Here is a 57,671-nt window from a genome sequence, read left to right as displayed (position 1 = left end):
ACTGTTACTTTAACCATTAAAACAACTTCAAAAATATTTTCTTTTATTTTTTTAGTAGTAGTATTTAAATTTAATTTAATGGTAGGAATCCAATTAACATGAAAAATATTTGGTGTATTCGGAGCTTCAAAGGAAACATCTTTTATATAAATACGTTGGATTTCAAAAGATTCTTGTTTTTTTTTTTCTTCTAACATAACGGATCCAAAAAAAAATAATAAAAAGATATAAGTTGATATTGTTTATAAAATTAATTTATAAAGAAGATATTTTAATAAAAAGATCATTTTATACTTTTTAAAATCATTTATCGTTAACAATAAGTGGAAGATTGTCTGTCTTCCAATAATATAGACCATTTTTTAAAATATAAACACGATTAAATCCATATTCAAAAAACTTTTTAATACATGCATTAACTTTATATGTGTCACTTAATACAAGAATAATAGGAAACATTTTATATATTTCTATCTCTTTAATTTTTCCTAAAAAAATATTTTTTAACGGAACATTAATAGAATTAAGAATATGACCCTCTTTGAATGATTCTAAAGAACGAGTATCAACAACAATAGCTTTATCTTGATTAATTAATTTAATTGCTTGAAAATTATTAATCATTTTAGATTTCGACAAAAGAGTTCTAGTTATAAAAAAAACGGCTGCAATAAAACAAAAAATCCATATACTAATTAGTAAAATGTGTTTACTCAAGAAAAATATTACATCCTGCATATATCCACTCTCCTATACTTGATAAGGTTATTAACTCAGCATTTAAATAATTTTTAAATGCTAGTTAACAAGTATCCTACTTTAAAAAATATTCAATCTTTTTTTTGCTTTTATAATTTCTTCATATACTTGAGATGGTGCAACACCACCTTTAGACATTCTTTTTTCAAGACAGGATTCTAAAGTAATATTTTTATATATATCATTTTTTATGAGATTACTATACATTTGAAAAACAGATAGTTTCAGTTCGTTTAAAGATTTTTTCTCGCTAATAGCTCTAAGAACTAATTGACCCGATATATTATGTGCTTCACGAAAAGCAATTCCTTTTTTTACCAAATAATCCGCGATTTCTGTTGCATTAGAATATCCTTCTTCTGCAGCTTTACGACATGATTCATTTTTTATTTGCATGTTCTTCAATACTAAAATAGCCATACATAAACAATCATTCCATGTTTTTATTGAATCAAATAAACCTTCTTTATCTTCTTGCATATCTTTATTATAAGATAAAGGAAGGGATTTTAATATAACTAAAATAGAAATCAATGAACCATGAACACGACCACATTTGGCTCGAATAAGTTCTAGTGCATCTGGATTTTTTTTCTGAGGCATTAATGATGAACCCGATGTAATTGTATCAGATAATTCAATAAAATCAGCTTCACCAGAATTAAAAAAAATTATATCTTCAGAAAAACGTGATAGATGCATCATACTAATTGATGCAGAGGACAATAATTCAACGACATAATCTCGATCAGAAACAGTATCAAGCGCATTGTTAGTTGCAGAGTCAAATCCCATAGATAAAGCTAATTCTTCACGATTGATTTTCCATGCGGTTCCAGAAAGAGCAGCAGAACCTAGAGGACTAACGTTTAATCGTTTCAGGACGTCTTTTAAACGACTGAAATCTCGTCTGAACATTTCAACATAAGCTAAACACCAATAGGAAAAAGTAATCGGTTGAGCTCGTTGTAGATGAGTATATCCTGGCATGATGATATTATGATTAGACTCAGCACTTAAAATAAATGTTTTTTGCAGTTCAATAATATTTTCTAATAAAAGATGAATTTTCTTTCTACACCATAATTTTAAATCAGTAGTAATTTGATCATTTCTACTCCGACCAGTATGTAATTTTTTACCTAATATACCAATTTTTTGAATAAGCTTTTCTTCTATCCAGCTATGAATATCTTCGCACTTGCTTTTAAGGATTTTTTGATTATTCTCTTTAATTTCTTTAAGTAGTTCAAAAAGTGCAGACTCTATTGTAATCTGTTCTTTTTCAGTAATAATCTTGCTTTTCATTAAAATTTTAGACCAAGCAACTGAAGAAATTACATCTTCTTCTGCTAAAATATAATCAAAAGATAAAGATCTATTAAATTCTTTAAATAATTTATTAGATTCATTAATGAATCGTCCACCCCAAAGTCCCATATATTATCTCTATAAAAAACTGAAAAAATTAAATGTAAAATTCTGTAAATATATTTGTGACTTTTTTAAAACTACTTCAACATATTTTGTGCTCGTATCTTTGAAGAAAGAGAAAAAAGACGAATAAAACCATCTGCATCAGATTGCTTATACACTTTATCCTCACCAAAAGTGGCATATTCTTCAGAATATAAGGAATTAGGAGATTTTTTCTGAACAGCTGTGACAGAGCCTTTATATAATTTTAATATTACTTCTCCAGTTATTTCCAAAGACAATGAATCAGCAGCGGCTTGTAAAGATTTACGTATTGGAGAAAACCAACGTCCGTCATAAACAATAGATGACATTTCTAAACCTATTTTTTCCCTCCATCGAAAACTTTCACGATCTAAAACTAACTGTTCGATGGCTTTTATAGCTGTCATAATAATAGTACCTCCAGGTGTTTCATAACATCCCCTAGATTTCATTCCAATTAATCTATTTTCAATAATATCAATTCTACCAATTCCATGTTTAGCACCTAAACTATTTAATTCTTCTACACATTTTAACGGATTTAATTTTTGATTGTTAACGGATACTACGCAGCCTTCTTTTAATTGCAATGAAACATATTCCGGTTTTTCTGGAGCATCCTCAGGATTAACCGTCCAGCTCCAACAATCTTCATTAGATTGATTCCAAGGATTTTCTAGCAAACCTCCTTCAGTTGAAATATGCCAGGAATTTTCATCTTTACTATATATTTTTTCTAATGTTGCTGTTGTAGAGATGTTTTTTTTATCTAAATATTTTAATAATGATTCTCGTGAATTAAGATTCCATTCCCGCCACGGTGCAATTACATTTAAATTCGGAGCTAAAGCGGCATAAGCCATTTCAAAACGTACTTGGTCATTTCCTTTCCCAGTAGCACCATGACATAGTGAATTTGCTCCAATATTCAATGCGAGTTCTACTTGTTTCTTTGCAATAATAGGTCTGGCCATTGCTGTTCCTAACAAATAACTGCCTTCATATAAAGCTCCAGTTTTTAGTACAGGATAGACATAATTTTCTATAAATTCTTCTTTTAAATCAAAAACATGACAACTAGATGCGCCAGATTCTAAAGATTTTTTTTCAATTCCATTTAAATCTTTTTTTGATTGTCCTATGTCTGCTACAAAAGCAACAACTTCAAAATTATAATTTTCTTTAAGCCATGGAATAATTGCAGAAGTATCTAAACCGCCAGAATAAGCTAAAACAACTTTATTATTTTTTTTTCTTATCATTTTTTAAACCTACTATATTTATAGTAATATCATACATAAACTCGAGTGCCAATATTCACACCATTAAATAATAATTTTAATTTTTCTGTATTTTGCCAACTTGCTATATCTACAGGACGACGTAAAACTCGAGCAGCTTCTAAAGCAGCACGTACTTTAACAATCATACCATTAGTAATAATTCCTTGCATAATCAATTTTTCAGCTTGAATGCTATCAATTTCTGTGATTCTTTGTCCCTTGCCGTCTAATATCGAACTTATATCAGATAATAAAATTAAATTAGCTTGTAAAGTGGTTGCTAAAGCTGTTGCTGCTAAATCAGCATTTACATTCATTAATAAACCATCTTTAGTAATTCCTATAGAACTAATAATTGGAATAGTACCTTCTTTAAAGAGTTTTTTTAAAAATAATGGTGATCCCGGTATCGCTTTACCTACATGACCTAAATTTTCATCTAATCTTTCTACATCAACACTTCCTCCATCTGCTAAACATAATCCAATAGCATTAATATTATATTTTAATGCCCACGCAAGTAAAGTTTTGTTAGCAGTTCCAGCTAAAGCTCCTGTAATAATATTGATATGTTCAGACGGAGTAATACGTAAGCCATTTTTCTTTTTAACTGGTAAAGACAGTTTATTCATTAAATTGTCAATTAAACGACCTCCCCCATGAATCACTGACACATGACGCTTATAAAATTTCTGATAATCAACTAAAGCTTCAAATAAACGCTTCATAGCATCGTCACTTTCTAAAAGTACTCCGCCTAATTTAATAACTAAAGGATTCATTATCAACGCCTGATTATTAATTAAATAATTGATTCCGTTTCAGAAAAACCAAAACGAACATTAAAACATTGTACTGCTTGAGCAGCAGCACCCTTTAACAAATTATCTTCTGCTGCCACAATTACTATATAGTCGTCCTTAATTACAAATCCAATATCACAAAATGGTTGTTTTTCAACTGATTTAATACTAGGTAAATATTTTTTATATATACGAATTAACGGTTTATTTTTATAGAATTTATTGAAAATATTGTGTATATCAATTGATTTAACATTAGGTTTTAATTTGCATGTAATAGTTGCAATTATACCTCGAGAAAAAGGGCCTAAATGTGGGATAAAAATTACTGGAACACCTAATTTTTCTATAATTTCAGGCGTATGACGATGAGTGAAAATATTATATGGTTGTAAACTTACTTCGCAAAAACTATTATTTAAAGAAGCTTTTCTACCGGCACCACTAACACCACTAATAGCGTTAATAATTGGTATATTTTTATCGCAAAGAACATTTTCTTTTATAAGAGGTTTGAGCGCTAATTGAATGCAAGTTGCATAACACCCAGGTAATGCAATCAGATTTGCTTTTTTAATTTTTTCTTGTTCCCATTCTGCTAATCCATAAACTGAATTTTTTAAAAGTTCTTCATATTCATGAACAAAGCCATAATAATCCAAATACACTTTTTTATTGTTCATTCTGTAAGAAGCAGACAAATCAAAAACAATACAATTAGACGATAAAAAAAAAGGAACAAGAGAATGACTAACACGATGATCTGTAGCTAAAAAAACAGCATCAATATTTTTTTTAATTAAAGTACAATTACGTATTGTATCAAATCTGAGATCCACAATATTTTTAAATTGTTGATGAACATCCGAAAACAATTTATCTATATTTAAACTATTTTTTGATACAAATATTTTTTTTATATTAGCAAACCTATGACGGTGCATATAGTTAACCAATTCTGCGCCAGCATATCCACTAGCACCAACAATTACTACATTTAACATAAAATTAATAAACCTTAAAAAAATTACTCTTTTATAGATAAAATAATGTATTAAATTTTATAAAAAATATATTTTATATTATTAAAATATTGATCAATTATCTATTTATGAATAAAATATTTTACATTACAATAATAATATAAATTTTTAAAATTCTAGTATGATAAGAAAAATACCTTCTTTTATTGAAGTTTATAAGTCACTAATTCAAATTCCTACAATTAGCAGTAATAACAAACTACTTGATCAAAGTAATAAAAATTTCATTGATCTACTGTCTAACTACTTTTCTGATTTAAATTTTTCAGTAAAAAATTATCAAATTCCACATACTGATAAGTATAACATGTTAGCTTGTGTTGGTTCAGGAAATGGCGGTCTTTTATTGTCTGGACATTCAGATACGGTAGATTTTGATGAAAAAAAATGGACAAAAGATCCTTTCAAATTAACTGAAACTAACAATAAATTTTATGGATTAGGAGCCGTAGATATGAAAGGGTTTTTTGCTCTTATATTAGAAGTAATATCTTCTATAAATATAAAAAAAATAAATAAACCAATTTATATTCTTGCTACTGCTAACGAAGAAACAGATATGTCTGGAGCTAGAAATTTTATACAATCGACTATTATTAAACCAGATTGCATAATAATTGGAGAACCAACATCTTTAAAGCTAATCAATGCACATAAAGGTCACATGTCTTATTCAATTAAAGTCATTGGAGATACGGGACACTCTAGTAATCCTGATCATGGTGTGAATAGTATTGAAATTATGCATGATGTTATTCGTTCTTTATTGATTTTGAAAAAGTATTTTAAAGAAGAATACCAGCATCCAAACTTTTCTATTCCATATCCAACCATGAATTTATCTTCTATACACGGAGGTAGTGCAATTAATCGAATTTGTCCTTTATGTATATTAAATTTTGAAATAAGACCCATACCTGGACTCACTTTAACACAAATTGAAATTGTAATTAAAGAAAAATTAGAAACAATCATGAAAAAATGGTCTCATCGTATCTTTATTAAAAAACTTTTTTCTTCTGTTCCTGCTTATGAATGTCCGCATAATAGCGGAACTATTAAAATAGTCGAAAAATTATGTCAACTCAATAGTGCAGCAGTAAATTACTGTACAGAAGCACCTTTTCTTCAAAGAATTGCACCTACTTTAATATTAGGACCAGGTTCTATTGAACAAGCACATCAGCCAGATGAATATTTAGAACATTATTTTATTCAACCCACAAAAAACATTATTACTAAATTAATAAATAAATTTTGTTATTAAATTAAAGATTTTTATAGACCTAAGATATGACAAATAGAATAAGTAATATCAGACTGATTTAAAGTGTAAAAATGAAAATTTTTTACTCCTTCACAAGATAATTTTTTTACCATATCTATAGCTATACTAGAACCAATTATTTTCTGTGTGAATATATCATCATCTAAACCATTAAACATATCAAGCATCCATTTTGGAATTTTAACATTAGTCATACTTGAAAAACGTTTTAATTTCTGAAAATTACATACCGGTAAAATACCTGGTATAATATCAATATTTATTTTATTTTTAATACAATTATCTCGAAAACGCAAATAACTTTCAATATTAAAAAAGAACTGAGTAATTGCTCTGCTCGCACCTGCATCAACTTTTTTCTTTAAATTCAGTATATCTGATTTAACGTTTTTTGATTCAGGATGTAATTCAGGATAAGCGGCTACGGAAATGTCAAAGTCAGCTATTTTTTTTAATAAAAGAACTAAATCTACTGCATACATAGTATGCCTATAATCTTTTTCTAATGTATCTCCTCTAAGTGCTACAATACTTTTAATTCCGCTATTCCAATAATTGTATGCTATTTCTTTTAATTTATGAGGTGTGGAATCAATACAAGTTAAATGAGCCGCTGTAATAATACCTGTTTTTTTATATATCTTCTGTACAGTATCATATGTTTTTTCACGTTCACCAGTATTTGCGCCATAAGTTACAGAAAAAAATTTTGGTTTTAATAAGGAAAGACGGTTAACTGTAGACCATAAATTTTCTTCTAAAAAAGAATTTTTCGGCGGAAAAAATTCAAAAGAACACTGTATATTATTGCGAATGTTTTCTAATTTTTGATTCATTATATCTTGATGATACTGAGAATAATTTTTCATTATAAAATTCCATTAAAATGAATTTATCTAAAATTTTTCAAAAAAATCACTATATACTAATGAATATGTATTGATTATTATAAAAAAACTAATAAAATTATTAATCGATTTTCTATGCATAAAAAAAAATATTTTTCTAGTCAATCACTAAAAGATTTAAACACATTTGCAATAGATGTAACAGCAAAAAAAATAATTTTTGTAAAAACGATTCAATCACTAATTGATATATCTAAAATTTGCCAATTATCTAATATTCCTTATATAATTTTAGGAGAGGGAAGTAATGTATTATTTTTGGAAAATTATGTAGGAGTCGTAATTATTAATCGTATTAAAGGAATAAAAATAGTAGAAAAAAAAAATTTTTGGTTATTGCATGTTTTTTCAGGAGAAAAATGGCATAATTTAGTAAAATTAACATTGAATTTAGGTATTTTAGGATTAGAAAATTTAGCATTAATTCCGGGTTGTATAGGATCCGCAGCTATTCAAAACATTGGCGCATACGGATTAGAATTTAAAGATGTATGTCAATACGTTGATATATTGTCTTTAAAAGACAATACAATTAAAAGAATTTATAAAAATTCTTGTAAATTTTCCTATCGTAATAGTATTTTTAAAGATCAATACAAAAATGAACATGCTGTTATTAGAGTCGGGATAAAGCTGTCAAAGAAATGGCGTCCAATTCTTTTTTCTTCATTAGAAAATTATATTACACCAATAAATATAACTGCATACAAGATTTTCAATATAATATGTAAAATACGTAAAAAAAAATTACCTGATCCAAAAAAAATCGGCAATGCAGGCAGTTTTTTTAAAAACCCCCTAATTAAAAAGAAAAAAGCACAAAAACTAATAAATTTATATAAAGTACCAAATTATCCACAAAAAAACGGTTTAGTGAAAATTTCTGCTGCTTGGTTAATTGAAAATTATAAATTTAAACATCTTCAAATTGGCGATGCAGCTATTCATAAAAAACAAAAACTTATATTAATTAATAAAAAAAATGCCACTGCTCAAGAAATTATAAAATTAGCTAAAATAATACACAAATGTATTTTAAAAAAATTTAATATATTATTAGAACCAGAAGTAGATCTTATCGGAGCATCCGGAAAAATAAAAGCATCGAAAATTTTTAAATTAAACAGTAAGTTGAAAGTTATATAAATACAGATCAAAAAAATATAATACTTTCTATTAATATTATTTTTAAATAAAAAAACTTGCATACAAATGAAAAATTATATAATATAATTCATTTAAAATTGTTATTTTAAAAAATAACTAAAATATTATAAAAAATAGCCGGCTTAGCTCAGCAGGCAGAGCAACTGACTTGTAATCAGTAGGTCACCAGTTCAATTCCGGTAGCCGGCATAAAATTATTTTTAAGGTGGGGTTCCCGAGCGGCCAAAGGGAGCAGACTGTAAATCTGCCGTCATAGACTTCGAAGGTTCGAATCCTTCTCCCACCACCAACTATAAAAACTATAAAAATATGCGGACATCGTATAATGGCTATTACCTCAGCCTTCCAAGCTGATGACGCGGGTTCAATTCCCGCTGTCCGCTAAAAAAATGAAAACTGCTGATATGGCTCAGTAGGTAGAGCACACCCTTGGTAAGGGTGAGGTCCCCAGTTCAATCCTGGGTATCAGCATAATAACTAAAATTTATTTAATATCATCTAAAATAATTTAATTTTTTAAATAAATATTTTTCAAATCATTTATCATAACTCTCACCTAATACTTTTTATTTTAAAATATTCTATATATTAAAACTTCTACACTTACTTCATAAAAAAATTAATCTATTTTAAAAAAAAATAGTTTATTTTAATAGTTTATAATTTTCACAATAACGAAAATTTTTTTCATTTGAAAATATAATTTTTAAAAATAAAAAAAAGAATGAAATTTTTTATGTATTAACATATTTTTTCTATATTATTTTATAATTTTAGGAGAAATTATGAATAAACATCACTACAATCGAAATAAGCATAAAATTCCAGAAAAAGTAAAATGGATATCTATATCTATATTTTTTATTCTATCTTTTTTTATTAATATGTGTTTTTACGAGACACAATTATTTATACGTATATTTATTATATCCTGTTTAATGCTCTGTGCAATAGGTACTATGATATACACGAAAAAGGGAAAAGATATATTATTATATATAGTAATGTCCAAAAAAGAGATGCAAAAAATAATATGGCCTAAATATAAAGAAACTTTATATACTACATTCATTGTGATTTCTGTAACAATCTTTATATCCTTTATTTTATGGAGTATAGATAGTGTAATCTTTCGTTTAATAGCATTTATTATTAGTTTAAGGTTCTAACAATGCATGAGAGTCAAAAAAAGAGATGGTATGTATTACAAGCTTTTTCTGGATTCGAAAGTCGTGTAGCACAATCAATACGGGAACATGTGAAATTAAATCAAATGGAAGATTTATTCGGAGAAGTAATGGTCCCTTCTCAAGAGGTTGTTGAAATACGAGGTGGACAACGCAGAAAAAGCGAATATAAATTTTTTCCTGGATATGTTTTGATACAAATGAAAATGACAGATTCAACCTGGCATTTAATTAGAAATGTCCCAAAAGTTTTAGGTTTTATTGGGGGGAAATCAGATAAACCTTCACCGATTAGTGACAAAGAAGTAGAAATTATCATTAATAGACTACGTAAAATTGGTAATAAACCAAGACCAAAAACCTTATTCGAACCAGGAGAAATGATCCGCGTCAATGATGGTCCTTTTGCTGATTTTAATGGTGTTGTAGAAGAAGTTGATTATGAAAAAAGTAGACTGAAAGTTTCTGTTTCTATTTTTGGAAGATCTACTCCGGTCGAACTAGATTTTAGACAAGTTGAAAAAAATTAACATATCTTGTAAATTTTAATAAAAATTTTATATAAAATGAGAAAATAATGGCAAAAAAAATACAATCATATATCAAGCTACAAGTTTCAGCTGGTGCAGCTAATCCTAGTCCACCAATTGGTCCAGCTTTAGGCCAAAAAGGTGTGAATATCATGGAGTTTTGTAAACTATTTAATAAAAAAACAGAAAATATAGAAAAAGGACTTCCCATACCAGTAATAATTACAGTTTATTCTGATCGTTCATTTACATTTATTACAAAAACTCCTCCTGCTTCTGTATTATTAAAAAAACTATCTGGAATTAAAAAAGGTTCTAGTAAAAATAAATCAGAAAAAATAGGAAAAATAAATCGCTCACAAATCAAAGAGATAGCAATTATTAAAAATAATGACATGACTGGTTCTAATATTGAAAACATGATGCGATCTATAGAAGGTACTGCTAAATCTATGGGTCTAATTATTGAGGGATAATAATGAATAAAAAAACTAAACGTATGAAAAAAATAAAAGAACATATTAATTTTGCAAAATTACACCATATTGACGAGACAATAGACTTATTAAAAAAATCATCGACAGTAAAATTTAATGAAAGCATTGATATAGCAATTAATTTAGGTATAAATTCTAAAAAATCCGATCAGAATATTCGAAGCTCAACAGTATTACCAAATGGTATCGGCCGTTCTATTCGAGTAGCCGTATTTACACAAGGTGATAATATTGCAATAGCTAAAGATGCAGGTGCAGAATTAATAGGGATGGAGGATTTATCGGAAAAAATTAAAAAAGAAGGTGTTGATTTTGATGTTGTTATTGCGACCCCTGATGCAATGAAAATAGTAACACAACTAGGACAAATACTAGGTCCTCGCAACTTAATGCCTAATACTAAATTAGGAACAATAACAACAAATATTGCTGAAGCCATTAAAAATGCAAAAACAGGACAAGTACGTTATCGAAATGATAAAAACGGGATTATTCATGCTACAATTGGTCGAATTAATTTTCATAAAAATGAGATAAAAGAAAATTTAAATGTGTTTTTAGAATCTATTAAAAAAGCAAAACCGCCGCAATCCAAAGGGATATATATAAAAAAAATAGTTTTATCAACAACTATGGGTGTAGGATTAATGGTTGATCAGTCTACTTTATCGCTGTAAGAAAATGATTTCCACTTTACGCTATAAGAAAAATTATTTATAATAATAACCTTTTTTTAACTAGTATTCAAAGTTTTTTTAATTAAAAATATTTAAAAACAATCTAATTTTAGTACTGAAAATTTATTATTCAATGTTTTTACTATAGTCATAGAATAAAATTCTATCAAAGTATATTTTGAAAAAACGAATTATCATGCTTACTGTCTTTCTTTAAAATTAATTCAAATTATTTTTCTCTAGATCAATAAGGAAAATCTGATAAATGGCATTAAGTATTCATGACAAGAAAATAATTGTTTCAAAAATTAATAAAATATCTAACACAGCATTATCAGCTGTTACTGCAGATTTACAGGGTGTGTGTGTAAATAAAATAAACGAGTTAAGAAAATCTGGACGTGAAGTAGGAGTGAAAATGAGCATTGTTCAAAACACTCTGTTGTCTTTAGCAATTAAAAATACTGTTTTTGAGTGTTTAAAAAAAAAATTAAAAGGCTCTACCTTTATCGCTTATTCTATGATACATCCAGGTAGTGGTGCTAGATTATTTAAAGAATTTTCAAAAAAAAACACACAATTTAAAATTACAGGAGCAGCTTTTGAAGGAAAATTACTCTCTATTTTAGAAATTAATCAACTTGCAGATATGCCTACTTATAAAGAAGCAATAATCAAACTTCTGTTAACATGGAAGATGTTGATTGCCGGAAAACTAATTTATACATTATCTGCTATAAAACAGAAAAAAGAAACCTCTTAAAGGTTATTATTTTTGATGTATTAATAACATCTAAAATAATTCTAATGGTTATTAGGAATTATTGTTATGTCTATTACTAAAGAACAAATCTTAGAAGCTATATCAGAAATGTCTGTTATGAATGTTGTAGATCTTATTACAGCAATGGAAGAGAAATTTGGTGTCTCTGCTAGCATGTCTATTAATAGCAACAACCATAATGAAAAAGATTTACGCGAAGAAAAAACAGAATTTGATATTTTTTTAAAAGTTATTGGGCCAAATAAAGTGTCAGTAATTAAAACTGTACGTAGTGCAACCGGTCTAGGACTAAAAGAAGCCAAAGATTTAGTAGAATCTGCCCCAACAGTTTTAAAAGAAAATATCAGCAAAGAAGACGCAGAATCACTTAAAAAAACATTGGAAGATGTTGGTGCCGAAATCGAAATTAAATAAAAATATTAAATTTTATAATTTAATTAATTTTCAAATACGGCTGGTGATGTTGCTTCACCAGCCCTGTTGATCAAAATAAAATTCAAATCATTTTTTAAAAAACATTTAAAAAAAATACAAAATGTAATTAAAATTCTTACGGAAATATTAAAACTGTCTCCCCTTCAGACAAAAAGATAAATTAATTTTCAACTTATCTGTCAACGAGCTTAGGAACCCCATGGTTTACTCTTATACCGAAAAAAAACGTATTCGTAAAGATTTTGGCAAACGTCCTAAAGTGTTAGATATACCATATCTTCTTTCGATTCAATTAAATTCTTTTAAAAAATTTATTCAACCAGATTTATCAGGTCAACACGGATTAGAAGCAGCATTTCGTTCTGTATTTCCTATTCGCGGTTATAATGGAAACTCTGAATTACAATATGTTAGTTACCGTTTAGGAGAAACAATATTTGATGTTAAAGAATGTCAAATAAGAGGTGCTACTTATTCGGCGGCACTGAGAGTAAAATTACGCCTTGTTATCTACGAACGTGACATATTAGAAGCTACTGTTAAAGACATTAAAGAACAAGAAGTATATATGGGTGAAATTCCATTAATGACTAACAATGGAACATTTATAATAAATGGAACAGAAAGAGTAGTTGTTTCTCAGTTACACCGTAGTCCTGGAGTCTTTTTTGATAGTGATAAAGGTAAAACACACTCCTCAGGAAAAGTTCTATATAATGCCCGGATTATTCCTTATCGCGGTTCTTGGTTAGATTTTGAATTTGATCCAAAAGATAATTTATTTGTTAGAATTGATAGACGTAGAAAGCTACCAGTAAGCATTATTTTGCGGGCTCTTAATTATAATACAGAAGAAATATTAAACATATTTTTTGAGAAAAATATTTTTAAAATAGAAAATAACAAAATTGTATTAGAATTAGTTCCCGAAAGACTCCGAGGTGAAACTGCATCATTTAATATTAAAAAAAATGGAATAATATATGTAGAAAAAGGTCGTCGTATTACTGCTAAACATATTCAAGAATTAAAAAATAATAAAATAAAATCTATCACAGTTCCTGTTGAATATATTCTTGGAAGAATTGTATCTAAAAATTATGTAGATAAAAAAACAGGCGAAACAATTATTTCTTCTAATACAGAATTATCTTTAGAGATATTAGAAAAATTAAAAAAATTAGGTTTCTACTCTATTGAAACATTGTTTACTAATGATTTAGATCATGGTCCATATATATCAGAAACGTTACGAATAGATTCATCTAATGATCGTATGAGTGCTTTAATAGAAATTTATCGAGTTATGAGGCCAGGAGAACCACCTACTAAAGAGGCAACAGAAAATTTATTCGAAAATTTATTTTTTTCTGAAGACAGATACGATCTTTCTACTGTAGGTAGAATGAAATTTAACAGATCCCTTTTACGTGAAGAAACTAAAGGTTCAAGTACGTTAAATAAAGAAGACATCATTGATGTTATAAAAAAAATTATCGATATCCGAAATGGAAAAGGAGAAGTAGATGATATTGATCATCTAGGAAATCGACGTGTTAGATCAGTAGGTGAAATGGCGGAAAACCAATTTAGAATCGGTTTAGTAAGAGTGGAAAGAGCAGTTAAAGAAAGATTGTCTATCGGCGATTTAGATGCGCTTATGCCACAAGATATGATTAATGCTAAACCAATATCAGCTGCGGTTAAAGAATTTTTTGGTTCTAGTCAATTATCACAATTTATGGATCAAAATAATCCTTTATCAGAAATTACGCATAAAAGAAGAATTTCAGCATTAGGTTTAGGTGGTTTAACCAGAGAAAGAGCAGGTTTTGAAGTTCGAGATGTACATCCAACACATTATGGACGAGTATGTCCTATCGAAACACCAGAAGGTCCGAATATTGGATTAATTAATTCTTTATCTGTGTACGCTCAAACAAATTCTCATGGATTTTTAGAAACACCTTATCGAAAAGTTTGTAACGGTTTAGTTAGTGAGGAAATTCATTATCTATCAGCTATAGAAGAAGGCAATTATATTATTGCACAAGCTAATACTAATATCGATAAAACTGGTTTTTTTACTGACGATTTAGTAACTTGCCGACATAAAGGCGAATCTAGTTTATTCAACCGTAATCAAGTAAATTATATGGATGTATCTACTCAACAAATTGTATCTGTTGGAGCGTCTTTAATTCCTTTTCCTGAACATGATGATGCTAATAGAGCACTGATGGGTGCTAATATGCAACGTCAAGCAGTACCTACCCTTAAAACAGATAAACCTTTGATAGGGACCGGAATGGAACGAGCAGTAGCAGTAGATTCTGGTGTTACAGCAGTAGCTAAAAGAAGTGGTGTTGTTCAATATGTAGATGCTTCACGTATAGTAATAAAAGTAGATGAAAAAGAAATGTATTCAAGAGAAGCTGGAATAGATATTTATAATCTTACTAAATATACTCGATCTAATCAAAATACTTGTATTAATCAACAGCCCTGCGTTAATTTAGGCGAAAAAATTAAAAAAGGTGATGTTCTAGCAGACGGTCCATCTACAGATTTAGGAGAACTTGCATTAGGACAAAATATGCGTGTAGCATTTATGCCATGGAATGGATACAATTTTGAAGATTCAATATTAGTCTCAGAAAGGGTTGTTCAAGAAGATCGCTTCACCACAATTCATATTCAGGAGTTATCTTGTATATCAAGAGATACTAAATTAGGAGCAGAAGAAATTAGTTCAGATATACCAAATGTAGGAGAAGCTGCATTATCTAAATTAGACGAATCAGGAATTGTTTATATTGGAGCAGAAGTAACTGGCGGCGACATACTAGTTGGCAAAGTAACTCCAAAAGGGGAAACACAATTAACTCCAGAAGAAAAATTATTACGTGCTATTTTTGGTGAAAAAGCATCAGATGTAAAAGATTCTTCATTACGAGTACCGAATGGAGTATCAGGTACCGTGATAGATGTACAAATATTTACAAGAGATGGTGTAAAAAAAGATAAAAGAGCTTTAGAAATTGAAGACATGCAACTGAAGAAAATCAAACAAGATCTTACTGAAGAATTCAAAATATTTGAATCTAGTTTATTTACTCATATTAAAAAAACTTTTATATCGCTTGATATTGAAACAAAACAGCTTGATACACTACCTTTTGAAAAATGGTTTTCTGTAGACATTAAACAAAAAGACAAAAAAAAAGAAATAGAAAAACTTGCTAAACAACATCATGAATTAAAAGAAGAATTTAATAAAAAAATAGAAATAAAACGTCAAAAAATTACACAAGGCGATGATCTTGCTCCTGGTGTTTTAAAAATAGTTAAAGTGTATTTAGCAGTTAAACGTCAGATTCAACCTGGCGATAAAATGGCAGGAAGACATGGAAATAAAGGAGTAATTTCTAAAATTAATCCTGTTGAAGATATGCCTTATGACGAAAATGGTATACCAGTTGATATTGTTTTAAATCCATTAGGTGTACCCTCTCGTATGAATATCGGTCAGATACTAGAAACACATTTAGGTATGGCGGCAAAAGGTATTGGTGATAAAATCAATCATATGCTTAAAACACAAGAAAAAATATCTAATTTACGAAAATTTATACAAAAAGCTTTTGACTTAGGAGATAACCTGAGACAAAAAGTAAATTTAGATACATTTTCCAATGAAGAAATATTACGTTTAGCAAAGAATTTAAAAAATGGCATCCCTATTTCTACACCGGTATTTGATGGTGCACAAGAAAATGAAATAAAACAAATGTTGAAATTTGCAGGTTTACCTACTTCAGGTCAAATTATACTTTTTGATGGAAGAACAGGCGAAAAATTTGAAAGACCTGTTACTGTTGGTTATATGTATATGTTAAAATTAAATCACTTAGTAGACGATAAAATGCATGCTCGTTCTACTGGATCTTATAGTTTAGTGACTCAACAACCATTAGGTGGAAAAGCTCAGTTTGGTGGACAGCGTTTCGGTGAAATGGAAGTTTGGGCATTAGAGGCGTACGGAGCGTCTTATACGTTACAAGAAATGTTAACCGTGAAATCTGATGACGTTAATGGAAGAACTAAAATGTATAAAAATATTGTAGATGGAAATCATCAAATGGAACCTGGAATGCCAGAATCTTTTAATGTACTTTTAAAAGAAATTCGGTCATTAGGGATTAATATTGAACTAGAAAGCGAATAACAAAATTAGCAATATTATAAAAATATTTATGTATTATTTATTTACCTTAAAAGTTTTACTCCAACGAGAGCTAACGTGTGAAAGATTTACTAAAATTTCTAAAATCCCAAACTAAAAATGAAGATTTTGATGCTATTAAAATCTCGTTAGCTTCACCTGATATGATCAGATCATGGTCATTTGGGGAAGTCAAAAAACCTGAAACTATTAATTATCGTACATTTAAACCTGAACGAGATGGATTATTTTGTGCTCGCATTTTTGGTCCAGTAAAAGATTACGAATGTTTGTGTGGTAAATATAAAAGATTAAAACATAGAGGAGTAATTTGTGAAAAATGTGGTGTTGAAGTAACACAAAGCAAAGTTAGACGTGAACGAATGGGTCATATAGAACTTTCTTCACCTACAGCTCATATTTGGTTCTTAAAATCTTTGCCATCAAGAATAGGTTTATTATTAGATATGCCTTTAAGAGATATTGAAAGAGTACTATATTTTGAATCTTATGTTGTCATAGAAACAGGCATGACTAATCTTGAAAAACGTCAAATTTTAACCGAAGAACAATATCTAGATTCATTGGAAGAATTTGGAGATGAATTTCATGCTACAATGGGAGCGGAAGCGATTCAATTTTTATTGAAAGATATTAATTTAGTACAAGAATGTAATGTATTGAGAATAGAACTAAATGAAACAAATTCTGAAACAAAAAGAAAAAAATTAACAAAAAGAATTAAACTATTAGAATCTTTTATTCAATCGCATAATAAACCTGAATGGATGATTCTTAACGTATTACCAGTATTACCACCTGATCTAAGACCATTAGTACCATTAGATGGAGGTAGATTTGCAACATCAGATTTAAATGATTTGTATCGTCGAGTGATCAATAGAAATAATCGTCTTAAACGTTTATTAGATTTAGCAGCTCCAGATATAATTGTACGCAATGAAAAAAGAATGTTACAAGAAGCAGTAGATGCTTTATTAGATAATGGTCGAAGAGGTAGAGCAATTACAGGATCAAACAAAAGACCTCTTAAATCATTAGCTGATATGATTAAAGGAAAACAGGGAAGATTTCGACAAAATCTTCTTGGGAAACGTGTAGATTATTCTGGTCGTTCAGTAATTACTGTAGGTCCTTATCTTCATTTGCATCAATGTGGTCTACCTAAAAAAATGGCATTAGAACTTTTTAAACCGTTCATATATGGCAAATTAGAAGTGCGTGGTTTAGCCACTACTATTAAAGCAGCAAAAAAAATGGTGGAAAGAGAAGAAGCAATAGTGTGGGATATTTTAGACGAAGTAATCCGCGAACACCCAGTTCTTTTAAATCGTGCACCTACTTTACATCGATTAGGTATTCAAGCATTTGAGCCAGTCCTTATAGAAGGAAAAGCTATTCAACTTCATCCATTAGTATGTGCAGCTTACAATGCTGATTTTGATGGAGACCAAATGGCTGTCCATGTCCCATTAACTCTAGAATCACAGTTAGAAGCTAGAGCTTTAATGATGTCAACTAATAACATTTTATCACCTGCAAATGGTGAACCAATTATTGTACCTTCTCAAGATGTTGTTTTAGGGTTGTATTATATGACTCGCGAAAAAATCAATGGAAAAGGTGAAGGTATGTTATTAAATGGTTCTAATGAAGCAGAAAAAGTATACCGTTTAGGTATTGCTGAACTACATTCACTAGTAAAAGTTCGAATAATAGAATATAAAAAAAATGAAGATAAAAGTTTTACTGCAATAAAAAAAATAATTCCTACTACTATAGGTCGAGCAATTTTGTGGATGATTATCCCAAAAGGACTACCTTTTAGTATTGTTAATCAAACTTTAGGTAAAAAAGATATTTCTAAAATGCTTAATACTTGTTATCGTATTTTAGGACTGAAATCTACTGTTTTTTTTGCTGATCAAATTATGTACACCGGATTCGCTTATGCAGCAAGATCTGGAGCTTCGGTAGGTATTGATGATATGGTAATACCAGAAAAAAAGGCAAATATCATCAATGAGGCTGAAATTGAAGTTGCTGAAATACAAGAACAATTCCAATCTGGATTAGTGACTGCGGGTGAAAGATATAATAAAGTTATTGATATTTGGGCGGCAGCTAATGAACGAGTAGCAAAAGCGATGATGCAAAACTTATCTACAGAATCTGTTATCAACAAAAAAGGTTACAAACAAAAGCAAATATCTTTTAATAGTATATTTATGATGGCTGATTCAGGGGCACGTGGTTCTGCCGCACAAATTCGTCAATTAGCTGGTATGAGAGGATTGATGGCCAAACCTGATGGTTCTATTATTGAAACACCAATTACAGCTAATTTTAGAGAAGGTTTGAATGTATTACAATATTTTATTTCTACACATGGAGCTCGTAAAGGATTAGCTGATACAGCACTAAAAACTGCAAACTCTGGATACTTAACACGTCGTTTAGTAGATGTAGCTCAAGATTTAGTTGTAACACAAGATGATTGTCGAACACATGAAGGAATTTTAATGACTCCATTAATTGAAGGAGGAGATGTAAAAGAACCACTACGTGAACGTGTTTTAGGTCGTGTTACTGCAGAAAATATTATTATTCCAAATACTAAAAATATATTAATCAAAAGAAATACACTTCTAAATGAAAAATGGTGTGATCTTTTAGAGCATAATTCTATAGATAATGTCAAAGTACGATCAGTAGTAAATTGTGATACTGATTTTGGTGTATGCGCTTACTGCTATGGTCGAGATTTAGCACGAGGTAATTTAGTCAATAAAGGAGAAGCAATTGGGGTAATTGCTGCACAATCTATAGGAGAGCCAGGCACACAGCTAACTATGAGAACCTTCCATATTGGTGGTGCAGCATCCAGAGCTGCAGCAGAATCTAGTATTCAAGTAAAAAATCAAGGTATTATAAATCTTAATAATGCAAAATTTGTAATTAATTCTGCTGGTAAAACAGTAATTACTTCAAGAAATGTAGAACTAAATATTATCGATAATTTTGGAAGAACAAAAGAAAGCTATAAAGTTCCTTATGGAGCTATTATGGCTAAAGGGGACGGTGAAAAAGTACATTCAGGGGAAACTGTTGCAAAATGGGATCCACATACCATGCCAGTTATTACTGAAGTTAATGGGTTAGTACGTTTTGTAGATATGATTGATGGTCAAAGTATTACAAGACAAGCAGATGAACTAACAGGTTTGTCTTCTATAGTAATATTAGATACAGCAGAAAGAATGTCTAGTGGTAAAGATTTAAGACCAGCATTAAAAATTATCGATTGTAATGGAAATGATGTTCTTATTTCAGGAACAGATATGCCGGCTCAATATTTCTTACCTGGAAAAGCAATCGTTCAACTTGATGACGGAGTACAAATCAGTTCAGGCGATACATTAGCGAGAGTCCCACAAGAATCTGGAGGTACTAAAGACATAACAGGTGGATTACCAAGAGTAGCAGATTTATTTGAAGCTAGACGCCCAAAAGAATTAGCAATTTTAGCGGAAATTAGTGGCATTATATCTTTTGGAAAAGAAACTAAAGGTAAAAGAAGATTAGTAATTACACCAGTAGATGGTAGTGATTCTTATGAAGAAATGATTCCAAAATGGAGACAATTAAATGTATTTGAAGGAGAACGAGTAGATCGAGGAGATGTCATATCTGATGGGCCGGAATCACCACATGATATCTTAAGATTAAGAGGTGTTCAAGCTGTAACTAGATATATAGTGAATGAAGTACAAGAAGTATATCGTTTACAAGGTGTAAAAATTAACGACAAACATATTGAAGTAATTATACGACAAATGCTTCGAAAAGCTACTGTAGTTAAATCAAGAGATTCAGATTTTCTGGAAGGTGAACAAGTTGAATTTTCTCATATAAAAATATCAAATCGCATGTTAGATAAAAAAAAGAAAATGCCAGCTACTTTTTCAAGAGATTTATTAGGAATTACTAAAGCATCACTTGCGACAGAATCTTTTATATCTGCAGCTTCTTTCCAAGAAACAACAAGAGTATTAACAGAATCTGCAGTTGCAGGAAAAAGAGATGAATTAAGAGGATTAAAAGAAAATGTAATTGTTGGACGTTTAATTCCTGCAGGAACAGGATATGCATATCACAAAGAACGTTTGAATCGTCGTCAAAAAAAACATAACAATCCAACAGTTAGCAGTTCTCAAATTAGTGCTGAAGAAGCTTCTGCTAGTCTTTCAGAATTATTAAATTCTGCTCTTATAGAAAAATAAATCATCTTAATATTTTGTATATATAAATTATGGCTGCTCTTAAAAGCAGCCACAGTAAAAACATGATAATTTTATATTATAATATAAATATATAACACTATTTTATAAAATAAAATAATAATTATTTAAAAAAATACTATTTAAAAACAGTGATTATATTTTTTAAAATTCGTACTATTTTAAAAAAATTCATTGTATTTCGAAGGTTTAATAAAGGAGTGAATTTAAAATGATATATTTGAAATATATATAATAAATAATTTATTTTAAAAATAAAAAATCTTATATATATTTTATATAAAAACGCTTCAAATTCATAAAACATATCAGATAATTTTAATAAAAATATATCACTATTTAATTTGAATAAAATTGAAATCATGTAGAAATCAATACTGTTATTTTTTAAAAAAAATAACAATTTATTAAAAATAAAACTGCGATTTTCATACCGTATTTTTTTGATGATTTTTAGATATATTATATATTTAAATTTTATTCAATTGTAAATTTGAAATCTGATTCTTTTTTTATATTATTTTTTCAAAAATAACATGTTTAATTAATATAGAATTTATAATATGAAAAAATATATTTTTTCTTTTTATATCAAATAAGTATAAAAAAATTTATCATCAAAAAATATAATTTTCAAAATAAATTTTTTCAATTTATATTTACAAAATATCTAAATAAATTATTAATTTTTACATATAAATAAAAAAGGGATAATAATGAATAAAACTCAATTAATTAATGTCATTTCTAAAAAATCTAATTTATCTAAAATACAAGCAAAATTGACTTTAGAAACAACATTATCAACTATCATTGATTCTTTGAAAAAAGGTGAATCTGTACAAATAGTTGGTTTTGGTACTTTCAAAGTTAATTTAAGATCGTCCCGTACAGGACGAAATCCTCAAACAGGAAAAGAAATACAGATACCTGCTACAAAAGTTCCTAGTTTTACATCTGGTAAAACATTAAAAAATGCAATCAAACAATTATAACTTATGAAGTATTTAAAGAAGGGGCGTAGTGCCCCTTACTAAATTAGTATTATATATTTAAAATAGTCTAAATATAAAAAATATCTTTATATTATATAACAAAATATTTTAATTTTTTTTTAAAAATAAGAAAATATATTATGCCATCAAATAATCTTATAAAAAATGCGTTAATTAGCGTTTCAGACAAAAAAAATATTGTAGAAGTAGCAGAAAAATTAATAATTAATAAAATTAATTTATTTTCAACAGGAGGAACGGCTCAAATTTTAAAAAAAAACAATATACCTGTTACAGAAATATCAGATTATACAAAATTTCCTGAAATCATGGATGGACGAGTAAAAACATTACATCCAAAAATTATGGGTGGTATTTTAGGACAAAAACAAAAAGATCAGGAGATTATGAAATTATATAATATTTGTCCAATTGATATAGTTATCGTAAACTTTTATCCATTTGAAAAAATCAAAAACATAAAAAAAAATGATATAGATAATGTTGTCAATAATATTGATATAGGCGGACCGACACTCGTACGTGCTTCTGCAAAAAATTATAAGAACGTTATAGTTATAGTAGATCTTGATGATTTTCAATCTACTATTGATTCTATTAACAATAACACAATGAATATGGAAAAAAGATTTAATTTAGCATCTAAAGCATTTGAATATACATCATACTATGAACAAATTATTTCTCAGTATTTCATTGAACAAAATAGCTTGTATAAAAAAACTAATAATAGTTTATTCCCGAATGAAATAAATTTTTCTTTTATTAAAAAACAAGATTTAAGATATGGAGAAAACTATCATCAAAAATCGTCTTTTTATATAGAAAAAAACATGTGTGATTCCGGAACAATTAGTACAGCATGTCAAATTCAAGGAAAAACTTTATCATATAATAATATATCAGATTCTGATATAGCATTAGAGTGTGTAAAACAATTCACTAAACCAGCATGTGTTATTGTAAAACATGGAAATCCTTGTAGCGTTGCCGTTAGTCATAATATTTTAGAATCATATTTATCTGCATACAATTCTGATCCTATTTCAGCATTTGGAGGTATAATTTCTTTTAACTGTAAATTAGATGAAAAAACAGCACAAACAATTATTAATCAACAATTTGTTGAAGTTATTATTATTCCCGAAATCAGTAAAAAAGCAGTTAAAATATTACAAAAAAAACAAAATATAAGAGTACTAGTTACTGGAAAATTACAAAATAATACAGTTGGATTGGATTTAAAAAAGATCACTAATGGTCTACTTGTACAAGAATACGATTCTCATAATATAGATTATAACTCATGGAGTTTTGTTACAAAACGTAGTCCAACAAAAAAAGAACTCAAAGACTCTATCTTTTGTTGGCAAGTTGCTAAATTTGTAAAATCAAATGCAATTGTATATGGTTCTGATGAAATTACTATCGGAATTGGTGCGGGTCAAATGAGCAGGATTTATTCAACTAAATTAGCTAATATAAAAGTTAAAGATCAGGGTAAAAATATTATTGGTGCCACTATGGCTTCTGATGCTTTTTTTCCTTTTAGAGATGGTATCGATGAAGCTGCTTCTGTCGGTATTAGCTCTATAATTCAACCGGGAGGTTCTATACGAGATGAAGAAATCATTCGAGCTGCAGATGAACATAATATAACGATGATTTTTACTAAAAAAAGGCATTTTAAACATTAGTCTTTGACTATTGAAATATATAAAAATTTATAAGTATTAAATCATCATTTTAGATTTTTTAAAATATTCTAAAAGATGATTTAATATTAAATTATATTATAATCATTAAAAAAGAAATCAATTTAATCACATTCACTATCTTTCATTTTTTCTCTAAGTATTTTCGTTGCTTCAACCATATTTTTTAAAGATAATATTGTTTCGTTCCAATTTCTCGTTTTTAAACCGCAATCTGGATTAACCCATATACGTTTTAATGGAATATATTTCATTGCTTTATTTAAAAGAGAAATTATAGATTGTACGCTTGGTATATTAGAAGAATGAATATCGTATGCTCCTGGACCTACTTCATTAGGATATTTAAATTTTTTAAATGATTCTAATAATTCCATATCTGAACGAGCTGCTTCAATTGTAATCACATCAGCATCTAATAATGCAATAGAATCCATGATATCATTAAATTCACAATAGCACATATGTGTATGAATTTGTGTAGTATTTTTAACACCTGAAGCACTTAAACGAAATACATCAACCGCCCAAGATAAATATTCATGCCAAGAACTTTTTCGTAGAGGCAACCCTTCTCGTAATGCTGGCTCATCAATTTGGATTATTTCTATTTTTTCTTTTTCTAAATCTAGAACTTCATCATATAATGCTAAAGCAATTTGTGTTGCAATTTTTTTTAATGAAACGTCTTCTCTAGGAAAAGACCAAAGTAAAATTGTAACCGGTCCTGTTAACATCCCTTTAACTGGTTTTTTAGTTAAAGATTGAGCATATTTAGACCATTCTATAGTCATGGGTTTAGGACGACTAATATCTCCAATAATAATAGGAGGTTTTACACAACGTGAACCATAACTCTGTACCCATCCATTATCTGTAAATGCAAATCCATCTAAATGTTCACCAAAATATTCTACCATATCATTTCTTTCAGCTTCACCATGTACTAAAACATCAATATCTAATTCTTCTTGTATTTTTATAACTTTTTTAATATTTTTTTTAATGATTTTTGTGTATTCTTCTTCAGTCACTAACCCTAATTTAAAATCTCTTCGTAATTTTCTTATACTGATAGTTTGAGGAAAAGATCCAATAGTAGTTGTTGGTAAAATAGGAAAATTAAACTTTTTATTTTGTTCTATAGAGCGAGTTTTATAGGGACTTAAACGTTGATGTTTATCAATTAAAACATTTGATAAGCGATTTTCTACTTCGATTTTATTTACTCTTTTAGAAACACTGCGCTCATAAATAGGTAAACTCCATTCTTTAATAGAATCAATGTCATTATCATTTAAAGCACTTGATAATAATCTTAATTCTTCACATTTTTGTACAGCAAAAGAAAACCATCTTTTTACTTCTTTATCCAAGTGTTTTTCTGCTACTAAATCAATCGGTGTATGTAATAAAGAACAAGATGAACCGATTAATATTTTTCTATGATGATTTGAAATCGATTTGATAGATTTAAACCATTTTAAAAGATCGGAACGCCAAATGTTTCGACCATTAATAACACCTAAAGACAGCATCCATTCTGATGGTATTTTAGAACTAAAATTTTTTAAATTATATTTTCCATGCACTAGATCGATATGAATACCTTGAACAGGTAAATCACGAATAAATTCTATATTATGCTCAATACTGTCAAAATATGTTGTAAGCAATAATTTTGTTATACCGGATAATTCTTTATAAGCATAATGATAAGCGTCTTTCCATTTTTTTGGTAATTCTAAAACCAAAACAGGTTCATCAATTTGAACAAAATCAATACTACGGTTAGATAATTCTTTTAAAACATGCTTATATATTAGAATTATATCTTTTAAAATATCAAGACGATCAAAATATTCTCCTTTTACTTTTCCCAACCAAAGATATGTAATCGGTCCTAAAAGTATAGGTTTAACCTTGTGCCCTAATAATAAAGCTTCATCTACTTCATCTAAAATTTGTTTCCAAGAGTACTTTAAAACTTTGTTTTTATAAAACTCAGGTACAATATAATGATAGTTAGTATTAAACCATTTAGTCATTTCTGAAGCTGAAATATCCGGAGGACAACCTCGAGCAATACGGAATAGACAATCTAAATCAATAGAGTCAACTGTATTATTATGTCTTTCTGGGATATTTCCTAACATCATACTCGTGGTTAATACATGATCATACCAAGCAAAATCTCCAACTGGAATATAATCAATTCCAGATTCTTTCTGTTTTTGCCAATTTTTTTTCCTTAATTCAGAACCAACTAATAATAAATCTTTAATCATCAGTTCCCCGGACCAATATTGTTCTTGAGCTTTTTTTAATTCTCGGTTTAATCCTATTCTTGGAAATCCTAAAGTATGATTTAAAATTGTCATTTTAAATGTCCTATTTTTTTAAATTATATTTTTGATCATGAAAATAATTTATAAATACTTACATAAAATACATATTTGTAATTCTTACAATTAAAGAAAATGAGCAAGCATTAATAGTTAGTTCTCGATATGAAGGAATGTTATAATTGGAATAAAATATCTATAAATATAATAAGCCTTAAAAAAATAACAGTGTATTGAAAACAGATGCTATTTAATTATATCAAATACAATCAGTAATATCATATCAATTTAACTAATTAGAAAAAACAGGATTTAAATTATTTCTCAGAAAAAGTAATTCCATAATTTTTACAATACAAGGTAAAATGTTATTTCAACTATCTAAAATATATTAAATAATATATAGACTTTCATTATATATAATCATTTAATTATTCATTAAATATACAGATATATTCAATAGTTTAAATTACTATTATAAATCTTCAAAAATCCTTTTAAAATAAAAATATATTTTTATTTGGGTATCATGTTTAATCTTCGAAGGTTTCTAAGACAAGAAAAAATTGATATTAAACTAATTTCTGAAGTATGCACTCTCAAATAATTGATTATATATACTAGTTTTTAATTTTGAAGTACGCTTAGTTGTATTTTTTAACTACTCTTTTTTTTAAAAAACAACACTCGATCAACGGACCTGATATATGCAATATTGACAAAATCTATTTTTTGATAAAACAGACTAGATATATTAAATTATCTTTTTCTAAGATATAATCTTACATCTATGTTTAAAATCATATATAATACATTTTTTCTTTTAAATACAAACAAGTCTCAGAAAAAATTAGAATTGTACATGACCTTTTTTGAATATTAAATAATTAAAAAAATCAAGGTTTATAATCGAAAGAAAAACTAATAAGAAAAAGGACATAGCAATAATTATATAGCCATCTACAGAAATCAAAAAAAACTTCTTGTATAAGAAATTTTTATAACTTTATAACATCTCTTTATTATTTTCTATAAAAATTTTATTCAAGCATCTTGCTACACCATCATTATCATTGCTTTCAATGATTTCAAGATGCGGCAGTGCTATTTTTAAATGTGGATCAGAATTTTTCATAATATATGCTTTACCCGCAACTTTTAACATATCCTGATCATTCATTCCATCGCCAAAAGCAATACAATTTTTCAAAGACACTCCTAGTAAATTAGCTATTAATTTTAATCCATAACCTTTTAAGTGGTCCCTGATACAATTTCAAGACAACCTGGAATTGAAAAATTAACATGAACTTTATTACCATAAAAATTAATAATTTTTCTTTTGAGAATATGTAATTTTTGAAAATTTCTACTTGTAAAAAAAATTTTACTGATATTTTTAAAATTTAAATCATCTGGATAAAAATATTTATATTGCAATGATGAAAGTAGAGAACAAAAATTATTTTCTACTTTATTATTATTTATATACCATTGATCATTTTGATATACCTGAGTAATAATTTCTTTGTCTGAATATTTTATTCTACATAGTTTTGATGCAATATTTTCATCTAAATTATCACTAAATATTAGATTATTATCTAAATTGTAAATTTTAGAACCATTAGAAGAAATTATAAAAATATTTATTTTTAAACTATCCTTAATCTTCATAATATCTATATAATGACGACCTGAAGCAAAGACAAAATAAAATTTTTTTTGTATTAATATCTGTATAATCTCTTTAGTATATTTTGTTATTTTATTTTCTGAAGTAAGCAAAGTGCCATCTAAATCCACTGCAATAATTCGATACATAAAAAACCTTAAAAACATAATATATTTTATTACGAATACTATATTATATATCTTAATTTGCATGTAAAAAGTATTTATTAAAAATTTTATATTCTCGAATCAACAAATTACGATATAAAAAAAATAATGTACAATCAATTAAAACTATTCAGTAAAAAATATATAAAAAAAGGGTTTTTATGTTAACACAAGAAATCATTATCGTAATACTTGCAGCTGGTAAAGGAACTAGAATGAAATCTAATCATCCTAAAGTACTACATTTTTTAGGAGGAAAAACAATTTTAGAACATGTAATAGAAACTGCTCAATCTATAAAACCTAAAAAAATTATATTGGTTTACAGTGATCAAAAAAAACCTGTACTATCTAATATTTATAACATCCCAATTCAATGGATAATACAAAAAAAACCACAAGGAACAGGTCATGCTATACTGCTAGCAATAAAAAAAATTTCAGATAATACAGAAATACTAGTTCTATATGGAGATGTCCCATTTATTTCTCCAGTATCAATAAAAAAATTACAAAAATCTAAAAAACAATCAAAAATTAGTTTATTAACTGCAAAAGTAAAAAATCCTAATGGATATGGCCGTATTTTACGAAAAAAAGGAAAAGTTATTAGTATAATAGAAGATCAAGATGCTTCCAATGAACAAAAAAATATTAAAGAAATATATTCAGGTATTTTTATAGCTCAAAGTAAAGATTTAACACGATGGCTAAAAAAAATTGATAAAAAAAATGAAAAACAAGAGTTTTATGCAACAGATATTATCGCTTTAGCTCATCTTGAAGGTAGTTTTATTAAAACAATAGAACCATTAAATTATGAAGAGATATTAGGGATTAATAATAAGTTGCAATTATCTAATTTAGAGAAAATTTTTCAAAAAAAACAAATTAATAAACTTCTTATCAATGGAGTTACAATAAAAGATCCATCTCATTTTATTTTTAGAGGAACATTACAACATGGTCAAAACGTTGAAATAGACACAGGTGTGATTTTAGAAAATAATGTTATTTTAGGTGACGATGTTAAAATCGGTCCTGGATGTATTATTAGAAATAGTAGTATTGATAGTAATACTAACATTCAAGCATATACAATTATAGAAAATTCTAAAATAGGAAAAGGCTGTATTATAGGTCCATTTGCTCATTTGCGATCAAATACTTTATTAGATAGAAATGTTCATATAGGAAATTTTGTTGAAACAAAAGATACTTTTATTAAAAATGAATCTAAGGTAAAACACTTAAGTTATCTTGGTAATTCTGAAATTGGTTCTAAAGTAAACATTGGAGCAGGTAGTATTACATGTAATTATGATGGAGCAAATAAATTCAAAACTATTATTGGTGATAATGTTTTAGTAGGTTCTAATACACAACTGATCGCTCCTATAAAAATCGCAAAAAATACTACTATTGCAGCAGGTACTACTGTAACAAAAGACGTCAATACACCATGTTTAGTTTATAACACTAAAGAACAAAAATACAAAAAAAACTGGATGCGTTCAAAAAAAATCATTAAAAAAAATTAACATAGCTTATTAAATCAATATATTTATATTAAAATGAAATTTTTTAATAAAAAAATGAAAGGTATCAATATGTGTGGTATTGTTGCTGCAGTAACACAACGTAATATTGCCAATTTTCTTATCGATGGTATTAAAAAACTAGAATACCGAGGATATGATTCTTCAGGATTGGCTGTAATAGATAATAAAAACAATATTGTTAGAATTCGTTGTGTTGGAAAGGTCAACGAACTTATAAAAAAAACAAATAAAAAAAAAATACTTGGTAGTATTGGAGTTGCTCATACTCGATGGGCTACTCACGGGAAAGTCTCAAAAGAGAATACTCATCCACATATTTCTTCTAATATTATTGTTGTACATAATGGAATTATTGAAAACAATTCCACACTGCGTGGATTTTTAAAAAAACAAGGATATATATTTTCTTCAGATACTGATACAGAAGTAATTGCACATTTATTACATTGGGAACAAAACAAAAAAAAAGATTCCCTCATAAAAGTTATACAAAATAGTATAAAAAAATTAGATGGTAATTATAGTATGGTAGTAATAGATCAAAATAATCCTTCCAAATTAATAGCAGCACGTTCTGGAAGTCCATTAATTATAGGATTAGGAACAGAAGAAAATTTTATAGCTTCTGATCAAATTGCATTATTGCATGTAACAAAACGTTTTATATACTTAGAAGAAGGCGATATTGCCATTGTCGCAAGAAAAGAAATTAACATCTTTAATAAAAATAATTCTATAATTCAACGAGAAGAAGTAGTATCTAATATAGAATACAAATCAGCAAAGAAGGGAAAGTACCGTTATTATATGGAAAAAGAAATACATGAACAACCTAAATCAATTCGTAATACTTTAAAAAATCGTCTAACAAATAGTAATAAAGTACATTTTTCTGAATTAGGATCAAAAGAAAATAATATATTTTATAATACAGAACATATACAAATAGTTGCATGTGGTACTTCTTATAATGCTGCTATGGTTTCTCGATACTGGTTTGAAGAACTTGCAAATATTCCTTGTGATGTAGAAATTGCATCTGAATTTTCTTCAAGAAAACTAGTTGTAAGAAAAAAGAGTTTATTAATTACTTTGTCACAATCAGGAGAAACTGCTGATACGTTATCTGCATTGAGGTATTCTAAAAAACTTGGATATTTAGGAAATCTAACTATATGCAATATGAAAAGTTCATCTTTAGTAAGAGAATCTGATTTTTATATACTAACTAAAGCGGGATTAGAAATAGGAGTGGCTTCTACAAAATCTTTTACGACTCAATTGACTGTTTTACTTTTATTAGTTGCTAAAATAATAAATTCAAAAAAAGAAAACAATAATACCTCAAAAAGAATTGTACAAACATTAAGTATTTTACCTGTTAGAATTGAAGAAATTTTAAAAAAAAAACAATTAATACAAGATATGGCTAATACATTAGCTAATAAAAAAAACATGCTCTTTCTTGGAAGAGGTAATCAGTATCCAATTGCAATGGAAGGTGCTTTGAAATTAAAAGAAATTTCTTATATTCATGCCGAAGCTTATCCATCTGGAGAACTCAAACACGGTCCTCTAGCATTAATCGATAAAAATATACCAGTTATTATGATTGCTCCTGAAAATTCTCTATTAGAGAAAAATAAAAAAAATATTAAAGAAATATGTTCTAGAGGAGGAATAGTTTATGTTTTTTCTAATCAAGAATTTGATTATGAAGAAAATATAAATACTATAAAGCTTCCGTATGTAGAAGAATTAATAGCACCTATTTTTTATACAATTCCCCTACAATTATTTGCTTATTATGTTGCATTAAAAAAAGGAAGGGATATTGATCAACCGAGACACTTAGCTAAATCGGTAACAGTAGAATAAAATTTATTAATCTATAAAAAATTTTCATTAATCTAAAAAAAAAGAGTATGAGTTTTTTGAATGAATTAAACTTAGTCTCATACTCTATATAAATAATTTTTAATAAAAAATTTTTTTTGTATTAAAAATGTCATTTTTAATTAAGCTTCTATGGCTAATTTTAATTTTTTCATTGCATTTTTTTCTAATTGTCGTACGCGTTCTGCAGAAATTCCATAATTATTTGCGATATTCTGCAAGGTATTTTTTTTATTTTTATCTAACCAACGCGCATGAATAATATGACGACTACGTTCATCTAATCTTAATAACGCGCTACTTAATTTATTCGCAGCATGTTCTTCCCAATTATCTTGTTCTACTCCATTGGCAAAATTAGAAGTTTTATCTTGTAAATATTGTATAGAGCTATTTGTTTTACTATCACAATGCTCTTCAGGTGACGGATTAAAAGCAACATCTTGAGCGGACATTCGAGATTCCATTTCTCTTACATCTCTACTGCTAACGCCTAACTCTCTAGCTACTATTTGAATTTCTTCTTCATTAAACCATCCTAATCTTTTTTTTGTTTTTCTTAAATTAAAAAATAGTTTTCTTTGAGATTTAGTAGTAGCAACTTTCACGATACGCCAATTACGTAAAACATACTCATGTATTTCAGATTTAATCCAGTGAACTGCAAAAGACACAAGACGTACGCCTATTTCTGGATTAAATCTACGTACTGCTTTCATTAATCCTATATTGCCTTCTTGTATGAGATCAGATTGCAGTAAACCGTATCCTGAATAGTTACGTGAAATATGAATTACAAAACGGAGGTGAGATAAAATTAAAGTTTTTGCCGCATCTAAATCGCCATTATAACGCAATCGTTTGGTTAATTTTTTTTCTTCTTCAATTGACAGCATCGGCCATAAATTAGCTATTCTGATATAAGCATCTAAATTACCTGGTGGTGTTACAGATAAAATCTGTACTTTATTAATCATTTTAATTCCCGCATCAACGAATCATATATACTGAATTATAAACATGTGGGATATACCTATAGTACTTTAATTAAAAATATAAATCAAAGATTTATACAAAAAATAATTAAACTATATTTTATAAAAAATAGAACATTTTTATTTTTAAAATAATATCCTTTTCTATGTAAATATAGACTCAATAAATTCTTGACTATTAAAATGACCTAAATCTTGCATTTTTTCACCAATCCCAATATAACGAATAGGAATTTGAAATTGATCAGCCAAAGAAAAAACAACTCCTCCTTTTGCCGTTCCATCTAACTTTGTAATTATAATTCCAGTTAAATTTAATGCTTTATGGAATATTTCTGTTTGTTGTATTGTATTTTGTCCATTACATGAATCAATAATTAACAGTTTTTCATGTGGTGCAGATATATCTATTTTTTTAATTACTCTAACTATTTTTTTTAACTCTTCTATTAAATGCAATTTATTATGCAATCTACCCGCTGTATCAATAATTAAAACATCTATTTTTTTTGATTTAGCTGATTTTACAGCATCAAATATTACTGCTGCAGGATCTGAACCAGAACGTTGTGCTATTACAGGTATATTGTTTAATTTTCCTAATGTTTGAAGTTGTTCTATACCTGCAGCTCTAAATGTATCTGCAGCAGCTAACATGATAGATTTCCCTTCTAGTTTATATTTTTCTGCAAGTTTAGCAACTGTTGTAGTTTTTCCTGTACCATTGACTCCTACAACTAAAATCACAAAAGGACTATGACTAGATATTTCTAAAGGTATTTCAACTTTTTTTAAAATATTAAACATTTTTCTTTTTAATAAAAAATACAATTTTTCAGAATTTTTTAAATCTTCACGATTGACATCTTTAATTAAATTACTAATAATTCGATTAGTGGTATTAATTCCAATATCAGCTAACAACATTTTTTCTTCTAATTCTTCAAAAAGAACTTCATCGATTTTTTTTGATAAAAAAATTTGATAAATTTTATCACCAAGATTCTTTTTTGTTGTTTTTAAACTTTTTTTCAAACGCAAAAAAAAATTATTTTTTGTGTTTTGTGCCTTCTCTATATCTTTACCATGATCATTAAGTGTATCTATTTCATCTTTTTTAGGATTATCTTGTTTAATTAAAAGATCTTTCTTGGTATATAAGTCTTCATGATTAATATCATGATTTTTATCTGTATTATTTTGTCTAATATCTATTGTTTTCTTTTTTTTTATTTTAGAACTTAACCAAGAAAAAAAACCATTTTTTTTACTATCTTTCATGTTATTTTGCCTTTTACTTTATAAGTCAAAACTATTTTTCTCAAAATATCTAATATTAAAAAATAAAATATTTTTAAGTCGTTGTTAATATTTAGATAAATTATATCACTAACATAAATAATTTAATAAAATGAACAATTCTTTTTTTAGAAAAAATAGTAAAATTTACATTATTTCTGGAAATCTTAAGGGAAGAAAGATATCTTTTAAAAACATTCCAAACTTACGTCCTACTACTAATCAAATAAGAGAAACACTATTTGAATGGTTATCTAAATACATTAAAAACTCTCGATGTCTTGATTGTTTTGCAGGTAGTGGTGTATTAGGGATAGAAGCTATATCTCGTTATGCAGCCTTTTCAACTTTATTAGAAATAGAAAAAAAAACATTTCTTACTCTTAAAAAAAATATAAAAGAGTTAAACATATACAATGTAGAAATTATACGTACTAATACGCTGCATTGGTTAAAAAAAACTAGAAACAAACCATATGATATAATTTTTATTGATCCTCCTTATCATCAAGGATTAGTTAAAAAAACTATTAATTTACTAGAAAATAAAAAATGGATTAAAAAAAATTCTTTTATTTATATAGAACAAGAAAAAAAACAATCCATAATTGTACCAAAAAATTGGACTCTATATAAAAAAAAAATTACAAATCAAATACAATGCTATCTATATATTTGCAGTACATAAGATCAATCAATAAGAATAATAATATTTTGTTTTAAAAAGTCCGATAATATACAATATACGTAAACATTTTAAAAAATTAAATACAGTGAAATACTTATGAAGATTTTAATTTCCGATAATATATCTCTTGAATTATTTTGTAAAAATCCCATAAAAATTTTAGAAAAATCAAACAAAGGAATTATAGGAGTATTAAAAAATAAATCCCCTATTTTTTATGTAATTACACCTTATATATTAAAAAAAATATTTGATCTTGAATGTAATCTGTTAGATCTAGATAAAACAAAACAACAAATCTCAAAAAAATTTTCTATGCATCCACAATGGACTCCAGATAAAGATTTCATTCGTCAAGCTGCATTATGGGGGATTACGTTGACTGAAGAAATATTAGAATCTGAACTGGCATCTTTTATTTCTTATTGGCAAGCAGAAGGTTGTTTTTTTCATCATATACAATGGCAGCAAAAATTAGCTCGAAGTCTACAAAAAAGCAGATCAATTAGTTACATGTCACAAAAAAAACGAGACATTACATATATTCCAACACCCGATCAAACTGTACCAAATGGATTTAGAGGTAAATAATGACATTTTATACTGAATTTTTTAAACGTCTTCAACGTCTTATGCCTAAAAATATTAAACCTAAATTTGATAATGATGAAGACTTATTAGCTTGGAATCAAGAACAAGGAAGATTGTCATCTGAATCTATAATACGTGAAAATAAAGCAATGAAAATGCAACGTGTACTAGGCAGATCAGGTATTCGAGAATTATATATGAACTGTTCATTTGACAATTATAAAATCGAACATGATGGTCAAAGAAAAGTACTAAAAGCATCGAAACGCTATGCAGAAGAATTTAATGAAAATATTGCTAGTTTTATTTTTTCAGGTAAACCCGGAACAGGAAAAAATCATTTGGCATCTGCTATAGGAAATTACTTAATTTTACATGGAAAGAGCATTTTACTTGTAACAGTAGCTGATTTAATGTCTAATATGAAAGGAACGTTTAGTGGGACTAGTAATATCACTGAAGAAAATTTATTACATGATCTAAGCAGCGTCGATTTGTTAATGATTGATGAAATTGGTATGCAAACTGAATCTCGTTACGAAAAAGTAATTATTAATCAAATAGTTGATAGAAGATCATCTTCAAAACGTTCTACTGGAATGTTGTCTAATTTAGATCATAAAGGAATGAAAAGTTTATTAGGTGAAAGAGTCATTGATAGAATGCGTTTAGGAAATAGTTTATGGTTAACTTTTGAATGGGATAGTTACAGACAATATGTTAAGGGAAATGAATACTAATATATAAAAAAATTTTTCTATTTTATTCGCGATACATATTCACCCGATCTTGTATCTACTTTAATTAATGAACCAACTTGAATAAACAACGGGACTCTTACAATAGCACCTGTACTTAATGTAGCTAATTTAGTACTACTAGTATTAATAGTATCGCCTTTTAGAGTTGCTTGAACATGTATGACTTTTAGATTGACAAAATTATTAGGTGTAATTGAGATAGGTTGATTATTCCATAAAGTTACAATACATGTATCTTGTTCTAATAACCATTTTTTATGTACTCCAATAATTTTTTCATCTACTGATAACTCCTCAAAAGTATTATTATTTATAAAATACCAAAAACGACCGTCATTATATAAATAAGAAAGTGTATATTCTATAATATCAGCGATTTCTAAAGAATCTGTAGATTTAAATGTTTTCTCTATAAGTTGTTTTGTTAATAATTTTCTCAATTTTACACGAACAAAAGATTGACCTTTTCCAGGTTTTACAAATTCACTAGATTCTATCAAACACGGCTCGTTTTCGAAAATAATTTTACGACCTGAACGAAAATTATTACTATGATATATTCTCATACAACCTCTATTTATATGAAAAGATTTCTGATTATATAACATTATTAATTTATGTTGCTAAGTAAAATATATTCTAACATAAAAATATAATACACAAATAAAGTAAAGTATAGTCTTCTATATAAGAAAATAATATTTTAAATGCTAAATATAATTTTTAAAAAAATCATTATATAAGCATATAAAATACCTACAATTACATTTTGAATCCAAGTTTTATAAAAAAATATAAAAAATTTAAAATAGATGATCGTTATAGCACCTCTATATATAAATCTTTAATATGTATTTAGCTCCTTCTAAAATTATCACCTTAAATGATGTTTAGTATCAAAAAAATAAAATACTATTTGATGAGTTATTTTTATAAATTAAAAAAGGTACTATTGTTTTATTGATTGTAATTTTACTATTAAAGTATTTAATAATACTGATTCAAAAAAATTTAGAGATTTTTTTTTACATAAAAATATTTTTATATATTCAATATTAGAAAATAGTGCTGATTATTTTTAAACGTTATTAGAACAAGATTCTAATCATTTATTTCAAAAGTAAAATAATTTCTATATTCAAAGAACATAAAAAATTTCCTCAGAATAGTGATTCTGAGGAAAGGTATTTTTAAAATTGTTTCAAAAAATTGTAATAAAATAAACTTTTTATTACATCATTCCACCCATGCCACCCATTCCTCCTGCTGGAGAAGAACTAGAATCAGAAGATTTATCTTCTTTAGGCAAGTCAGTTACCATACATTCTGTTGTGATCATTAGACCAGCGACAGAAGCAGCATACTGTAAAGCAGAACGTGTAACTTTAGTTGGATCTAATATACCAAAATCTATCATGTCACCATATTCATCAGTAGCTGCATTGTAACCATAGTTACCTTTTCCGTCTTTTACATTGTTTGTAACTACAGAAGGTTCTTCACCAGAATTAGAAACAATTTGACGTAATGGAGCTTCCATTGCACGCAAAGCAACTCGAATACCTACGTTCTGATCTTCATTTTGACCACGTAAATCAGCTATTTTCCCTGCTACACGCACTAATGCAACACCACCTCCAGCAACTACACCTTCTTCTACAGCTGCACGAGTAGCATGTAATGCATCTTCAACACGAGCTTTTTTTTCTTTCATTTCTACTTCTGTAGCCGCACCTACTTTTAGTACTGCAACACCGCCTGATAGTTTAGCTAAGCGTTCATTTAATTTTTCTTTATCATAATCAGAAGTAGCTTCTTGAATTTCTTGTCGGATTTGACTAATACGACTTTGAATGGAGTGTTTTTCTCCTACACCACCAATAATAGTTGTAGTGTCTTTGCTAATAACAACACGTTTTGCTTGTCCTAAATCTTCTAAAGTAGATTTTTCTAATTCCATAGCTAATTCTTCAGAGATAACAGAACCACCAGTAAGAATTGAAATATCTTGTAACATTGCTTTACGACGATCACCAAATCCAGGTGCTTTTACTGCTGCGACTTTTACAATTCCTCTCATTGAATTAACTACTAAAGTTGCTAAAGCTTCACCCTCTAAATCTTCAGAAATAATTAATAGTGGTTTTCCTGATTTTGCAACAGATTCTAATATTGGTAACATTTCACGAACATTAGATATTTTTTTATCAGCCATTAAAATATATGGGTTTTCTAATTCAACAATACCTGTTTCTGGTTTATTGATAAAATATGGAGATAGATAACCACGATCAAATTGCATCCCTTTGACAACTTCAAGTTCATCCTGTAAACCTGTACCTTCTTCTACTGTAATAACTCCGTCATTACCAACTTTTTCCATTGCTTCTGCAATTAAAGAACCAACTTTTTCATCTGCATTTGCAGAAATAGTACCAACTTGTGTAATTGCTTTAGAATCAGAACATGGTACAGATAAATGTTTTAATTCTTCTACAGCACTGATAACAGCTTTATCAATTCCACGTTTCAGATCCATTGGATTCATACCAGCTGCTACTGCTTTTAAACCTTCATTTACTATAGATTGTGCTAATAATGTTGCTGTTGTGGTACCATCACCTGCTGCATCGTTTGCTTTTGATGCAACTTCTTTTACCATTTGAGCTCCCATGTTTTCGAATTTATCTTCTAATTCAATTTCACGGGCTACGGATACACCATCTTTAGTAATACTAGGTGCTCCAAAAGATTTATCTAGAACTACATTTCTACCTTTTGGTCCTAAAGTCACTTTTACTGCATCTGCTAATACATTAACTCCACGAAGCATTTTAATGCGGGCTTCATTTCCAAATTTTACATCTTTAGCGGCCATTTGACATCCCCTTAAATCAATTTTTCAATGGATATAGCATGTGGTTTACTATTCAACAATTGCTAAAATGTCGCTTTCAGTTAGAATTAATAATTCTTCGTTATCAATTTTTTCTGTTTTTGCACCATAACCTTCATTAAAAATAACAACATCACCAACTTTTACATCTAATGGTTTAATGTCTCCATTATCTAAAACACGACCTTTTCCAACAGCTGTCACTGTTCCTCGAGTCGATTTCCCTGCAGCAGATCCTGTTAATACAATACCACCTGCAGATTTTGATTCGACTTCTTGACGCTTAACAAGCACACGATCATGCAATGGACGAATTTTCATATGATAATGCTCCTGTAAATAATCTTTCTAGATTATTTTAAAAAATTATTTTTTATTAATTTAATATTTTTCTCTTATTTTAAATATAGGGATATTTATTAAAACTTTCAAGGGTAAAAATTATTTTTTTATTTTTTTATTTAAGAAAGTTTATATTTTAAAATATTTTAAAAAAGTAATTTTTTTTAAAAAAACAATAAAATATAAATATAAAAAATTTTTACAATAAAAAACATTGACAACATTTTACATTTGATGATTTAATATAAAAAAAGCCCGGATAGCTCAGTTGGTAGAGCAGGGGACTGAAAATCCCCGTGTCGGTGGTTCAATTCCGCCTCCGGGCAAATTTTGTTCTTTTAAAATTTATTTTCCAATACAAAAACTTGAGAAAATATGATTTAATAAGTCTTCAGAAGTACACTGACCTATTATCTCGCCTAAAAACTTACTTATAATACTTAAAGATTCTGCTAGTAATTCAATATTCTCAGACTCTCTCCATGTATTTTCGGCAGTTAAAAACTCATCGTACGCTAAATCAAGTTGTTTGATATGACGACGACGAGCAATGAAAACACTTTCATTATTTATATTTTTTTCAATTTTTATTATATGTTCACGTAAAATATTAACACCCTCACCTGTACGTGCTGATATACTAATAAATGCCGTTCCATCTATTTCTTTAATACCAAATTCATCTTTTATTAAATCGTTTTTATTTAAAACAAATGTTACTTGAGTTTTATTGTTTAAAATATTTTTCATAAAATCATCACATATTTTTTTTTGTTTTGATTTACTAAGTGTCTTATCAATTACAAAAAGAACATGATCAGATTTTCTAATCATTTCCCAAGCACGCATGATACCAATACGTTCAACTTTATCATCTGTATCACGCAGACCTGCTGTATCAATTAATTCACATCTAACACCATTAATACTGATATCTTCATATAGAAGATCTCGTGTAGTACCAGGTATATCAGTTACTATAGCTCTATCAGAATATGATAAAATATTTAATAAGCTAGACTTCCCGGAATTAGGAAGTCCAGCAATTACGATTTTTTTCCCTTCTCTTAAGAGACTTCCTTTTAAAACTGTAGCCTTTAATTTCAAAAATTTATCATGTAGTTCTCGAAATTTTATATTAATTATATCCTGCATATTAATATTAATTTCTTCTTCTGAAAAGTCTATATTTGATTCTATATTAATACGAAATTCAATAATCAAATTCATCAGTTCTTTAATAAAAAAAGAAAATTTTCCTTGTAATGAATTTAATGAAGCACGAGCGGATAATTCTGTTTCTGAATTAATTAAATCATCTATAGATTCCGCTTGAATTAAATCCATTTTTCCATTTAAAAAAGCACGTTCAGAAAATTCCCCTGGTTTAGCCATTCTAATATTATTAATAGACAAAATCCTTCTTATTAGTAAATCCATTATTAATGGACTACCATGGCCTTGTAATTCTAGTACATCTTCACCTGTTAAAGAATGAGGAGCAGGAAACCATAAAGATATTCCTTTATCTAATATTTCATTATTTTCATCTAAAAAGTTTGAATAAGTCGCAAATCTAGCTAGTGGAATTTTACCTAAAATTTTTATAGCAACTATCTTTGTCTGAAAACCAGATATTCTCAATATTCCAACAGCACTTTTTCCTGGACAGGTAACTTGGGCGACAATAGTTTCATTACGCATCATAAATTATTTTCTTTATATATATCAAAAATCAAACAATTTTATCTATTTTTTTCTAAGTTAGATAAGATAAACTTTTGTTGTATAATAGTGACTAAATTACTAATTATATAGTACAAAACTAATCCTGAAGGAAACCATAAAAAAAACGCAGTAAAAATCACCGGCATAAAATTCATAATCTTTTTTTGAAGTGGATCAGAAATATGATTAGTAGAAGATATCTTTTGAATAAAAAACATTGTTAAACCCATTATCACAGGCAGGACATAGTAAGGATCTTGACTCGATAAATCATGAATCCACAATAAAAAAGGAGCATGACGTAATTCAACAGATCCTATAAGCATATAATAAAGAGATAGAAAAATTGGCATTTGAATAAAAATAGGTAAAAATCCACCTAAGGGGTTTATTTTTTCTTTTTTATATAACAAAATCATTTCCTGACTAATACGTTGTTTATCTTTTGAAAATTTTTCTTTTATTTCCTGTATTTTAGGTTGTAACGCACGCATTTTTGCCATGGAAATATACTGCGCTTTTGTTAAAGGATAAGTTAACCCTCTCATAATAAAAGTAATTAAAATAATAGAAAAACCCCAATTTCCTATAATACTATATAAAATAGTTAGTAATTTAAATAATGGTTGAGATAAAAACCAAAGCCAACCGTAATCAACTGTTAAATCTAAATTTGGCGCAACTAATTTCATTTCTTTCTGTATTTTCGGACCAATCCATAACTTTGATTTTATAATCGATCTAGAATTAGGTGGAATATTAATTATAGGAGACTTATATCCAATTACCGCTGTGTCATGATCTAAACTAGATGTATATATTGTATTTTTACCTAAATTATCAGGAATCCAAGCAACAGCAAAATATTGTTGTAGCATTGCTATCCATCCACTTTCAGTCATAATATGCAAGTTTTTATTATTAGCGATCATATCAAATTTATATTTTTCATATTTATTATCATCACTTGAATAAGCTGCACCACGAAAAGTTTGAAGAGCAAAATTTCCACTATAAACATTACGTTTTTTAGGTAAATTGATTGTTTGTTTTATTTGTCCAAATATATTCATATTCAAACTTTCTTTGCTTGGATTATAGACGTCATACTCTATTTGAACATCATATCTATTTGGTTTAAGAATAAAAGTTTTTTTATAAATTACACCATTTTTACTTAACCATTTGATAGGAACACGCAATTCTTTTTCGTTAGGTCCTAATACAAAAAAATTTTTATTAGCAGAATATAATGGTCTACTATCATTTATTGAACTATCAGGTCCATCTTTTCCAATTAATCCGCTTTGTGCCTGATAAATAAAATCCGATCCAGTTTCAAGTAATTTAAAAGGTCTAGATGAATATAATGTATCCTTGTATGCGAGTAAAGATGCCTCTTCTACATCACCACCATACATATTAACAACTAAACTAATTACATCATTTTTGATAAAAATTTTCTTTTTATTTTTTTTTACATCAATAAAATGAAAAATTGGATCTATTTTTTCATTTGTTTTTTTATTTAAAAACATTTGACTTTGCCATGCCTGCCAAAGTAGAAAAGAAACAAATAAAAAAGCAAAAATAAAAAAATTACGTTGTACTTCCATAATTAATATTCACTTTTATCTCTAATATTCACAGTTAAATAACTATATTTAAAGGGTACTACTTCAATTGACATAAAATTATTTTAATCATATTTAAAATAGATAATGTATTTATAATATATAGAATAAAAAATATTATTATCTATAATAATTAGACCACAAACTATTTAGCATATCTATTATTCTTGTATTATTTAAAAAGAGAATATTTTTTTTTGCTATCACTACAAAGTCCATTGAAAGTAATTTGTATTGTAATAAACGAAAAGTCTCTCGCACTAATCGTTTAATCAAATTTCGATTATGAGCATGCTTAATGTTTTTTCGAGGTATGCTAAGACCTAATCTAGGATGTCCTAATAAATTAAAACGTCCTAAAATACTTATTTCTAAAGTATTTTTTTTTTTTACAGATCCATTGAAAACATCTTGAAAACTTGTAGAGTCAGATAATCGTAATTGTTTTTTAAAAAAATAATTCAACAAAATATTAACCTACTATTTGCTAGAAACAGTTAAACGTGTTCTTAACTTAGCACGTCTTCGTGATAAAATATAACGACCATTTTTTGTTGCCATACGAATTCTAAATCCATGTGAACGATTACGTTTTAATATTGATGGTTGAAAAGTTCGTTTCATTTTAATATTTACCTTACTATTTTTTGTTGAATATAATTTATAAAATTCACGTTTAATAAGATTAATTATTCTAAATGCTATAGTCAATTAACTTTATTTAAATCATTGATTATAAAAAATATTATAAAAATTTTTATCAATTAAAATACATTCGATATCAACTGATCTAAAAAAATATTTTTAATTTTGTATTCTGGTATGATAATTATGTTTTTTTATAAAAATGACAGTACATTTAAAAATCACTTCTTGAGATAAAAAATATCTTAACAATATATTATATCCTTTTCGTTATACTCGCCAATCTTAGATTGTATAACTTTTAATATAAAAAACATAATTTCATATAAAAAAAATTATATAAAATTATATATATCAAAGTAAACGTATGAAAAACAATAACTTTTCAAAGTTTATTTTTTTATTGATTGTGTTCGCTTGGAGTCTACCGTGTCACTTTGTCTTTGGAAACAGTGTCTTGACCGGTTGCAGGATGAGCTACCGAATACAGAGTTTAGTATGTGGATACGCTCTCTGAAGGCCAAACTAAACAATAACATTCTAGAAATATATGCGCCAAATAAATTTGTTTTGGAATGGGTGAAAGACAAATACTTAAATCATTTAAAAAAAATACTGCAAGATTATTGCGGTACTAATTCTCCATTAATAAAATTTGAAATTTATCAAATTTATAAAGAAAACAAATTAAAAAAAAACATTGAAAATAATAATAATAATAAAAATGAAAAGCTAATCTGGTCCAATATTCCAAAATTCAAAAATTTGTCTTATCGATCTAATATTAATAAAAGATATAATTTTCAAAACTTTGTAGAAGGAAAATCTAATCAGCTTGCACGTTCAGCAGCATTTCAAGCCGCAAGAAATCCTGGAAATTCTTATAATCCATTATTCTTATATGGTGCAACAGGATTAGGAAAAACTCACTTACTTCATGCTATAGGAAATGAAATTTTATCATATAAGTATGATATTAAAATCATTTTTATGAATTCTGAATGTTTTGTACAAGACATGGTAAAAGCATTAAAAAATAATGCTATTGAAAAATTTAAATTGTATTATCGTTCTGTTGATGCACTATTAATCGATGATATTCAATTTTTTGCACATAAAGAACGTTCACAAGAAGAATTTTTTCATACATTTAATACTTTAATAGAAGGAAATCAACAAATCATATTAACTTCTGACCGTTATCCTAAAGAAATAAACGGAGTTGAAGATCGTCTAAAATCAAGATTTAGCTGGGGTCTCACAATTGCTATCGATCCTCCAGAAATTGAAACTAGAGTTGCTATTCTTATAAAAAAAGCTGATCAAAATAACGTCATATTATCTAATGAAGTGGCTTTTTTTATTGCTAAACATTTACGATCTAATGTACGCGAATTAGAAGGTGCTTTAAATCGAGTTATTCTTAATTCTCGTTTTACCCATCGTGCTATTACTGTAGATTTTGCTCGTGAAGCACTTCAAGATATACTTGCTGTACAAGAAAAAATTATCACTATTGATAATATCCAAAAAACAGTAGCAAAATACTATAAAATTAAAGTTTCTGATCTATTATCAAAAAAACGTTCACGTTCAATAGCTCGTCCAAGACAAATGGCAATGGCTATGGCGAAAAAATTAACTAATCATAGTTTGCCTGAAATAGGAGAAGCTTTTAGTGGCAGAGATCATACAACAGTACTGCATGCATGTTGTAAAATCGAACAATTGCGAAAAGAAAATCACGATATTAAAAAAGATTTTTTAAATTTAATTAGAACTCTATCAAAGTGATCATATGAAATTTATTATCAATAATAATATTTTAATTAAAAATTTACAAAAAATAAGTCGGTTGCTTGTAAAAAATACTTCTCTTCCTATTTTAGATAATGTATTAATAAATATAAAAAACGGAATGTTATCATTAACAGGGACGAATTTAGAAATAGAATTAGTTGCTATGATTCAACTATCAACAGAACACATATCAGGAACTGCAACGATTTCAGGCCGAAAACTTTTAGATATTTGCAGAAATTCATTAAATTCATCAAATATAGAGATGCAATTAAACAATAATAAAATGCATATTATTTCTGGAAATAGTCGTTATATATTAACCACCTTACCTTATGATAGTTTTCCAGTTCATCATGACTTTCATCATATTTCAGAATTTTTTATACCTTCAGATATTTTAAAAAAAATGATAGAAAAAATTCAATTTTCTATGGCTAAACAAGATGTACGATACTACCTTAATGGTATTTTATTAGAAAAAACAGATCGATCACTTTATGCAGTAGCCACAGATGGATATCGTCTAGGAATATCAAAATTTTTTTTAAAAGAAAATATAATTCCTTTTTCAATAGTTATTCCAAGAAAAGGCGTTATTGAACTATATAGATTATTAAATATTCCAAAACAACCAATAAAAGTTTTAGTTGGAAAAAATAATATTAGAGTACATATAGAAGATCTTATATTTACAACACAATTAATTGAAGGACAATATCCTGATTATAAGAGTGTTTTGCTTGAAAATAAAAACAATTTTATTACTTTAAATTCAAAACTATTAAAGCAATCATTGTTACGAGCTGCTATTTTATCCCATGAAAAATTTTGTGGAGTAGAAATTCATATCAGAAATGGTCAATTTAAAGTATTATCTGATAATCAAGAAGAAGAAATAGCAGAAGATAGATTTAATATAAATTATACTGGAAATACAGTAAAAATATCAATTAATGTGTACTACATAATAGAAATATTAAATTCTATTACTAGCGAAAATATTTTTTTATTTTTAAATAATGCTAATAATTCAATACAAATTGAAGCAGAAAATGATGCATCAATATTGTATGTTGTAATGTTATTAAAACGTTAAATATTTTCGAACCTGCATTATAGAATATAATAAATAATGTAAAATAATTTCAATATTATTTTTTTACATAAAAATAATATAATAATTTTAATAATTATTTTACTTAAAAAAATTATAGGGAAAGTTATGAAAAATATATACGACTCTTCTAATATTAAAATTTTAAGAGGATTAGATGCTGTTCGTAAAAGACCGGGTATGTATATTGGAGATACAGATGATGGTAGTGGATTGCATCATATGGTTTTTGAAATAGTAGATAACTCAATAGATGAAGCGCTGTCTGGTTATTGCAAAGAAATAATAGTAACCATTCATTCAGACAATTCAGTTTCAGTAAAAGACGATGGTAGAGGAATACCTACAGATATTCATCCTGAAGAAAACATTTCAGCGGCAGAAGTTATTCTGACAGTATTACATTCAGGCGGCAAATTTGATAATGCTTCATATCAAATATCAGGTGGATTGCACGGTGTAGGAATATCAGTCGTCAACGCTTTATCGGAAAAATTAGAACTAATAATAGACAAAAATAAGAAAAAATATCAACAAATATACAGACATGGAAAACCAGAAAATCCTCTTTCTATCATTGGAACAACTGACACAACTGGTACGTATATAAGATTTTGGCCTAGTTATAAAACTTTTACAAATAATATAAAATTTCAATATGAAATTTTATCTAAACGTTTGCGTGAACTCTCTTTTCTTAATTCAAACATTGCTATTTATCTCGAAGATAATAGAACTAGCATTAAAAATTGCTATCATTATAAAGGTGGCATTAAAGCATTTATTAAATTTTTAAATGCAAAAAAGACACCTATTCATACACATATATTTTATTTTCGATCTACAAAAGATCAAATAGAACTAGAAATTGCTATGCAGTGGAATAATTCTCATCAAGAGAATATATTATGTTTTACTAACAATATACCACAAAAAGATGGCGGAACACACTTAGCAGGATTTCGTTCCGGTATGACGAGAACATTAAATTTACATATAGAAAGAGAAGGCTATAATAAAAAGAACAAAACTACTATAATAGGTGAAGATGTACGTGAAGGATTAACAGCTATTATATCAATCAAAATACCTGATCCAAAATTTTCATCGCAAACCAAAGATAAATTAGTTTCTTCTGAAGCGAGGTCAGTAATAGAATCATTAATTAATGAAAACCTGATTGAATATCTTTTAGAAAATCCGTCTGACTCAAAATTTATTATTCAAAAAATCATCAATGCGGCTAAAGTTAGAGAAGCAGCGCGACGAGCAAGAGAAATCAACAAAAAAAAGAGTATATTAGATTTAGGTGCACTGCCTGGGAAATTATCTGATTGCCAAGAAAATGATCCTAAATTCTCAGAAATTTATTTAGTAGAAGGTGATTCGGCAGGTGGGTCTGCTAAACAAGGCAGAAACAGAAAAAATCAAGCAATTCTTCCTCTTAAAGGAAAAATATTGAATGTTGAAAAATCCAAGTTCGATAAAATGATTTTATCACAAGAAGTTGCCTCTCTTATCACTGCGTTAGGATGCGGGATTGGTAAAAATGAATATAATATAGATAAATTAAGATATCATTATATTATTATAATGACTGATGCTGATGTAGATGGTGCGCATATTCGTACACTTCTCTTAACTTTTTTTTATCGCCAACTACCTGAGTTAATTGAAAAAGGGTATGTTTATATTGCACAACCTCCATTATACAAATTAAAAAAAGGAAGAAAAGAAAAATATATTAAAAATGATGAAGAAATGAATACATATCAAATTAAAAATGCTTTAAAAGATCTTGTTTTAAAAAGTGAAGATAATCTTATTATTAATCAAAAACTTAAAAAATTTAAAAAAATTATGTCTGAATATCATTATATTCAAATAATTATGAAACAAAGCAAACACTATTTTCCAAAATTAGTATTTAATGAATTAATCTACCACAATCATTTACACAATTTAAAAGATATCGAAATAGTAAAAGAATGGATATACACATTGGCTGAAAATCTAAATAAAAAAGATAACAGTAATAATCACTATTCAATAGAAATTAAAGAAAATTTAGATAAAAATATATTCGAACCAACTATAAAAATATCTAGATATGCACATTATACAAAATATGATTTTAAAGAAGAATTTTTAAAAAGCAAAGAATATTTATTAATTACTAATTTAGGTGAAAGTTTTAAAAAATATTTTTCAGATAAAGTTTTGATAGAAAAATCTGGGTCTACTTATAAAATAGATAGTATAAAAAATACATGGAAATGGTTAATAAAACAATCTAAACGCGGCTTGTTTATACAACGATATAAAGGATTAGGTGAAATGAATCCAGAACAATTATGGAATACGACAATGAATCCTGAAACCAGAAACATGCTACAGGTAACTATCAAAGATGCAGTTTCTGCAAATAATTTATTTAATACTCTAATGGGAGAAGCGGTTGAACCTAGAAGACAATTTATAGAAAATAATGCTTTAAAAGCAGAAAATATTGACGTTTAAAAATATTTTTTATTCTTAGAATAAATTTTTTAGTACTTGCGGCAGGAAAAAACCAGCCGCGAAAGATTATTTTTCATTTAAATTTATCCATTACTTCAAGCACTCTTAATTTTGCAATTTCTTTAGAAATTTGCAATAAAATAGCATCTTTATTAATTTTTGTATTGTTACTTTTAATAGATTCTTCCGCATTTTTTTTTGTTTTTAAAATACGACTTCGATCTAAATCAATAGCATGAATAGCAACATCAGCTAAAATAGATACAACAGAAGGTTGCACTTCTAATATTCCTCCTGATATATAAATACATTCTTCTTTTTTATCTTTCTTATGAAAAATGTATACCATTCCCGGTTTAAGTATACTTAACAACTGAGCATGTCCTGGATAAATACCGAGTTCTCCTTCACTTCCAGAAACTCGAATTTTTTCTACAAATCCAGAAAATATAGTCTTTGTTAAACTAACTACATCTAAATAAAAATTCATAAATATATCCTGTACATCCAAAAAAATTATAATTTTTTTGCTTTTTCTATAACTTCTTCAATAGAACCTACCATATAAAATGCTTGTTCTGGTAAATCATCAAATTCGCCTTTGATAATACCTTTAAAAGCACGAATATTGTCTTTTAAAGAAACGTATTTTCCTGGAAAACCAGTAAAAACTTCTGCAACAAAAAATGGTTGAGATAAAAATCGCTGTATTTTACGTGCTCGAGATACTAATAATTTATCTTTTTCTGCTAATTCATCCATACCTAGAATGGCAATAATATCTTTTAATTCTTGATATCTTTGTAATATGGACTGCACTCCTAATGCGGTTTCATAATGCTCGTCACCTACAATATAAGGATCTAATTGACGACTGGTTGAATTTAAAGGATCAATAGCAGGATAAATTCCTAGAGACGCGATTTGCCGACTTAATGTAACTGTAGAATCTAAATGTGCAAATGTTGTTGCAGGTGAAGGATCTGTTAAATCATCAGCAGGTACATATACTGCTTGAACAGAAGTGATTGAACCATTTTTTGTTGAAGTAATTCTTTCTTGGAGTAAACCCATTTCTTCTGCTAAAGTAGGTTGATAACCTACTGCTGACGGCATCCGTCCAAGTAAAGCAGAAACCTCAGTACCTGCTAAGGTGTAACGATATATATTATCAATAAATAATAAAACATCTTTTCCTTCATCACGAAATTTTTCTGCAATAGTTAAACCTGTAAAAGCAACTCGTAATCTATTTCCTGGTGGTTCATTCATTTGTCCGTATACAAGAGAAACTTTATCTAAAACTTGAGAATCATTCATTTCATGATAAAAATCATTCCCTTCTCGAGTTCTTTCGCCTACTCCAGTAAAAACTGAATAACCAGAGTGTTCGACAGCAATATTACGAATTAATTCCATCATATTAACTGTTTTACCTACACCGGCTCCACCAAACAAACCAACTTTACCACCTTTTGAGAAAGGACAAATTAAATCAATAACTTTTATTCCTGTTTCTAATATTTCTCTACAACTAGCCTGGTCTCTGTAACTTGGAGGTGAACGATGAATTTCCCAATATTCAATTTTATCAGATTGATTATTTTTTAATGCCCCTTTATTATCTATTGTTTCACCTAATACATTGATTATACGACCCAGTGTTGCTTCTCCTACCGGAACTTTGATATAATGTCCAAGATCAGTAACAATTAAACCTCGTTTTAAACCATTAGATGAACCCATAGCAATCGTTCGTACGACACCTGAACCTAACTGTTGTTGCACTTCTAAAATCAGTTTATATTGCTTGTTTTTGACTTCTAAGGCATTATATATTTTAGGTACCGAATCTTGATTAAATTCTACATCGACGACAGCACCAATAATTTGGATGATTTTTCCAGTAGCCATTATTTTAAAACCTCTACTAATTTTTAATCAATTGAAACCGCTGATGCACCTGAAACAATTTCGTTTAATTCTTGAGTAATATTAGCCTGACGAACTTTATTGTAGACTAACTGTAATTCTTTAATCCGATTTCCACTATTATCCGTCGCTGTTTTCATTGCAATCATACGAGCAGCGTGTTCACTTGCTATATTTTCTAAAATGCTTTGATAGACTTGAGATTCTATATATCGATTAAACAAAGTGTCTAAAATCAGTTTAGATTCTGGTTCATACAAATAATCCCAATTATTATTGCTTGCATCTTGATCATTTTTTTTAGAAAAAGGTAATAATTGTGTAATTGTAGGATATTGCGACATTTTATTATGAAATTTGTTATAAGCAATAAAAATCTTATCAATTCGTTTACATTGATATTCTTGGAGTATAATTCCAACAGAATTAATTAATTCCTCTAATTTGGGATTTTCTCCTAAGTTAGTTGCTTTCGCAAGAATATTACTTCCACAAAGTTTGAATACAGATAAACTTTTTAAACCAAATAATATTAAATCACACGGAATATTTACTTTAGCAAAATTCTGGATTTTAAATAATACTTGTTTAAAAAGATTAGTATTTAAACCACCACATAATCCTCTATCAGTAGATATTATAATCATGCCAATACGGTTAGTTTTTCTTTCTTCCAAGTAACTATGTTTATATTCTAAATTTCCTTGTGTCACATGATCAATAACTTTTCTAATAATATCAGAATATGGTCGACCTGATCGCATTCTTTCTTCAGTTTTTCTCATTTTAGACACTGCCACCATTTCCATCGCTTTAGTGATTTTTTTAGTATTGGTAACACTCACGATTTTGTTTTTTATTTCTTTTGTGCTGGTCACTATTTTCTCTTTTTAACTTATTAGTTATTTTTTTAAAATTGATTTTTTTTAAACTCGGTAATTAATTTAATAAATTTATCTTTTATAACAATATTAAAATCGCCTGTTTTATTAATTTCTTCCATTAAATCAAAATAATAATTATGAGCATAAATTAATATTTCTTTTTCAAATTTAGTGATTTTATCTATAGAAATATCATCAAGAAAATTATTTTCTGCAACAAAAAGTATAAGAGCCTGTTCGGCTATAGAAATAGGTGAATATTGTTTTTGTTTTAATAATTCTGTAATTTTTTGACCATGATTTAATTGCTTTCTAGTGGTATCATCCAAATCAGATGAAAATTGTGAAAATGCAGCAAGTTCTTGATACTGTGCTAATGCCGTACGAATCCCAGACGAGAGTTTTTTAATAATCGTAGTTTGTGCGGCACTTCCTACACGAGAAACAGATATACCGGGATTTACAGCAGGTCGAATGCCCGAATTAAATAAATTTGATTCTAAAAAAATTTGACCATCGGTAATAGAAATAACATTAGTAGGAACAAAAGCAGAAACATCTCCAGATTGTGTTTCAATAATAGGCAAAGCTGTAATGGATCCTGTTTTTCCAGTAATTTTATTTTTGGTTATTTTCTGTACATACTCCATAGAGACTCGAGAGGCTCTTTCTAATAAACGAGAATGTAGATAAAATATATCTCCAGGAAATGCTTCTCTTCCTGGTGGTCTGCGCAATAATAAAGAAATTTGACGATAAGCTACTGCATGTTTTGAAAGATCATCATAAATAATTAAAGAATCTTCTCCTTTATTTCGAAAAAATTCTGCCATAGCACAACCAGAATATGGTGCTAAATATTGTAAGGATGCGGCTTCTGAAGCAGAAGCTACTACTATGATTGTATTAAATAAAGCGTTGTTTTCTTCTAATTTTTTAACAACATTAATAATTGTGGAAAGTTTCTGTCCAATAGCGACATAAATACATTTAATACCAGATTGTTTCTGATTAATAATTGTATCTATTGCTAGTGCAGTTTTTCCTGTTTGTCTATCACCAATAATTAATTCACGTTGACCTCGTCCGATAGGAATCATTGAATCGATAACTTTATAACCTGTTTGTATAGGCTGGTTGACTGATTTTCGGTCAATTACTCCAGGAGCATCAGCTTCTACTGGAAAAAAACCATCATTTTGTATGGAATCCTTTCCATCAATAGGAAAACCTAATGCATTTACTACTCGACCTAAAAAATTATCACCTACTGGCACTTCCAGTATTTTCCCTGTACACCGTACTTTAGCTCCTTCAGAAATATGAATATAGGGACCCATAACTACAGCACCAACTGTATCCCTTTCTATATTTAAAGCAATTGCATACTCGTTATTAGGCAATAAAATCATTTCACCTAACATTACGTTAGAAAGACCATTGATTTTTATAATACCATCACTTACAGAAATAATAGAGCCTTCATTGTATGATTGATTAAAAACTTCAAATTGCGCTATTCTTTCTTTAATTAATTTACTGATTTCTGTAGAATTTAATCTCATATATTTTTATTCTCTTAAAAATTTAAAGAATCAGATAATTGTTTAAGATGATTTTGAGCAGATAAATCAAAAATAGTATTATTCACCTTTACAATCATACCATTAAGTATATTAGGATCTACTTTATATATAATTTTAGTTTTTTTTAAGAAGAACCGTTCTAATACTTTTCGTATTTTGTTAATGAGATTTTCTTTTAAAGAAAATGCTGATTTCAATTGAACTATTATGATGTTTTTATAACATGCTTCTAATTTTACAAATCGTTCGAATATATTATTTAATATATTAAAACGTTGATTTTCAGATAATAATTTTATTAAATTTTTTGCGTTTTCATCAATTATATTAGTGCCAATTGTGATAAATATTAACGATAAATATTTAGGTGAAATAGAACCTGACAAAAAATTTTTAAATTTTTTATGCGAAGCAATAGTTTTAATAAAAATTAATATATTTTTCCATTTTTCAATTGTATTATTCTCAATGGCAATTTCAAAAATTGCTTGAGCATAAGGTCTAGCAATAGTATCTGCTACTGACATTAATTTTTCACCTGTGATAAAGAAGTAACTAATTCATCTAACAACTCTTGATTATCATCTTTAGAAATATTTTTTTTGATAATTTTTTCTGCCATAGAAATAGATAAATCTACTACTTCTTTATGTAAATTTTTACGTGCATGTGTAATAGCAATATTAATTTCTGATTGAGTATTCAGGATAATTTTTTTACTTTCTTCTAACGCCTGATTTCTTGCATCTTCTAAAATTGACACTTTTTGTTTATTTGCTGAATTTAAAATATTCGATGCTTTTTGTTTGGCATCAATAATATTTTGATGTATTTTTTTTTCGAGAATATATAATTCATCCCGAGCTTTTTTTGCATTAGTTAATGATTCTTTAATCTCTTTCTGTCTAGTTTCAATAGCTAAAATAATAGGAGGCCAAATATATTTCATACAAAACCAGACAAATAAAACAAATGAAATAGCTTGTCCAAGAATTGTCGCATTAAGATTCACGAGAATCCACCTTTTATATCAATATGAAAATTAATCTTTACGTTATCTAAAAAAACGTAAAGATTTTATGTAATAATCTAAAATAATATGTTTTTTATAAAAAATTATAGTAAAAAAATTATGAAATAGCAAAAAGCATATATAATCCTAAACCTACAGCAATCATTGGAATCGCATCAACTAATCCCATGACAACAAAAAACTGTGTTCTTAATAATGGAACTAAATCAGGTTGCCTAGCGGCTCCCTCTAAAAACTTACCGCCCAGAATTCCAATTCCGATTGCAGCTCCAATTGATGCTAATCCCACCATTATAGCTACTGCTATATAAAGCATGTCAACATTTAAATTTTCCATTAGAAACTCCAGTTTTTAAAAAAATCACAATAGATTTTAATCTTTATGAGATTGAGAGGCCATTGATAAATATACAATAGTTAATACCATAAAAATAAAAGCCTGTAGTGAAATTATTAAAATATGAAAAATAGCCCACGGTACGTTTAAAAAACATTGTGTCCACCATGGCAGCAAACCTGCAATTAAAATAAAAATCATTTCACCTGCGTACATGTTTCCAAATAATCGCAATCCCAAAGAAATGGGTTTCGAGACCAATGACACAAATTCTAATATAAAATTAAAAATAGAAAATACAGGATGGTTGAAAGGTTGTAAAATAAGTTCTTTTAAAAAGCCTACATATCCTTTAATTTTAACAGTATAAAATAAAATTAAAAAAAACACGCCAAGTGACATTGATAGTGTAATATTAATATCAGCAGAAGGTACAATTCGCATAGCAGGTAATTCAAACACTTTTTCAGAAATAAATGGAAAGAAATCAATCGGAACTAAATCCATTAGATTCATTAAAAAAACCCAAATAAATACTGTTAATGATAAAGGTGCAATAAGAGCATTTTTACCTTGATACATGCTTTTTACATTTAAATTTACAAATTCAAAAATTAACTCAATTGCAGTTTGTAATTTACCTGGTATACCTTGAGTAATTTTTTTTCCTACCATATAAAAAATACTTAAAAAAAAACTACCCAGTACAAGAGAAAAAAACATTGAATCAACATTTACAGTCCAATAATCAGAAGACAATGCACCTGGTTGAATAATTTTAAAAGAACGCAAATCTATCTGCAAGTGACTTAAATGATGACTAATATATTTTTGAGGATCAGATATCTTTTCTAAAATCATATGTTTCTCTCATATTTTTATAATTTTAAAAAAGATTATACAACAAAAAAAATACATTCAGCAAACAGTTACCATTTAGCAATAAAATCAAATTTAAACAATTATTATGTATTTTAAATACATTAAAATCAAATTTTAATTTTTAAAAATTATAAAAAATGATTTGAAAACTAAAAAATTAATCATTTTGTAATCTACAAAGTATGTTTATAAGATTCTTTTTTTAGATGAATTAATAAAATTGATATAGCAGCTGGTGTAATTCCAGAAATACGTGATGCTTGACCAATAGAAATGGGTTTGTAATCATTTAATTTTTTAACAACCTCAGAAGATAAACCTCTTATTTTGTTATAATCATAAATAGATGATAAGAAAGTATTTTCATTTTTTAAATGTCGCTCGATCTCTTCTGATTGTCGTTTAATATAACCTGCATATTTAATCTCATTTTCTATCTGTCCTATCGCTTCCAAATCAACAATTCCTGTTCTAAAAGATTCTAGAGATTGTAAGTCTTGATATCTAATTTGCGGTCGTTTTAATAATTCAGACATACTTATTTCTTTAATTAAATTAATATTATATAATTTTTTTAAAATATCAGCATCTGGTGATATAGGACTTATTTTATTTTTTTTTAAACGATTCATTTCTGTTTGAATATTCAATACTTTTTGATTATAACGAATCCATCTTGAATCATTTACTAAACCAAGTTTACGACCAATTTCAGTTAAACGTAAATCTGCATTATCTTCTCTTAAAGAAAGTCGATATTCGGCACGTGAAGTAAACATGCGGTATGGTTCCTCTGTGCCTTGAGTAGTTAAATCATCTATTAAAACACCCAAATATGCTTGATCACGTCTAGGAAACCATCCTTCAGTATTCTTTGAACTTAATGCTGCATTTAATCCTGCCAACAATCCTTGTGAAGCCGCTTCTTCATAACCAGTAGTTCCGTTAATTTGCCCGGCAAAAAATAACCCTTTAATTAATTTGCTTTCTAAAGTTAAATTTAAGTCTTTTGGATCAAAAAAATCATATTCAATGGCATATCCAGGTCTGATAATTTTGGATTTTTCTAAACCTTTTATAGACGCTACTATTTGTTCTTGAACTTCTATTGGAAGACTGGTCGAAATACCATTAGGATATACTTTAATACTAGATAATCCTTCAGGTTCTAAAAATACTTGATGTGATTTTCTATCTGGAAAACGTACAATTTTATCTTCAATAGAAGGACAGTATCGAGGTCCTAAACCTTTTAAAAAACCCGTATATATTGGACTTTTATCTAAATTTTTACGTATTATTTCATGTGTTTTTTCATTAGTATGTGTGAGGTAACATGGTATCTGTTTAGGATGATGTGAAACGTTTCCCATAAATGAAAAAACTGGAACAGGAGTATCGCTATTTTGAATTAATAAATTGTTAAAATTAACAGTGTTGATATCAATTCGAGGCGGCGTTCCTGTTTTTAATCTATTAACTCGCAAAGACAATTCTCTTAAACGAACAGATAAATCTATAGCAGACTTATCTCCTATTCTACCAGCAGAATAACTTTTTAACCCTATATGTATTTTACCTCCTAAAAAAGTGCCTGCTGCTAACACAACTGAACGAGAGTAGAAATTAATTTCATTTTGTGTTAACACACCAACAACAGAGTAATTTTTAAAAATTAAATCCTTAACTTCTGCTTCTAAAATTAACAAATTATTTTGCTTTTTTAATATTTTTTTTACTGTCTCATGATACAGGATTTTATCGGCTTGAGCTCTAGTAGATCTTACAGCAGGACCTTTGCTAGAATTCAGAATTCTAAACTGAATACCAGAGTAATCAATAGCTTTAGCCATCATACCACCTAATGCATCTATTTCTTTTACTAAATGACTTTTTCCTATCCCTCCAATAGCTGGATTACATGATAAAGCACCTAAATCTGAAATTTTTTGAGTGAGCAATAATGTTTTACAACCCATTCTTGATGAAGCCATAGCTGCTTCAGTACCAGCATGTCCTGCTCCAACAACGATTACATCAAAATTTCTTAAATTAAACATATAAAAACCTTTTAAAAATTTAAAAATATTCAAATAGTATTAATATTTTATTCAAGATAACACATGTTAATCTTAAAAACATAATATCTTAAAAAAAAGATCTTTTTCTTTTCTTTAAGGTTTAAATTCAAAAAAATAAAAAAAATAAAAAATAATAATTACTATTATTATTAGTAAAGAACAAATCTGTGGATAA

The 57,671-nt window shown here is 27.7% G+C and carries 48 protein-coding genes and 5 tRNA genes (1 of these 53 running past the window's edge); 25 read left to right on the top strand and 28 right to left on the bottom strand.

Annotated elements, in window-relative coordinates; translation table 11 throughout:
- From secB to argC, 6 genes are all read right to left on the bottom strand, one after another.
- Positions 1-197, bottom strand: the beginning of a protein-coding gene (gene secB / locus BU_RS00320; protein WP_009874010.1) for a protein-export chaperone SecB. It extends 232 nt beyond the left edge of the window; the window shows 197 of its 429 coding nt (coding positions 1-197); its start codon is at positions 195-197; the stop codon falls past the left edge of the window.
- Between the two features lie 106 nt (positions 198-303).
- Positions 304-738 carry a rhodanese-like domain-containing protein gene (locus BU_RS00315; RefSeq protein ID WP_010895919.1) on the bottom strand — a complete coding sequence of 145 codons (435 nt, stop codon included), beginning with the start codon at positions 736-738 and terminating at the stop codon, positions 304-306.
- An 81-nt stretch (positions 739-819) separates the two neighbouring features.
- The gene (argH, locus tag BU_RS00310) at positions 820-2,199 is read right to left on the bottom strand and encodes an argininosuccinate lyase (protein WP_010895918.1); all 1,380 of its coding nucleotides are present in this window, start codon (positions 2,197-2,199) and stop codon (positions 820-822) included.
- A 71-nt stretch (positions 2,200-2,270) separates the two neighbouring features.
- On the bottom strand, positions 2,271-3,482 hold the full coding sequence (locus BU_RS00305; RefSeq protein WP_009874007.1) for an argininosuccinate synthase: 1,212 nt from the start codon (positions 3,480-3,482) through the stop codon (positions 2,271-2,273).
- Positions 3,483-3,511: 29 nt separating this feature from the next.
- Positions 3,512-4,285 (bottom strand): acetylglutamate kinase, encoded by a 774-nt coding sequence (gene argB, locus BU_RS00300; RefSeq protein ID WP_009874006.1) that lies wholly within the window; start codon positions 4,283-4,285, stop codon positions 3,512-3,514.
- Positions 4,286-4,305: 20 nt separating this feature from the next.
- Entirely contained in the window at positions 4,306-5,310 is a 1,005-nt protein-coding gene (argC, locus tag BU_RS00295; RefSeq protein WP_009874005.1) for an N-acetyl-gamma-glutamyl-phosphate reductase, read from the bottom strand.
- Positions 5,311-5,470: 160 nt separating this feature from the next.
- On the opposite strand from argC, the gene argE reads away from it, so the two are divergent.
- A complete protein-coding gene (gene argE, locus BU_RS00290; protein WP_010895917.1) occupies positions 5,471-6,616 on the top strand; it encodes an acetylornithine deacetylase in 1,146 nt (381 codons plus the stop codon).
- An 11-nt stretch (positions 6,617-6,627) separates the two neighbouring features.
- On the opposite strand, the gene metF is transcribed toward argE, so the two are convergent.
- Positions 6,628-7,506, bottom strand: a complete 879-nt coding sequence (metF, locus tag BU_RS00285) for a methylenetetrahydrofolate reductase (RefSeq protein ID WP_010895916.1) — start codon at positions 7,504-7,506, stop codon at positions 6,628-6,630.
- A gap of 114 nt (positions 7,507-7,620) precedes the next feature.
- Between metF and murB the strand changes: the two genes are divergently transcribed.
- The 15 genes from murB to purH all read left to right on the top strand — a co-directional run bounded on the left by murB (position 7,621) and on the right by purH (position 24,082).
- Positions 7,621-8,691, top strand: a complete 1,071-nt coding sequence (gene murB, locus BU_RS00280; RefSeq protein ID WP_010895915.1) for a UDP-N-acetylmuramate dehydrogenase — start codon at positions 7,621-7,623, stop codon at positions 8,689-8,691.
- A 137-nt stretch (positions 8,692-8,828) separates the two neighbouring features.
- A tRNA-Thr gene (locus BU_RS00275) sits at positions 8,829-8,901 on the top strand.
- A gap of 15 nt (positions 8,902-8,916) precedes the next feature.
- Positions 8,917-9,001, top strand: a tRNA-Tyr gene (locus BU_RS00270).
- 22 nt (positions 9,002-9,023) lie between these two features.
- Positions 9,024-9,095, top strand: a tRNA-Gly gene (locus BU_RS00265).
- Positions 9,096-9,110: 15 nt separating this feature from the next.
- Positions 9,111-9,183, top strand: a tRNA-Thr gene (locus BU_RS00260).
- A gap of 314 nt (positions 9,184-9,497) precedes the next feature.
- A complete protein-coding gene (gene secE, locus BU_RS00255; RefSeq protein WP_010895914.1) occupies positions 9,498-9,881 on the top strand; it encodes a preprotein translocase subunit SecE in 384 nt (127 codons plus the stop codon).
- Positions 9,882-9,883: 2 nt separating this feature from the next.
- Complete coding sequence (gene nusG, locus BU_RS00250; RefSeq protein WP_009874000.1) at positions 9,884-10,429, top strand: transcription termination/antitermination protein NusG; 546 nt, start codon at positions 9,884-9,886, stop codon at positions 10,427-10,429.
- A gap of 47 nt (positions 10,430-10,476) precedes the next feature.
- Positions 10,477-10,905 carry a 50S ribosomal protein L11 gene (gene rplK / locus BU_RS00245; protein ID WP_009873999.1) on the top strand — a complete coding sequence of 143 codons (429 nt, stop codon included), beginning with the start codon at positions 10,477-10,479 and terminating at the stop codon, positions 10,903-10,905.
- Between the two features lie 2 nt (positions 10,906-10,907).
- Positions 10,908-11,603: a 50S ribosomal protein L1 gene (gene rplA / locus BU_RS00240; protein ID WP_010895913.1), complete on the top strand. Its 696-nt coding sequence runs from the start codon at positions 10,908-10,910 to the stop codon at positions 11,601-11,603.
- 265 nt (positions 11,604-11,868) lie between these two features.
- A complete protein-coding gene (gene rplJ / locus BU_RS00235; RefSeq protein ID WP_009873997.1) occupies positions 11,869-12,366 on the top strand; it encodes a 50S ribosomal protein L10 in 498 nt (165 codons plus the stop codon).
- A 66-nt stretch (positions 12,367-12,432) separates the two neighbouring features.
- Positions 12,433-12,801 carry a 50S ribosomal protein L7/L12 gene (gene rplL, locus BU_RS00230; RefSeq protein WP_009873996.1) on the top strand — a complete coding sequence of 123 codons (369 nt, stop codon included), beginning with the start codon at positions 12,433-12,435 and terminating at the stop codon, positions 12,799-12,801.
- Between the two features lie 220 nt (positions 12,802-13,021).
- Entirely contained in the window at positions 13,022-17,050 is a 4,029-nt protein-coding gene (rpoB, locus tag BU_RS00225) for a DNA-directed RNA polymerase subunit beta (RefSeq protein ID WP_010895912.1), read from the top strand.
- A 77-nt stretch (positions 17,051-17,127) separates the two neighbouring features.
- Complete coding sequence (gene rpoC, locus BU_RS00220; protein WP_010895911.1) at positions 17,128-21,351, top strand: DNA-directed RNA polymerase subunit beta'; 4,224 nt, start codon at positions 17,128-17,130, stop codon at positions 21,349-21,351.
- A gap of 734 nt (positions 21,352-22,085) precedes the next feature.
- Positions 22,086-22,364, top strand: coding sequence for an HU family DNA-binding protein (locus BU_RS00210; RefSeq protein ID WP_010895910.1), 279 nt, complete (start codon positions 22,086-22,088; stop codon positions 22,362-22,364).
- Positions 22,365-22,504: 140 nt separating this feature from the next.
- A complete protein-coding gene (purH, locus tag BU_RS00205) occupies positions 22,505-24,082 on the top strand; it encodes a bifunctional phosphoribosylaminoimidazolecarboxamide formyltransferase/IMP cyclohydrolase (protein WP_010895909.1) in 1,578 nt (525 codons plus the stop codon).
- A 122-nt stretch (positions 24,083-24,204) separates the two neighbouring features.
- On the opposite strand, the gene metE is transcribed toward purH, so the two are convergent.
- The 3 genes from metE to BU_RS00195 form a co-directional block, all read right to left on the bottom strand.
- Positions 24,205-26,481: a 5-methyltetrahydropteroyltriglutamate--homocysteine S-methyltransferase gene (metE, locus tag BU_RS00200; protein WP_009873990.1), complete on the bottom strand. Its 2,277-nt coding sequence runs from the start codon at positions 26,479-26,481 to the stop codon at positions 24,205-24,207.
- A 970-nt stretch (positions 26,482-27,451) separates the two neighbouring features.
- On the bottom strand, positions 27,452-27,655 hold the full coding sequence (locus tag BU_RS03215) for an HAD hydrolase family protein (RefSeq protein WP_269445964.1): 204 nt from the start codon (positions 27,653-27,655) through the stop codon (positions 27,452-27,454).
- A gap of 44 nt (positions 27,656-27,699) precedes the next feature.
- Positions 27,700-28,269 carry an HAD hydrolase family protein gene (locus BU_RS00195; RefSeq protein ID WP_010895907.1) on the bottom strand — a complete coding sequence of 190 codons (570 nt, stop codon included), beginning with the start codon at positions 28,267-28,269 and terminating at the stop codon, positions 27,700-27,702.
- Between the two features lie 179 nt (positions 28,270-28,448).
- Here BU_RS00195 and glmU point away from each other — a divergent pair, with 179 nt between their 5' ends.
- Complete coding sequence (gene glmU / locus BU_RS00190) at positions 28,449-29,828, top strand: bifunctional UDP-N-acetylglucosamine diphosphorylase/glucosamine-1-phosphate N-acetyltransferase GlmU (RefSeq protein WP_009873988.1); 1,380 nt, start codon at positions 28,449-28,451, stop codon at positions 29,826-29,828.
- Between the two features lie 69 nt (positions 29,829-29,897).
- A complete protein-coding gene (glmS, locus tag BU_RS00185) occupies positions 29,898-31,727 on the top strand; it encodes a glutamine--fructose-6-phosphate transaminase (isomerizing) (protein ID WP_009873987.1) in 1,830 nt (609 codons plus the stop codon).
- Between the two features lie 140 nt (positions 31,728-31,867).
- Here the strand turns inward: glmS and rpoH are convergent, their stop codons facing one another.
- Together rpoH and ftsY are read right to left on the bottom strand one after the other, a co-directional pair.
- Positions 31,868-32,722 carry an RNA polymerase sigma factor RpoH gene (gene rpoH / locus BU_RS00180; protein ID WP_009873986.1) on the bottom strand — a complete coding sequence of 285 codons (855 nt, stop codon included), beginning with the start codon at positions 32,720-32,722 and terminating at the stop codon, positions 31,868-31,870.
- Between the two features lie 162 nt (positions 32,723-32,884).
- Positions 32,885-34,021: a signal recognition particle-docking protein FtsY gene (ftsY, locus tag BU_RS00175; RefSeq protein ID WP_010895906.1), complete on the bottom strand. Its 1,137-nt coding sequence runs from the start codon at positions 34,019-34,021 to the stop codon at positions 32,885-32,887.
- Positions 34,022-34,151: 130 nt separating this feature from the next.
- On the opposite strand from ftsY, the gene rsmD reads away from it, so the two are divergent.
- From rsmD to dnaC, 3 genes are all read left to right on the top strand, one after another.
- Positions 34,152-34,727: a 16S rRNA (guanine(966)-N(2))-methyltransferase RsmD gene (gene rsmD / locus BU_RS00170; protein WP_009873984.1), complete on the top strand. Its 576-nt coding sequence runs from the start codon at positions 34,152-34,154 to the stop codon at positions 34,725-34,727.
- A gap of 96 nt (positions 34,728-34,823) precedes the next feature.
- Positions 34,824-35,318 (top strand): primosomal protein DnaT, encoded by a 495-nt coding sequence (dnaT, locus tag BU_RS00165; protein ID WP_009873983.1) that lies wholly within the window; start codon positions 34,824-34,826, stop codon positions 35,316-35,318.
- Positions 35,318-36,058 carry a DNA replication protein DnaC gene (dnaC, locus tag BU_RS00160; RefSeq protein ID WP_009873982.1) on the top strand — a complete coding sequence of 247 codons (741 nt, stop codon included), beginning with the start codon at positions 35,318-35,320 and terminating at the stop codon, positions 36,056-36,058. The genes dnaT and dnaC overlap by 1 nt, the downstream gene beginning before the upstream one ends.
- Positions 36,059-36,075: 17 nt before the next feature.
- On the opposite strand, the gene efp is transcribed toward dnaC, so the two are convergent.
- The 3 genes from efp to BU_RS00145 form a co-directional block, all read right to left on the bottom strand.
- Positions 36,076-36,645, bottom strand: a complete 570-nt coding sequence (efp, locus tag BU_RS00155; RefSeq protein WP_014498809.1) for an elongation factor P — start codon at positions 36,643-36,645, stop codon at positions 36,076-36,078.
- Between the two features lie 665 nt (positions 36,646-37,310).
- Positions 37,311-38,957 carry a chaperonin GroEL gene (gene groL / locus BU_RS00150; RefSeq protein ID WP_009873980.1) on the bottom strand — a complete coding sequence of 549 codons (1,647 nt, stop codon included), beginning with the start codon at positions 38,955-38,957 and terminating at the stop codon, positions 37,311-37,313.
- 48 nt (positions 38,958-39,005) lie between these two features.
- Positions 39,006-39,296: a co-chaperone GroES gene (locus BU_RS00145; RefSeq protein WP_009873979.1), complete on the bottom strand. Its 291-nt coding sequence runs from the start codon at positions 39,294-39,296 to the stop codon at positions 39,006-39,008.
- Positions 39,297-39,570: 274 nt separating this feature from the next.
- Here BU_RS00145 and BU_RS00140 point away from each other — a divergent pair.
- A tRNA-Phe gene (locus tag BU_RS00140) sits at positions 39,571-39,643 on the top strand.
- Between the two features lie 19 nt (positions 39,644-39,662).
- Here BU_RS00140 and mnmE read toward each other — a convergent pair.
- The 4 genes from mnmE to rpmH form a co-directional block, all read right to left on the bottom strand.
- Positions 39,663-41,024, bottom strand: a complete 1,362-nt coding sequence (mnmE, locus tag BU_RS00135; protein ID WP_009873978.1) for a tRNA uridine-5-carboxymethylaminomethyl(34) synthesis GTPase MnmE — start codon at positions 41,022-41,024, stop codon at positions 39,663-39,665.
- 38 nt (positions 41,025-41,062) lie between these two features.
- Complete coding sequence (gene yidC, locus BU_RS00130) at positions 41,063-42,661, bottom strand: membrane protein insertase YidC (RefSeq protein WP_010895904.1); 1,599 nt, start codon at positions 42,659-42,661, stop codon at positions 41,063-41,065.
- Positions 42,662-42,799: 138 nt separating this feature from the next.
- Positions 42,800-43,147, bottom strand: coding sequence for a ribonuclease P protein component (gene rnpA, locus BU_RS00125; RefSeq protein WP_010895903.1), 348 nt, complete (start codon positions 43,145-43,147; stop codon positions 42,800-42,802).
- A 12-nt stretch (positions 43,148-43,159) separates the two neighbouring features.
- Positions 43,160-43,303: a 50S ribosomal protein L34 gene (gene rpmH / locus BU_RS00120; RefSeq protein WP_009873975.1), complete on the bottom strand. Its 144-nt coding sequence runs from the start codon at positions 43,301-43,303 to the stop codon at positions 43,160-43,162.
- A gap of 450 nt (positions 43,304-43,753) precedes the next feature.
- Between rpmH and dnaA the strand changes: the two genes are divergently transcribed.
- From dnaA to gyrB, 3 genes are all read left to right on the top strand, one after another.
- The gene (gene dnaA / locus BU_RS00115; RefSeq protein WP_009873974.1) at positions 43,754-45,118 is read left to right on the top strand and encodes a chromosomal replication initiator protein DnaA; all 1,365 of its coding nucleotides are present in this window, start codon (positions 43,754-43,756) and stop codon (positions 45,116-45,118) included.
- Positions 45,119-45,122: 4 nt separating this feature from the next.
- Entirely contained in the window at positions 45,123-46,223 is a 1,101-nt protein-coding gene (gene dnaN, locus BU_RS00110) for a DNA polymerase III subunit beta (protein ID WP_010895902.1), read from the top strand.
- Between the two features lie 126 nt (positions 46,224-46,349).
- Positions 46,350-48,761, top strand: coding sequence for a DNA topoisomerase (ATP-hydrolyzing) subunit B (gene gyrB, locus BU_RS00105; protein WP_010895901.1), 2,412 nt, complete (start codon positions 46,350-46,352; stop codon positions 48,759-48,761).
- A 73-nt stretch (positions 48,762-48,834) separates the two neighbouring features.
- On the opposite strand, the gene atpC is transcribed toward gyrB, so the two are convergent.
- The 9 genes from atpC to mnmG form a co-directional block, all read right to left on the bottom strand.
- Positions 48,835-49,251 (bottom strand): ATP synthase F1 subunit epsilon, encoded by a 417-nt coding sequence (gene atpC / locus BU_RS00100; protein ID WP_009873971.1) that lies wholly within the window; start codon positions 49,249-49,251, stop codon positions 48,835-48,837.
- Positions 49,252-49,277: 26 nt separating this feature from the next.
- Positions 49,278-50,675: a F0F1 ATP synthase subunit beta gene (gene atpD / locus BU_RS00095; RefSeq protein ID WP_009873970.1), complete on the bottom strand. Its 1,398-nt coding sequence runs from the start codon at positions 50,673-50,675 to the stop codon at positions 49,278-49,280.
- Between the two features lie 23 nt (positions 50,676-50,698).
- Entirely contained in the window at positions 50,699-51,571 is an 873-nt protein-coding gene (gene atpG / locus BU_RS00090; RefSeq protein ID WP_010895900.1) for a F0F1 ATP synthase subunit gamma, read from the bottom strand.
- 32 nt (positions 51,572-51,603) lie between these two features.
- Positions 51,604-53,142, bottom strand: coding sequence for a F0F1 ATP synthase subunit alpha (atpA, locus tag BU_RS00085; protein WP_009873968.1), 1,539 nt, complete (start codon positions 53,140-53,142; stop codon positions 51,604-51,606).
- 14 nt (positions 53,143-53,156) lie between these two features.
- Positions 53,157-53,690, bottom strand: coding sequence for a F0F1 ATP synthase subunit delta (locus BU_RS00080; protein WP_010895899.1), 534 nt, complete (start codon positions 53,688-53,690; stop codon positions 53,157-53,159).
- Positions 53,690-54,175 (bottom strand): F0F1 ATP synthase subunit B, encoded by a 486-nt coding sequence (locus BU_RS00075; protein WP_010895898.1) that lies wholly within the window; start codon positions 54,173-54,175, stop codon positions 53,690-53,692. The genes BU_RS00080 and BU_RS00075 overlap by 1 nt, the downstream gene beginning before the upstream one ends.
- Before the next feature lie 118 nt (positions 54,176-54,293).
- On the bottom strand, positions 54,294-54,533 hold the full coding sequence (gene atpE / locus BU_RS00070; protein ID WP_009873965.1) for a F0F1 ATP synthase subunit C: 240 nt from the start codon (positions 54,531-54,533) through the stop codon (positions 54,294-54,296).
- 36 nt (positions 54,534-54,569) lie between these two features.
- Positions 54,570-55,394 (bottom strand): F0F1 ATP synthase subunit A, encoded by an 825-nt coding sequence (atpB, locus tag BU_RS00065; protein ID WP_010895897.1) that lies wholly within the window; start codon positions 55,392-55,394, stop codon positions 54,570-54,572.
- A 194-nt stretch (positions 55,395-55,588) separates the two neighbouring features.
- Positions 55,589-57,475, bottom strand: a complete 1,887-nt coding sequence (mnmG, locus tag BU_RS00060; RefSeq protein WP_010895896.1) for a tRNA uridine-5-carboxymethylaminomethyl(34) synthesis enzyme MnmG — start codon at positions 57,473-57,475, stop codon at positions 55,589-55,591.
- Positions 57,476-57,671: the final 196 nt, after the last annotated feature.

The sequence above is a fragment of the Buchnera aphidicola str. APS (Acyrthosiphon pisum) genome, from assembly GCF_000009605.1.
Lineage (GTDB): Bacteria > Pseudomonadota > Gammaproteobacteria > Enterobacterales > Enterobacteriaceae > Buchnera > Buchnera aphidicola_I.
This window is presented reverse-complemented; position numbering and strand designations above follow the sequence as displayed.

Coding starts and splice junctions, on each gene's coding strand:
- metF (WP_010895916.1), bottom strand. CDS start 7,506: ATGAAAAATTATTCTCAGTATCATCAAGATATAATGAATCAAAAATTA.
- atpB (WP_010895897.1), bottom strand. CDS start 55,394: ATGATTTTAGAAAAGATATCTGATCCTCAAAAATATATTAGTCATCAT.
- murB (WP_010895915.1), top strand. CDS start 7,621: ATGCATAAAAAAAAATATTTTTCTAGTCAATCACTAAAAGATTTAAAC.
- BU_RS00305 (WP_009874007.1), bottom strand. CDS start 3,482: ATGATAAGAAAAAAAAATAATAAAGTTGTTTTAGCTTATTCTGGCGGT.
- rpoB (WP_010895912.1), top strand. CDS start 13,022: ATGGTTTACTCTTATACCGAAAAAAAACGTATTCGTAAAGATTTTGGC.
- yidC (WP_010895904.1), bottom strand. CDS start 42,661: ATGGAAGTACAACGTAATTTTTTTATTTTTGCTTTTTTATTTGTTTCT.
- rpmH (WP_009873975.1), bottom strand. CDS start 43,303: ATGAAACGAACTTTTCAACCATCAATATTAAAACGTAATCGTTCACAT.
- efp (WP_014498809.1), bottom strand. CDS start 36,645: ATGAGAATATATCATAGTAATAATTTTCGTTCAGGTCGTAAAATTATT.
- atpD (WP_009873970.1), bottom strand. CDS start 50,675: ATGGCTACTGGAAAAATCATCCAAATTATTGGTGCTGTCGTCGATGTA.
- nusG (WP_009874000.1), top strand. CDS start 9,884: ATGCATGAGAGTCAAAAAAAGAGATGGTATGTATTACAAGCTTTTTCT.
- rplK (WP_009873999.1), top strand. CDS start 10,477: ATGGCAAAAAAAATACAATCATATATCAAGCTACAAGTTTCAGCTGGT.
- mnmE (WP_009873978.1), bottom strand. CDS start 41,024: ATGATGCGTAATGAAACTATTGTCGCCCAAGTTACCTGTCCAGGAAAA.
- atpA (WP_009873968.1), bottom strand. CDS start 53,142: ATGAGATTAAATTCTACAGAAATCAGTAAATTAATTAAAGAAAGAATA.
- glmU (WP_009873988.1), top strand. CDS start 28,449: ATGTTAACACAAGAAATCATTATCGTAATACTTGCAGCTGGTAAAGGA.
- rsmD (WP_009873984.1), top strand. CDS start 34,152: ATGAACAATTCTTTTTTTAGAAAAAATAGTAAAATTTACATTATTTCT.
- purH (WP_010895909.1), top strand. CDS start 22,505: ATGCCATCAAATAATCTTATAAAAAATGCGTTAATTAGCGTTTCAGAC.
- metE (WP_009873990.1), bottom strand. CDS start 26,481: ATGACAATTTTAAATCATACTTTAGGATTTCCAAGAATAGGATTAAAC.
- rplJ (WP_009873997.1), top strand. CDS start 11,869: ATGGCATTAAGTATTCATGACAAGAAAATAATTGTTTCAAAAATTAAT.
- argB (WP_009874006.1), bottom strand. CDS start 4,285: ATGAATCCTTTAGTTATTAAATTAGGCGGAGTACTTTTAGAAAGTGAC.
- argH (WP_010895918.1), bottom strand. CDS start 2,199: ATGGGACTTTGGGGTGGACGATTCATTAATGAATCTAATAAATTATTT.
- gyrB (WP_010895901.1), top strand. CDS start 46,350: ATGAAAAATATATACGACTCTTCTAATATTAAAATTTTAAGAGGATTA.
- rplA (WP_010895913.1), top strand. CDS start 10,908: ATGAATAAAAAAACTAAACGTATGAAAAAAATAAAAGAACATATTAAT.
- mnmG (WP_010895896.1), bottom strand. CDS start 57,475: ATGTTTAATTTAAGAAATTTTGATGTAATCGTTGTTGGAGCAGGACAT.
- glmS (WP_009873987.1), top strand. CDS start 29,898: ATGTGTGGTATTGTTGCTGCAGTAACACAACGTAATATTGCCAATTTT.
- ftsY (WP_010895906.1), bottom strand. CDS start 34,021: ATGAAAGATAGTAAAAAAAATGGTTTTTTTTCTTGGTTAAGTTCTAAA.
- BU_RS00315 (WP_010895919.1), bottom strand. CDS start 738: ATGCAGGATGTAATATTTTTCTTGAGTAAACACATTTTACTAATTAGT.
- BU_RS00210 (WP_010895910.1), top strand. CDS start 22,086: ATGAATAAAACTCAATTAATTAATGTCATTTCTAAAAAATCTAATTTA.
- argC (WP_009874005.1), bottom strand. CDS start 5,310: ATGTTAAATGTAGTAATTGTTGGTGCTAGTGGATATGCTGGCGCAGAA.
- dnaT (WP_009873983.1), top strand. CDS start 34,824: ATGAAGATTTTAATTTCCGATAATATATCTCTTGAATTATTTTGTAAA.
- rpoH (WP_009873986.1), bottom strand. CDS start 32,722: ATGATTAATAAAGTACAGATTTTATCTGTAACACCACCAGGTAATTTA.
- secE (WP_010895914.1), top strand. CDS start 9,498: ATGAATAAACATCACTACAATCGAAATAAGCATAAAATTCCAGAAAAA.
- dnaN (WP_010895902.1), top strand. CDS start 45,123: ATGAAATTTATTATCAATAATAATATTTTAATTAAAAATTTACAAAAA.
- BU_RS00145 (WP_009873979.1), bottom strand. CDS start 39,296: ATGAAAATTCGTCCATTGCATGATCGTGTGCTTGTTAAGCGTCAAGAA.
- dnaC (WP_009873982.1), top strand. CDS start 35,318: ATGACATTTTATACTGAATTTTTTAAACGTCTTCAACGTCTTATGCCT.
- BU_RS00195 (WP_010895907.1), bottom strand. CDS start 28,269: ATGTATCGAATTATTGCAGTGGATTTAGATGGCACTTTGCTTACTTCA.
- argE (WP_010895917.1), top strand. CDS start 5,471: ATGATAAGAAAAATACCTTCTTTTATTGAAGTTTATAAGTCACTAATT.
- groL (WP_009873980.1), bottom strand. CDS start 38,957: ATGGCCGCTAAAGATGTAAAATTTGGAAATGAAGCCCGCATTAAAATG.
- rplL (WP_009873996.1), top strand. CDS start 12,433: ATGTCTATTACTAAAGAACAAATCTTAGAAGCTATATCAGAAATGTCT.
- BU_RS00080 (WP_010895899.1), bottom strand. CDS start 53,690: ATGTCAGTAGCAGATACTATTGCTAGACCTTATGCTCAAGCAATTTTT.
- atpC (WP_009873971.1), bottom strand. CDS start 49,251: ATGAATTTTTATTTAGATGTAGTTAGTTTAACAAAGACTATATTTTCT.
- atpE (WP_009873965.1), bottom strand. CDS start 54,533: ATGGAAAATTTAAATGTTGACATGCTTTATATAGCAGTAGCTATAATG.